Raw genomic sequence first — 55,925 nt, forward strand, 5'->3', positions numbered from 1 at the left:
CCCGCCTCCAGCCAGGCGCGGGGATAGGGGATGTGCGGCGGCGCCACCAGCACCACGCGCTCGCCGGCCGCGCTCAGGCGCGCCAGGGTCGGCCAGAGCAACTGCAGCTCGCCGATACCCTCGGCGGCGTGGAGGATCTCGCTCAGCGCCGCCTCTGGCCAACCACCGCCCGGCAGCAGGGCGTCCAGCCGGGCATGGCCGGTGGGCTGGGCTGCGCTGGGCGTGGTGCCGGCCTGGCCCTTCCAGACGCGTCGCTGGTCGAGCAGCGCGCCCAGGTCTACGGCGACGCCCATGGTTGGCACCTGTGATGGGAAGAGGGGAGGTAGAGCAAGATGAAATCCCGAATACTGTATGAAGATACAGTATCTGGTCTCGCCCCCATCCGGTCAATACGACCGGTTCGCTACGCCGCGACGATCCGCCGGAAGACTGAGCCAGGTCAGCACGGGCTCTGTCGGCGCCCTTCAGAGTGCGTAGGATGGAGCCGACAGACGGTCGCCGAAGGTACCAGTGCTGACTTTTTGCCAGTATCGACCGAACTTGCCGGCGCCGCGGCGGTCTGACTAGCCGTTGCCCATCGCCGACGGGCCTGCGCCTCCGCTGGCGGGCGCGCAGCGTGGGCATTGTAAGCCGCACGCGGGCTCATTAGACTGCGCGCCATTCACACCCTCGTTCATGTCGAAGGACTTCCATGATCAAGAAATGTCTGTTCCCGGCTGCCGGCTACGGCACCCGCTTCCTCCCGGCCACCAAGGCCATGCCCAAGGAAATGCTGCCGATCGTCAACAAGCCGCTGATCCAGTACGGCGTCGAAGAGGCGCTGGAAGCCGGGCTGTCGGAGATCGGCATTGTCACCGGCCGCGGCAAGCGTTCGCTGGAAGACCATTTCGACATCAGCTACGAGCTGGAAACCCAGATCCGCAACACCGACAAGGAAAAGTACCTGGTCGGTATCCGCCGCCTGATCGACGAGTGCACCTTCTCCTACACCCGTCAGATCGAGATGAAGGGCCTGGGCCACGCCATCCTCACCGGTCGCCCGCTGATCGGCGACGAGCCCTTCGCCGTGGTCCTGGCCGACGACCTCTGCCTGAACCTGGAAGGCGACAGCGTCCTGAAGCAGATGGTCAAGCTGTACAACCAGTTCCGCTGCTCCATCGTGGCCATCCAGGAAGTGCCGCCGGAAGAGACCAACAAGTACGGTGTGATCGCCGGCGAGATGATCCGCGACGACATCTACCGCGTGAACAACATGGTCGAGAAGCCCAAGCCGGAAGAGGCGCCGTCGAACCTGGCGATCATCGGCCGCTACATCCTGACCCCGGACATCTTCGAGCTGATCGAGCAGACCGAGCCGGGCAAGGGTGGCGAGATCCAGATCACCGACGCCCTGATGAAGCAGGCCCAGGACGGCTGCGTGCTGGCCTACAAGTTCAAGGGCAAGCGCTTCGACTGCGGTAGCGCCGAGGGCTACATCGAGGCGACCAACTTCTGCTACGAGAACCTCTACAAGACCGGCAAGGCCTGGTAATCCCGGCGCGTTCCCGGTACGTCGAAGAAGCCACCTGCGGGTGGCTTCTTCGTTTCCGCCGTTCGCGTGGGCCGCACGCTTTCGGAGCGGGGGGCTGCCGTAGGGCGAATAACCGTTCGCGGTTATCCGCCGTTGCCTTGCGAAAGCGGCGGATAACGCTGGAGGCGTTATGCGCCCTACGGCTCGGCGTCTACAGCGACGATGGAATCGGCATTTCTTCCGAGCCCGGCCCCAGTGGTTGGCCGTAGCTGAACTCCACGTAATTTCCTGCAGGGTCACGAACGCCACAGTAATAACCGACGGGGTAGGGCTCCTGGCGCGGCGGCCAGATCAGGCAGCCGGCGCGTTCGGCCTCGGCGGCGATGGCATCGACCTTCTCGTGGCTGTCCACCGCGAAGCCGAAGTGGCTGTAGTCGTCGCTGGCCAGGTGGCGGGCCTCGCCGCCGGGCATGATGACGAAGATGAACTGGTGCTCCTTGCCCTGCTCGGCCATCCACACGATGCGCGAGCCCTTGCCCTCGCGCTGGTGGATCACGCGCATGCCGCAGAAGCGTTCGTAGAAGGCGATGCAGGCCTCCAGGTCCGGTACGTGCAGGGCCAGGTGGGTCAGGGACGGGCGCATGGCGGCTTCCTCCTGTGGGCTCTGCTGGCAGGATAGGCCAGCGGCGATGAGGTATGCTGCCGGGCATCTGCCAGTGGAGAACGACGATGGCTTTCGATTTCGACCTGTTCGTGATTGGTGCGGGTTCCGGCGGCGTGCGTGCCGCGCGGTTCGCCGCGGGGTTCGGCGCGCGCGTGGCGGTGGCCGAGAGCCGCTACCTGGGCGGCACCTGCGTGAACGTCGGTTGCGTGCCGAAGAAACTGCTGGTGTACGGCGCGCACTTCCACGAGGACTTCGAGCAGGCCGCCGGCTTCGGCTGGAGCCTGGGTGAGGCGCGCTTCGACTGGCCGACCCTGATCGCCAACAAGAACCGCGAGATCCACCGCCTCAACGGCATCTACCGCAACCTGCTGGTGAGCAGCGGGGTGACCCTGCTCGAAGGCCACGCGCGCCTGGTCGACGCCCATACCGTGGAAGTGGACGGCCAGCGCCTGCGCGCCGCCAACATCCTCATCGCCACCGGTGGCTGGCCCCAGGTGCCGGACATCCCCGGCAAGGAACACGTCATCACCTCCCAGGAGGCCTTCTTCCTGCCGCAGCTGCCGCGCCGGGTGCTGGTGGTGGGCGGCGGCTACATCGCCGTGGAGTTCGCCTCCATCTTCCATGGCCTGGGCGCGCAGACCACCCTGCTGTACCGCCGCGAGCTGTTCCTGCGCGGCTTCGACCGCAGCGTGCGCGAGCACCTGCGTGACGAGCTGACGAAGAAGGGCCTGGACCTGCAGTTCAACGCCGACATCGCGCGCATCGACAAGCAGGCCGACGGCAGCCTGCTGGCGACCCTCAGGGACGGCCGCCTGCTGGAGGCCGACTGCGTGTTCTACGCCACCGGCCGCCGGCCGATGCTCGACGGCCTGGGGCTGGAGAACGTCGAGGTGGCGCTGGACGACAAGGGGTTCGTCAAGGTCGATGAGGCCTACCGCACCAGCGAGCCGTCGATCCGCGCCATCGGCGACGTCATCGGCCGCGTGCAGCTGACCCCGGTGGCCCTGGCCGAGGGCATGGCGGTGGCCCGCCAGCTGTTCCGCCCCGAGGAATACCGGCCGGTGGACTACAAGCTGATCCCCACCGCGGTGTTCAGCCTGCCGAACATCGGCACCATCGGCCTCACCGAGGACGAGGCGCGCGCCGCCGGGCACCGGATCAAGCTGTTCGAGAGCCGCTTCCGCGCGCTCAAGCTGACCCTCACCGAATCCCAGGAAAAGACCCTGATGAAGCTGATCGTCGACGCCGACAGCGACCAGGTGCTGGGCTGCCACATGGTCGGCCCGGAGGCCGGCGAGATCCTCCAGGGCATCGCCGTGGCGCTCAAGGCCGGGGCCACCAAGCGGGTGTTCGACGAAACCATCGGCATCCACCCGACGGCGGCCGAGGAGTTCGTCACCCTGCGTACGCCGGTGGCCTGATCTCGTAGGATGGGTTGAGCTTGCGAAACCCATGTGGCCGTGGCGATGGGTATCGCTTCGCTCAACACCATCCTACGGTGGGGCTTCTCCTGCCATTTAGGCGGACTGTCTTGCGGCTTGCGCCGAGATGCTCTTCGTAGGAGCGAGCTTGCTCGCGAACCGCATGGCACCGCGTTTGTTCGCGAGCAAGCTCGCTCCTACAGGTTGCTGTGAAGCCTGGCATTCTCACCGGTAGGAGCGGATTCATCCGCGATTACGCTGGCAAGGCCGGCGTCTGGCTTATTGCGGATACATCGGACCGAACGGCTCAGCGCGACTGCACCACCTGCGCCGTGGCCGCCGCTTCCTGCTGGCGCTTGGCGTAGCGCTGGGCCAGCACTGCGCAGACCATCAGCTGGATCTGGTGGAAGAGCATCAGCGGCAGCAGGATCACGCCGATGCTGCCGGTGGCGAACAGCACCTGGGCCATGGGCACGCCGGTGGCCAGGCTCTTCTTCGAGCCGCAGAAGACGATGGTGATCTCGTCCTCCTTGTCGAAGCCCAGGCGCCGGCTGAGCTGGCTGGTGGCGAACAGGGCGAGCGCCAGCAGGATGCAGCACACCACCACCAGGCCGGCCAGCGCGGCCAGCGGCACCTGGTGCCACAGGCCCTGGATCACCGCGGCGCTGAAGGCGGTGTAGACCACCAGCAGGATCGAACCCTGGTCGACGTAGCGCAGCACCGGCTTGTGCCGGTCCACCCAGCCGCCGATCACGCCGCGCAGGGCCTGGCCGGCGATGAAGGGCACCAGCAGCTGCAGGGTGATCTTGCCGATGGCGTCCAGGGTGGAGACGCCGGTGTCGCCGTGCACGCCCAGCAGCAGCTGGACCAGCAGCGGGGTGAGGAAGATGCCGATCAGGCTGGACGCCGAGGCGCTGCATACCGCCGCCGGGATGTTGCCGCGGGCCAGCGAGGTGAAGGCGATGGACGACTGCACGGTGGCCGGCAGGGCGCACAGGTACAGCAGGCCCAGGTACAGGTCCGGGGTCACCAGCGGCGAGAGTACCGGCTTGAGCACCAGGCCGAGGATCGGGAAGAGGATGAAGGTGCAGGCGAACACCAGCAGGTGCAGGCGCCAGTGGGTGGCGCCGGCGATGATGGCCTGGCGCGACAGCTTGGCGCCGTGCAGGAAGAACAGCAGGCCGATGGCCAGGTTGGTGATCCAGCCGAAGGCGGTGGCCACCGGCCCCTGGCAGGGCAGCAGGCTGGCGATGGCCACGGTAGCGACCAGGGCCAGGGTGAAGTTGTCGGGGAGCAGACGTGGACGAGCCATGGCGATCATCTCGGGCAAGGTACGAAGAATGCGGTCGCCGCCTCTGACGGACGGATGACGGTTCCGACTCTATGCCCGTGCCGGCCTTCCGGCTAACGCGAGAAAGCCAGCCTGTATCGCTGAACGGACAGATTGCGCCGTCAGAAGCTGCTGAACGCCAATTCCACCGTCGCCACGCTGACCAGCGAGCGCATGCGCTCGGCCATCACCTCGCCACGCTGCTCCGGCATACCCGGTACGCGCAGGTCCACCTGCAGCCATTCGCCCGCCTGCACGGCATGCACTTCGGCCGGCAGCCAGCCCTGCAGGGCGAACAGGTTCAGCAGCTTGCACAGCACGTCGGCATCGGCCTCGGCGCGGATGGCGAAGTGCGCCTGGCGCGCCGCGTCGGCCGGGCGGCGGGTCCAGCCGTCGGGGCGCTCGCCGGGGCCGGCGTCGAGCAGGCTGGCGGGCAGGACGGCGGTGCGGGTGGGCAGGGAAACGGCTTGGTTCATGGCGGTGACCGGCAAGGCTGGGAGGTGGCTCATTGTCGGTGGCCCGGCCGGGTTTTGCTTTGCGAAATGAGCGGCGATGGAGATGGTTTGCGAATAGACTATGCGTGAACGCATGGATTGGAGAATAGATAATGTCGATCGAGCTGGATGCCTACGACAAGCGCATCCTCGCCCTGCTGCAGGAGGAGGCGACCCTCTCCACCGCCGAGATCGCCGAGCGCATCGGCCTGTCGCAGTCGCCGTGCTGGCGGCGTATCCAGCGCCTGAAGGAAGAAGGGGTGATCCGCCGCCAGGTGACCCTGCTGGACCGCAAGAAGATCGGCCTGAACACGCAGATCTTCGCCCAGGTGAAGCTGAACACCCACGGGCGCAACAACCTCACCGAGTTCGCCGCGGCCATCCGCGAGTTCCCCGAGGTGCTGGAGTGCCATGTGCTGATGGGCGCGGTGGACTTCATGCTGCGCATCGTCACCGAGGACATCGAGGCCTACGAGCGCTTCTTCTTCGAGCGCCTGTCGCAGGTGCCGGGCATCCAGGAGATCAACTCCATAGTCGCGCTGTCGGAGATCAAGTCGACCACCAGCCTGCCGCTGCCCGGGCGCTAGGGAAGGGTGCCGGCGTGGCCGGCACCGGGCGGGCTCAGGCGCCGCCGAGGAAGTCCATCTTGCCCAGCTCCACGCCGTTGTGGCGGAGGATGGCGTAGGTGGTGGTGACGTGGAAGTAGAAGTTGGCGTTGGCGAAGCCGAGCAGGAAGTCCAGGCCCTTGAAGTGCAGCTCGCGGCTCGGCGTCTTGATGTGGATCTCGCGGTTCTCGGCGCCTTCGAACTGCTCGGGCTTGAAGCCCTTGAGGTAGTCGATGGTCTTGGCGATGCGCGCCTGCAGGTCGGCGAAGCTCTGTTCCTCGTCGGCGTAGCTGGGAATCTCCACGCCGGCCAGGCGGGCGGCGCAGCCCTTGGCGGCGTCGCTGGCGATCTGTACCTGGCGCGTCAGCGGGAACATGTCCGGGGCCAGGCGGGCGTTCAGCAGCACCGTCGGGTCGATGGACCTGGCCTGGGCATAGGCTTCGGCCTTGGCCAGGATGGCCGAGAGGTTGCCGAGCGTGCGGATGAACACCGGAACGGAAATCTGGTAGATCGACAGGGACATGCGAGGTACTCCAGACAGGGGAAAAGAGGCCTGCGCGACAGGGTGCGCCCGCTGAGTCTACTGCCAGGCGCGACGGCCGTCGCCTGGCTTTCAGCGCCCGGCGACGCTGGCCGCGGTGCCGCAGCCCTGCAGGTCGATCTTGCCCACGTACGGGTTGCCCCAGCCCATCACGCAGCCGACCATCTGGTTGCGCTGGCGCTCCCAGGCTTCCACCGGGTACTGCTTGCTCCAGGCCTGGTACAGCTGGCGGTCCTGTCTGGACAGCCTCAGGCCGTAGCGGTCGCTCATGTAGAAGTAGGTGCGGGCGATCATCCCGCGGATCTGCGGGCGCGGCATGGCCTTCTTCGCCTTGAAGTCGATGACCATCGGGCAGGCGCCATACTGCGGCGCCTGCTGCGGCAGCCAGCCGTAGCCGAAGTTGTTGCGGTCGCCGTTGACCTCGCCGATGCTCGGCACCAGGTTGAACAGGTCGGCCTCGGCGCGCTGGTACACCGGGTCGTGCCGCGAGCAGTTGCTGCGCCCGCCGCTCTGCCAGCACTGGCGCTGGTGGCCGATGACCCAGGCCGGGACTATGTGCTCCCACTCGATGCGCCCGGCGCGCTTGGCGTTCTTGCGCGGCACGTAGCCGCAACTGGCCAGGTCGACGCGGTTGCCCTTGTAGCGGCAGCCGCAATAGAACTCCACCGACTGGCGGGCATAGAGCTTCCAGCCGATCTTCTTGGCTTCCTGGAAGGTGCGCGGGGCGGCGGCGGAGGCGGCCAGGGGCAGGACCGCAATCAAGAGGAGGAAGGCTGTGCGACGAATATTCATCAGAAACTTCTTTCAGAAATCGTCGCATCTTACTGATATGAAACGATCTGCCAATCGTGGCAATCGAATAGCAAGGGAAAGAGTGCGTAGGAAACTGGAGTTGTTAGACTGGGGGCATTTCCAGCCTAACCGGAGGTTCAGCCAGCATGACCAGCATGAAGAGCCGAGCGCTTTGCGGCCTGCTCGCCAGCCTGCTGGCCGGGGCGGCGCTGGCCGGCCAGCCGCCGGTGCGCAGCATCGAGCGCATCTACGTCAGCCCCGGCGCCAGTGGCAGCATCGGCAGCTCGTCGAGTGTGCAGCGCTATGACGGCTACGGTGGCGTGCAGGTTCCGCGCAGCTACGAACAGGGCTCCAGCCGGGTGATCATCGACAACAGCGGCGGTGGTACCAACGGTGGCATCCGCCAGAGCATCGAATACCCCAACGGCGTGCAATTCGACGTCACCCCGGGGACGACGCGCTCGAACGGGCAGCGGCAGTCGTATCCCTGAACGGGCGCCGTTCGCCGACGCTCGGGCTCAATCGTAGGGCGAATAACCGTTCGCGGTTATCCGCCGTTGGCCGAGGCACCGGTGCCCGATGGCGGCGGCGGATAACGCCGTAGGCGTTATGCGCCCTACGGATTGGCTCCGTGAGCGCGGGAAGCTCGACGTCAACCTGTAGGAGCGGGCCCTGCCCGCGATCGCGCGCAGGGCGCGCTCCTACAAGGGGCGCGGCGCTAACCGTAGGAGCGGACTCCGTCCGCGATGAGCCGCCTCAGGACTCCTTGCGCACCAGGCGCGACTTGCGCAGCCCGCCCTTGCAGTAGAAGGGGCCGGTATCGCCGCGCAGGTGGTAGAGGGTGGCGAGGAAGGCGGAGCTGGTGCGGCCGACCGCGAGGCTGCGGAGTTTCTGGTAGGCCCACAGCCAGTCCTGGGGGAGCGTCTTGCTCATGGACTCGTCCTTGATTCAGCGTGGTGGTGCGTAACTGCCCCAAGGACATTAGTGGCCGAACTCCTTCAGCGCAAGTCCGGCCGCTCTGCGGCAAGCCTTTGCGGCCTTTTGCCATCCCCGCGGCGGGGTAATGTTCAGGCCCCCGCCGCCTCGCTGCGGGCCTCCTCCACGTATTCCTTCAGCCAGCGCAGCACCTCCACCGCATCCCAGCGCGTGGGGTCGAACATGGCGTAGGCCTGGCCCTGGTAGCCCACCACGTCCAGCGGGCGGTGGTAGCCGGCGCGCTGCAGCAGTGCCTCGATCTCGGCGAAGCAGGTGTTGAAGTGGGTGCGGGAGAAGGGCGTCTTGCCCTCGGTGACCAGGCCCTCGAGGTGCAGTTCGGCGACCGCTTCGCTGACTTCCTCCACGCCCATGTGGTTCACGGTGTATTTCATCTGGCGGATGTCCACCATCGCTTTCGCTCCTGTTCGGGTCCTTGCCTGCCACCTGTTGCCAGGGTGCCTTTCGTCGATGACAGAAGGATAATCGAAAAATACTGTATGCATGAACAGTATTTTGTGGCTACCATGGTTTCCGCTGGCTCACTGAATCCATGGCCGCCGCGAAACCGGGCCCCGCCCCGCGGCGACGACGAAGAAGAGGAACGCGTGATGAAGCAAGTCAAAGCCCTGCTGGTGCTCACCCTCCTGGCCCTGCTCGCCGGTTGCGCCCAGCCGCAGGCCGAGGGGCCCAAGGCCAATGGCGCCTACCTGGTGATCGACGGCCGCGAGGCCTGGGCGGTGCTGGTGGCCGACGGCAAGCGGGTGGAGGAACACGGCATCGTGCGCGACGCCATCCGCGTGCCGCGCTCGCGCTCGGCGGTGGTGGCCAGCTATGTGATAGACACGCCCAACTGCGGCCGCCTGCAGACGCTGACCGAGGTGCACGACGACGGCACCGGCGCCACCCGCCTGCTGAGCGTGGGCGAGGAGGGCGGCGACCTGTCCGCCTGTCGCATCCGCGACGACCTCAGCCGTGCCTGGACGGCATTGGATTATTCAGGTTGACTCAAGGTTCTTCACGAAATTTTCACGCTTCGGGGGCGATGGTAGGCACATCGCTAAAGGACTAGCGCCCCAGTAAAGAACCCGCCACCGGCGGGTTTTTTATTGCCCGCGATTCCCCTGCGGCGCAAGGTCGGCTCGCGGCGGCGCGGCGGGCGGGCTAAGGTTGCCTGGCGGGTCCGTTTCATGGACTCCTTCGATCGAGGTGCAGCATGCTCGCCAGCCAGATGACCAGGGCCCTGTGGCAGGCCCTGGAAGAGAACGCGGCCCTGCCCGCGCCCCTGTCCTTCCAGGCCGAGGGCGGGCTGCCCTCGACCTTCGCCGTCACCGACCTCGCCAGTGCCTCCATCGCCGCTGCCGGCCTGGCCACCGCGGCCTTGCTGAAGCGCGCCGGCCAGACGCCGGGGGCGCTGCAGGTGGACCGCCGCCTGGCGTCCTTCTGGTTCGCCTGGACGCTGCGGCCCCAGGGCTGGGCGCTGCCGCCCATGTGGGGCGACATCGCCGGCGACTACGCCACCCGCGACGGCTGGATCCGCCTGCACACCAACGCCCCGCACCACCGCGCCGCGGTCGTGCGCGTGCTGGGGCCGGTGGCCAGCCGCGAAGAGGCGGCGGCCCGCGTCGCCACCTGGAACAAGGCCGAACTGGAGCACGCGGTGGTGGCCACCGGCGGTTGCGCCGCGGAGATGCGCTCCATCGACGAATGGAAGGCGCACCCCCAGGGCCAGGCCCTGGCGGAGCAGGACCTGATCTGGAGCCAGGAGCAGGCCATCGCCCCCGCGCCGGCCTGGGCGCTGGCGGCGGACCGGCCGCTGGCCGGGGTGCGGGTGCTGGACCTCACCCGGGTGCTCGCCGGGCCGGTGGCCAGCCGTTTCCTTGCCGGCCTGGGCGCCGAGGTGCTGCGCATCGACCCGCCGGGCTGGGACGAGCCGGGGGTGATCCCCGAGGTCTGCCTGGGCAAGCGCTGCGCGCGCCTGGACCTGAAGGACCTGCCCGGGCGCGAGCGCTTCGAGGAACTGCTGCGCCACACCGACGTGCTGATCCACGGCTACCGCGGCGACGCCCTGGAGAACCTCGGCTTCGACGCCGAAGTGCGCCAGGACCTGGCGCCGGGGCTGGTCGACGTGAGCCTGAACGCCTACGGCTGGAGCGGCCCCTGGCGCAACCGCCGGGGCTTCGACAGCCTGGTGCAGATGAGCACTGGCATCGCCGAGGCCGGCATGCGCTGGCGCCAGGCCGACAAGCCGGTGCCGCTGCCGGTGCAGGCCCTGGACCATGCCACCGGCTACCTGATGGCCGCCGCCGCGCTCTGTGGCCTGGGCCGGCGCCTGGGCAGCGGGCGCGGCAGCACCTGGCGCCTGTCGCTGGCGCGCACCGCGCAGTTCCTGGTGGAGCAGGGGATGCGGGCCGACGCCTTGCCGGCCCTGGCCGAAGAGGCACCGGCCGATCTCGACCCGGCCATCGAGACCACCGCCTGGGGCCCGGCGCAGCGCCTGCGCCCGCCACTGCTGCTGGAAGGCACGCCGTTGCAGTGGGCCCTGCCGGCGGCGGCGCTGGGCTCGTCGAAACCGTACTGGAGCTTCGAGACGACCGCCTGAGTATGCTCAGCGCTGCTGCGGCGCCAGCAGGCCGCCGCGGGCCTGGCGCCAGGCGCGGAAGCCGGCGGCCAGGCGCGAGAACCACAGGTAGATCACCGGCGTGGTGTACAGCGTCAGCACCTGCGACACCAGCAGGCCGCCGACGATGGCGATGCCCAGCGGCTGGCGCAGCTCGGCGCCGGAGCCGGTGCCCAGGGCCAGCGGCAGGGCGCCGAACAGCGCTGCCAGGGTGGTCATGAGGATCGGCCGGAAGCGCAGGGTGCTGCCCTCTATGGTCGCCTGTTCCGGCGTCATGCCGCCGCGTTCGGCCACCAGGGCGAAGTCGATCATCATGATGGCGTTCTTCTTGACGATGCCGATCAGCAGGATGATGCCGATCATCCCCATCAGCGACAGGTCCTGGCCGCACAGCAGCAGGGCCAGCAGCGCGCCGAGGCCGGCCGAGGGCAGGGTGGAGAGGATCGACAGCGGCAGCAGCGGGCTCTCGTAGAGCACGCCGAGGACGATGTACACCGTCACCACCGCCGCCAGGATCAGCCACGGCTGGCTGCGCAGCGAATCCTGGAAGGCCTGGGCGGTGCCCTGGAAGGTGCCGCTGACGCTGTCCGGCAGGCCGGCCTGGCGGGTGGCCTGGTTGATGGCGCTCACCGCATCGCCCAGCGCGTAGCCCGGCGCCAGGTTGAACGACAGGGTGACCGCCGGGAACAGCCCCTGGTGGTTGATGGTGATGGGCGCCAGGTCCGGCTCCAGGCGGCCGAGCACGCTCAGCGGCACCAGGTCGCCGGTCAGGCTGGAGCGCGCATAGAGGTGCCTGAGGCTTTCCTCTGAAACCTGCCAGCGCGGGTCCAGCTCGAGGATCACGTGGTACTGGTCCAGCGCGGTGAACAGGGTCGCCACCTGGCGCTGGCCGAAGGCGTCGTAGAGCACGTCGTCGATGGCCTGCACGTTCACGCCCAGGCGCGCGGCGCTGTCGCGGTCGATGTGCAGGGTGGCGCGCGGCGCCGCCTGCTGCTGGTCGGTGGCCACGTCGCGCAGCTGCGGCAGCTGCTTCAGGCGCGCCAGCAGCACGCCGGCCCAGTGGTCCAGCTCGTGGCTGTCCGGGTCCTGCAGGGTGTACTGGAACTGCGTCTTGCTCGGCCGCCCGCCGATCTGCACGTCCTGGCGCACCTGCATGTACAGGGCGATGCCCGGCACCGCGGCCAGCTCGCGCTTGAGCCGCGCCACCACCTGGTCGGCCTTGGCCGCGCGCTGCTCGTAGGGCTTGAGGTTGATCATCACCCGGCCCTGGCTGAGGGTGGGGTTGGGGCCGATCCAGTAGTAGACGTTGGCCACGTCCGGGTCGCGCCGGACCACCTCGCTGAGCGCGGCCATGCGTTCGCGCATGGCGGCGAAGGAAACGTCCGCGTTGGCCTCGGCCACGCCCATGATCACCCCGGTGTCCTGCTGCGGGAAGAAGCCCTTGGGCACCTCGACGTAGAGCACGGCGGTGACCAGCAGGGTGAGCAGGGCCACGGCCAGGGTCAGGCGCTCGTGCCGCAGCACCCGCCGCAGGCTGCGCCGGTAGCCGTCGAGCAGGGCCTCGAAGGTGCGCTCGCTCCACTGCAGGAAGCGGTTCTGCACGCCGTGCAGGTCGTGGCGGATGAACCAGGCGCAGAGCATCGGCGTGACCGTCAGCGAGACCACCCCGGACATCACCACCGCCACGCTCACGGTCACCGCGAACTCGCGCAGCAGGCGGCCGATCACCCCGCCCATGAACAGGATGGGGATGAACACCGCCACCAGCGAAACGGTCATGGAAACGATGGTGAAGGCCACCTCGGCGGTGCCCTCGATGGCCGCCTGCAGCGGCGGCTTGTGCATCTCCAGGTGGCGGATGATGTTCTCCATGACCACGATGGCGTCGTCCACCACGAAGCCCACGGCGATGCTCAGGGCCATGATCGACAGGTTGTCCAGGCTGTAGCCCAGCACGTACATCACCGCGAAGGTGGCCACCAGCGACAGCGGGATGGTCAGCGCCGGGATCACCGTGGCGCTGACGTTGCGCAGGAACACGAAGACCACAGCCACCACCAGGGCGATGGACAGCAGCAGGTTGAACTGCACCTCGTCGATGGAGGCGTTGATGGTCTGGGTGCGGTCGCCCACCAGGTGCACCTGCACGTCGCGCGGCAGCTGCAGCAGCAGCGAGGGCAGGCGGTCCTTGATCGCCTGGGTCACCGCCAGCACGTTGTAGCCGGGCTGCTTGTGGATGTCGACGATCACCGTCGGCTGGCCCTGCAGGCCGGCGGCCTGGCGCACGTCCTCGGCGCCGTCGATCACCGTGCCCAGGTCGCTGATGCGGATCGGCACGCCGTTGCGGTAGGCGATCACCAGCGAACCGTACTGCGCGGCGCGGGTGAGCTGGTCGGTGGTGTCCAGGGTGATGGCCCGCTCGGCACCGTCTAGGTTGCCCTTGGGCGCGTCCACCGTGGCGCTGCCCAGCACGCCGCGCACGTCGTCCAGGGTCAGGCCGCGGGCGGCCAGGGCGTCGGGGTCGATGCGCACGCGCACCGCCGGGCGCTGCTCGCCGTGGAAGTCCACCAGGCCGACGCCGGGGATCTGTGACAACTGCTGGCCGAGGTAGTCGTCGGCGTAGTGGTCCAGCTCCGGCAGGGTGCGGGTCGGCGAGGTCAGGGCCAGGGACAGGAAGGTGAACTCCGCCGGGTTGACCTTGTGGAAGGTCGGCGGCGCCGGCAGGTTCTTCGGCAGGTTGCCGCCGGCGGCGTTGATCGCCGTCTGCACATCCTGGGCGGCGCCGTCGATGTTGCGCTCCAGGTCGAACTGCAGGGTGATCTGCGTCAGCCCCAGCGAGCTGGAGGAGGTCATCTGGGTGACCCCGGGGACGCTGGCGAAGGCCCGCTCCAGCGGTGTGGCCACCGACGAGGCCATGGTCTCGGCGCTGGCCCCGGGCAGGGTGGCCTGCACCTGGATGGTCGGCATGTCCACCTGCGGCAGCGGCGCCACCGGCAGCAGGAAGTAGGCGGCGCCGCCGAGCAGCAGCACGCCCAGGGCCAGCAGGGTGGTGGCCACCCGGCGGCGGATGAAGGGCTCGGAGAGCGTCATGGCCGCTGCTCCGCGCTGGCGGTCTGGCGGGCGTCGGCCAGGGCCGCGACCTTCAGCCCCGGAGCCAGGCGGTACTGGCCGCCGGTGACCACGGTCTCGCCGGGCGCCAGGCCCTGGTGGATCCACTGCAGGCCGTCGACCACGGCGCCGGCCTTCACCTCGCGCACCTGGGCCTGCTGGTCGCGCCCGACCACGTACACGAAGCTGCCCTGCGGCCCCTGCTGCACGGCGCTGGCTGGCACCACGGTGGCGGCCTTCTCGGTGCGCAGCAGCAGGCGCACGCTGAGCAGCTCGCCGGGCCAGAGCTTGCCGTCGGCGTTGTCGAAGTCGGCCTTGAACAGGATCTGCCCGTTGCCGGTGGAGACCTGGCTGTCGATGAAGCTCAGCCGGCCCGTGGCGATGTGCTGGCGGCCGTCGCGGCTCAGCGCCTCGACCTGCAGCGCCTGCCCGGCGCTGGCCTGCAGCACTTCGGCCAGGTCCTCCTGGGGCAGGCTGAAGGCCAGGGAGATGGGCGCCATCTGGGTGAGGGTCAGCAGGCCAGTGTTGTCGCCGGCGTGGACGATGCTGCCGGCGTCCACCAGGCGCTGCCCGGTGCGCCCGGCGAAGGGCGCGGCGATGCGGGTGTAGCCGAGTTGCAGCTGGGCGGTGTCCAGCGCCGCCTGGTCGGCCTGGATCGTGGCCTGCAGGGTGGCCACCTGGCCGCGCAGGGTGTCCACGTCCTGGCTCGGCCCGGCATGGGCGGCGGCCAGCTTGCCGGCGCGCTCGAGGTTGACCCTGGCCACCGCCAGCTGCGCCTCGTCGCGCGCCTTGTTGGCCTTGGCCTGCAGCACCTGGGCGGCATAGGGGCGCGGGTCGATCTCGGCGAGCAGCTGCCCGGCCTTGACCATCTGGCCCTCCTGGAAGTGCAACTGCTGCAGCTCGCCATCCACCCGCACCTTGATGTCCACCGCGTTCAGCGCCTGCACCGTGCCGATGGTCTGCAGCCAGATCGGCAGGTCGCGCTGGTCGGCCACGCCCAGGCTGACCGGCACCGGCGCCTCGGCTGGCTTGGCCGTCTTGGCGGCGTCGAAATGGCGCCAGGCGAAGGCGGCCAGCGCCACGGCCAGGAAGAGGAATGCCAGGCGCCAGTAGCGGCGCTGGGGGGAAGCGGGGGACGGGCTCACGGTCGGGTCGCCTGTGCGGGAGGTGGGTTGCTGGCCAACTGGGCCTGCGGTGCCTGGAAGCCGCCGCCGAGGGCGCGGTTCAGCCCTACGGAGGCCTGCAGGCGTTGCAGGCGCACCTGCAACAGGCTGTCTTCGGCCTGGTACAGGGTGCGTTGCACGGTCAGCAGGGTGAGGAAGTCGGTGCTGCCCAGGCGGTAGCGCACCTGGGCCAGGTCGGCGGCCTTGCGCGCCGAGTCCACGGCGGCCAGGTCGAGGCGTTGGGTCTGCGCCAGGCGGGCGTTGGCGCTGAGCTGCGTCTCCACGTCCTGCAGGGCCTGGAGCACGTTCTGCCGGTAGTCGGCGACCAGCTCGCGGGCGTGGGCGCGGTCGGCCTGCAACTGGCCTTCCAGCAGGCCGCCGTCGAACAGCGGCTGGCCGAGGCTGGCGGCCAGTTGCCAGAGCCCGCCGCCGGTGTGCACGTCGCTGCCGGCGAGGGCGCCCAGGGAAATGTTCGGCAGGAAGGCCGCCCGCGCCGCGCCGACGTCGAAGTTGGCCGCCAGCAGCCGCGCCTCGGCGGCCTGGATGTCCGGGCGCTGGCCCAGCAGGCTGGCCGGCAGCCCGGCGCGCGCCTCGGGCAGCTGGATGCCGTCCAGGCCGCGGTGCTGCAGGGCGAAGCCTTCGGGTGCGGCGCCCACCAGTACCGCCAACTGGTAGAGCGCGGCATCGCGCTGCTGGGCCAGGACGCTGACGTTGGCCTGGAAGTTCTGCAGGGCGTTGCGCTGCTGTTCCACCTCGAGGTCCGAGGAAGAGCCCAGGCGCGACTGCGTCTGCACCAGTTGCAGGATGTTCTCGGCGTCGCTGGCGATGCGCTGGGCCACGGCCAGGCGCTCGTCCAGCGAGAGCACCTGGAAGTAGGCGTCGGCGATGTCCGCCTGCAGGCCGATGCGCACCGTCTCAAGGTCGTAGGCCGTGGCCTGGGCCTGCGCGGTCGCGGAATCGGCCAGGGCGCGGTTGCGGCCCCAGAAGTCCAGCTCGTAGCTGGCCTGGGCGTAGAGGTCGTGGGCGTTCTTGCTGCTGTCATGGTCGTGGACATAGCTGCCGCCCAGGCTCAGGTCCGGGTAGAGCGCGGCCCCGGCAACGCGGGCATTGCCCCGGGCCTGGTCGACCCGCGCGATGGCCGCCTGCAGGCTCAGGCTGTCGCTGCCGGCGCGCTGGATCAGCTGGTCCAGCTCGGCGCTGGCGTAGTCCTTCCACCACTGTTGCGGCACCTGGGCACCAGGGGCGGTGGCGTTGTCCCAGTGGCTGGCGACGGCGACGCCGGGCCGCTGGTACGGCGGCACCAGCGAACAGGCCCCGAGCAGGGCCAGGGAGAGGGCGGCGGCCAGCCGGGGCAGGGCGCCGGCGGTGGATGGGGGCATGGGCTACGTCCTTCTGCGTCCCGCGCGCTGCGGGCTGCTGTGGAGGACGAGCCTAGCGCCAGGCAGCTACCGGGCGGTTCTTCCCAAGCTGAATAAAAATTTAGGTGGGGGTTGGGGGCGATGCTGCTTGGCGCGGTGGGTGTGATCCGAGCCGGTGTGTGGAATCCATTGTAGGAGCGGGAATGGCATGGCTGAAGACGCGTAGGAGCGGACTCTGTCCGCGATCCCGTCGGCAGAGCCGGCGTTCGGTTGGGGTGATGGGTATCGCTTCGCTCAACCCATCCTACGAAAAGCGCCTCGGCGTAGGGCGTATAACTGCCGCTGCCGGGTCGCGCGAGCGCCTGGAAGCCGGCCTGAAGCGGTGCCTGGCCGCTTGACGCGGGGCTCTTCGTAGGAGCGAGCTTGCTCGCGAATGGGGCTCACCCGTGGCTACGGTGTGTTGGGGGGCGCCTTTCCCTCTCCCCAGCCCTCGGCTGCACGCCCCGCCCTGAAGGGAGAGGGGGCTTGTCCGTGCCGAGAGAAGGAATGGTTTCAGCCGGAAACCTTCGGTGCTGCCGGCTAACTCCAGAACACCCAGTTCTGCCCAATGGTCCCCTCTCCCTTCAGGGAGAGGGTTAGGGAGAGGGTGCTCTTCAGGCCACACACCACGCCCAGCCTGGAAACTGGTTCGCGAGCAAGCTCGCTCCTACGAAGAGCACCTCGGCGCGGCCTATTCCGGCGGCGTCTCGCTGAGCATGTAGCCGGCGCCCGGCACGGTGTGGATCAGCGGGTGCTCGAAGCCCTGGTCGACCTTTTGCCGCAGGCGGTGGATGTGCTTGTCGATGACGTTGTCGCGCGGGTCGAAGTCGTAGTCCCAGGCGCTTTCCAGCAGCATGCCGCGGGTCACCACCTGGTCGGCGTGGCGCATGAGTTTTTCCAGGATCAGGAATTCGCGCTGCTGCAGCACCATGCTGCGGCCCTGGCGCTGGGCCACGCGGCCCTCGCAGTCCAGCAGCAGATCGCCGACCTGCAGGCGCGCGCCGAGCAGCTGGCGGCCGGGGCGGCGCAGCAGGGCGGCCAGGCGCGCGTGCACCTCGACGAAGGCGTAGGGCTTGGCCAGGTAGTCGTCGCAGCCGGCCTGCAGGCCCTCGACGCGGTGGTGGGTGGAGGCCAGGGCGCTGAGCATCAGCACCGGCGTGTCGGAGCCCGCGGCGCGCAGCCGGCGCACCAGTTCCAGGCCGTCCAGGCCGGGCAGGCGGCGGTCCAGCACCAGGGCGTCGTAGAGGTTTTCCAGGGCCAGGTCCAGGCCGTGGACGCCATCGCTCGCGGCGTCGACTATGTGCCCGCTCTCGCGCAGGCCGCGCACCAGGTAGCCGGCGGCCTGCGGTTCGTCTTCGATGACCAGGATTCTCAAGGGCGCACCTAAACTTTTGTTCATCTTGGCGCGAGGCTGGCGTTCGCCCGCACCTGTCGAAATATACTGCCGGACACTTCCCGCCGCCGCCACGGACCGCTGCCCATGACCCAGGTTCTCGTCGTCGAAGACGACCCCGCCACCGCCGCCGAGATCGGCGCCGCGCTGCACGACCACGGCTACCAGGTCAGCCTGGTCGGCAACGGCCGCGACGGCCTGGTGCGGGCCCTGAGCGAGAGCTTCGCGGTGATCGTCCTGGACCGCATGCTGCCCGGCGGCATGGACGGCCTGGCCATGCTCACCGCGCTGCGCTCGGCCGGGGTGGAGACGCCGGTGCTGATCCTCAGCGCCTTGTCCGACCTCGACGAGCGCGTGCGCGGCCTGCGCGCCGGCGGCGACGACTACCTGACCAAGCCCTTCGAGTTCATCGAGCTGACCGCCCGCCTGGACGCCCTGACCCGCCGGGCCGCGCGTGGCAGCGAGGCGCGCGACAGCCGGCTGCGCATCGGCAACCTGGACATCGACCTGCTGCGCCGCTCGGTACGCCGCGGCGAGCGGCAGATCGACCTGGTGCCGCGCGAGTACCAGCTGCTGGAATACCTGGCGCGCCACGCCGGGCAGATCGTCACCCGCACCATGCTCTTCGAGGCGGTGTGGAACTACCGCTACGACGAGCGTACCAACGTCATCGAGGTGCACATCGGCCGCCTGCGGCGCAAGGTCGACGTGGACGGCGAGCCGCCGATGATCCACACCGTGCGGGGGCGGGCTATGTTCTCCGGGCGCCTGAGTGAGATTCCGCGCACCACCAGCTTCCGCGTGGCGCTGCTGTTCCTGCTGCTGTTCGGCGTGGCCTCGCTGGCGCTGTTCGGCTACGTGTACTGGCGCACCGCCGGCTACCTGCGCGCCGAGGTGCAGGCCAACCTGACGCGGCAGGTCCACAACCGCGCCGGCCTGGAGCTGCCCGAGCTGCTGCGCGAGGTGCAGGAGCACGCCGCCAAGGACCCCGAGCAGCACTTCCCCCAGGCGCTGTTCGACGCCAGCGGCCGGCGCCTGGCCGGCACCCTCGCCGAGCAGCCGCCGACCCAGGTGCTGGACACGCCCATCGAGTTCAGCCGGCGCAGCCTCTCCGGCGGCGAACGGCGCGTGCGCGGCATCGTCCACCGCATGCCCTCGGGCGAGGTGCTGGTGATCGGCCAGGACATCCAGGACCTGCTGGAATTCGACGAACTGCTGGTTAGCGCCATGGCTTCCGGCGGGGTGCTGATCCTCATCCTCGGCCTGGCCGGCGCGATCATCGCCGGGCGCACCTCGCAGCAGCGCCTGGACGCGGTGACCGGGGCCATCGAGCGCATCGTCAAGGGCGACCTCAGCGAGCGCCTGCCGGTGCGCGGCAGCTCCGACGACGTCGACCGCCTGGCGGTGGTGGTGAACCGCATGCTCGATGAGATCGAGCGGCTGATGCACGAGGTGAAGGGTGTCTGCGACGACGTCGCCCACGACCTGCGCACGCCGCTCACGCGCCTGCTGGCCGGGCTTGAGCGCGCCCAGCGGCGCGACTGCAGCCAGCAGGAGTACGCCGCCGCCATCGACCAGGCCATCGAGGACGCCCACGGCCTGCTGCTGACCTTCCGCGCGCTGCTGCGCATCTCCGAGATCGAGGACAGCGCGCGGCGCACCGGCTTCGTCGCGGTGGACCTGACCCAGGTGGCGGCCGACGTGGTCGAGCTGTTCGAGCCCCTGGCCGAGGAGCGCGGCCTGCACCTGAGCTACAGCGGCCCGGTGCAGCCGGCCTGGCTGCAGGGCGACGCGCACCTGCTGTTCGATGCCCTGAGCAACCTGGTGGACAACGCCCTGAAGTTCACCCCGGCCGAGGGGCGCGTCGAGGTGCGGGTGGAAGCGGGCGAGGAGTGGGTGGAGGTGCAGGTGCGCGACGACGGGCCGGGGATTCCGGAGCACGAGCGCGAGGCGGTGCTGCGGCGCTTCTACCGCTCCGAGCGCAGCCGCCACACGCCGGGCAACGGCCTGGGGCTGAGCCTGGTGGCGGCGGTGGCGCGGCTGCACGACCTGGCGATGAGCGTGGGGGATGGGGCGCCGGGGTGTTGGGTGAGTTTGCGGGGGCGGGTGGTTTCGGGGGCGGTGCGGGGATAGCCGGGGTGTGGGGTTTGAGCGCGCTTGCCCTCACCCCAGCCCTCTCCCAGAGGGAGAGGAGGCCGTTCGGCATGTACGGGTAGTCAGGTGTCAGCCTGAAGAGGCAGGCGTGCGCTGATGCTTCGATTGGCAGAGGACAGTCCCCTCTCCCTTCAGGGAGAGGGCTGGGGAGAGGGGCTCTTGCTTCAAGCCTCAGCCTTGACCACCTGAAAAGCCTCCCCTGTCGCAAAGAAAGCCCCGCCGGCCTGGTAATGAATGGTCCGCGATTCCTCGTCGGGGAAATGCCAGCGCCCCTTCGAGAACACCCGCTCGTCCGCATAGGCCGCCACCACCTCGGCGATGAACAGGTCGTACTTCTCCTGGTTGTGCGGCTCGGCGATCACCTTGCATTCCAGGTAGGCCAGGCAGCCTTCGACGATCGGCGCCTGCACCTGGCGGGCGCGGGCGGTGGCGATGTCGAAGCGGGCGAACTTGTCCAGCTCGCCGCCGTTGCTGGAGCCCACCGCCAGGGTCAGTTCGGCCTGGCGCCGCGACGGCAGCTGGATGACGAAGGCGCCGGCGCCTTCCACCAGGTGCCGCGACCAGGTGTTGCGGTCCAGCACCAGCAGCAGCTTGGGCGGGTCGAAGTCCAGCGGCATCACCCAGGCCGCGGCCATCACGTTGGCCACGCCTTCGTGTTCGCTGGTGACGATTGTGGACGGGCCGTGGTTGAGCAGCAGGTAGGCCTTGGCCAGGGGGACGTCTTGCAGGTGGTTCATGGGCGGTTCCTCGAAGGTCAGAGCAGCAGGCCGTCGACCGGCTCCAGCGGCGCCGGCAGCTCGGCCTCGCCGAGGATCTCCATGACGGCGATCTCCAGGTGGCGGCTCATGGCGTCCAGCGGCAGGTCGTTGGGCTGGGTGTCGAACGGGTCGGCGATCTGGTCGCCCAGGGCGTCCAGGCCGAAGAAGGTGTAGGCCAGCACGCACACCGCCAGCGGGGTGAACCAGCCGATGCTGTCGACCAGGCAGAATGGCAGCAGGAAGCAGTACACGTGGACGATGCGGTGCAGCATGAGGATGTAGGGGTAGGGGATGGGCGTGCCCTTGATCCGCTCGCAGCCGCCGAGCACGTAGGACAGGCGGCTGACCTGCTGGTCGACGTTGGCCTGCAGCATGTCGCTGGCGCCGGCGCGCCGGCCGGCCTCGGCGAAGTCGCGGCCCAGGCGGGCGAGCAGGGCGTTGGCCGGGCCGGGCGTGCGGGCCAGGGCGTCGGCCAGTTCGCTGCCGAGCAGGCGGCGGGCGTCCTCGCTCTGCGGGCGCTCGCGCAACTGGTCGCGCAGCACGTAGGCGAAGGCGGCCAGGCGCTGGGCCAGCAGGCGGCGCCCGGCGTCGTCCAGGCCGGGCAGCAGCGACAGGCTCTGCCGCGCCAGGTTGCGCGAGACGATCAGCAGCTCGCCCCAGAGCGTGCGCGCCTCCCAGAAGCGCTGGTAGGCCACGTTGTTGCGGAAGCCCAGGAAGATCGCCAGGGTCAGGCCCCAGAGGGTGAAGGGCGTGGAGGTGATCACCACCTTGTAGTGGTAGAGGGTGCCGTGGGTGGCCACCACCAGCGAGCTGAGCAGCACCGTGTAGAGCACCTTGCGCCAGATGGCCGGGATGATCGAACCCTTGAGGGAGAACAGCAGCACCCAGAGCGTCGGGGTTTGCGGGCGGAGGATCATGCGGGGGCTTCCAGGCGGGTACACGGGGGAGCGCGCATCATAGCCGAGATGCCCGCCTGGTGGCGCGGGGTAGGCGGAGGGCGCTGTGCCCTCCGCCGGGGGCTCAGGCGCCGGCCTGCTCCTGCCGGGCCTTGCGCTCCGCCAGGTCGTACAGCTGCCGCGCTTCCTCCAGCAGCGGCGCGAGGCTGGCGGACAGGCGCGCCACCCCGGCAGGCATGGGCATTTCGTCGGCGCTGTCCTCCAGCAGGCGCAGCAGCACGCTGAGGGATTCCAGGCGGCGCTCGGCGGTGCCCATCAGGTGCTCGACCGGGGCCTGGAGGTTGACGTAGAGAACGTCCTCGTGGGGTTGGGAGAGGGTGGTGAGGGGGATCATGTCAGGCATCGTCTGCCTCCGGGTGAGAGGCAGCAGGGCGATGCACGCGGTTGGCCGGAAGTGGCATGTCCATTGCTCCTCGAGTGGGTGAGGAACCGCCCCCGGAAAGGGAGGCGGGCCGCGCGGGGGTAGCAAACCGGAGCCAGAGAGCCGGCCAGGCCGAAGCCTGCCCCGAGCGGCCCGCCATGAGTGCCCTTGAGGGGCTGGCGGGAAAAGCACCGTGCATGGGAAGGCAAGGGGCTACCGCGCTCTGACTCTACAGGTTGCTACACCCGTGTCACGGCAGTGACCGTGACGGGCAGAGCCTACCGGCGGGGTTTGTAGGGGCTCAATGGAAAGCTGGGGTATGAAATTTCGCAGAGTGCGGGAGGGGAGTGGAGCTTTTGTAGGAGCGAGCTTGCTCGCGAACGGTGCTTGCCGGCTGGGGCGGTGCCTGTGCTGAAGAGCGCCCTCTCCCTAACCCTCTCCCTGAAGGGAGAGGGGACCGTTCGGAGCGCTTGGGTATTCCTGAGTCAGCCGGCAGTTTCCGGCTGAAACCATTCCTCCTCTCGGCACGGACTAACCCCCTCTCCCTTCAGGGCGGGGCGCGCAGCCGAGGGCTGGGGAGAGGGTACGGAGTCAACCCAAAGCACCACCACCGCCGGTTGACTCCATTCGCGAGCAAGCTCGCTCCTACGAGAGCGGTTGGCGGTTGGCCTCACCCCTCCTGATACAGCTTCACGATCGCCGAAAAGTCCAACTGGCCATTACCCTGGTTGCTGAACGCCTGGAACAGCTGCTGCGCCAGCGCGCCGAGCAGCACCGGCTGGCGCACCTGGCGCGCGGCCTCGCTGGCCAGGCCCAGGTCCTTGAGCATCAGGTCGGTGCCGAAGCCGCCGCTGTAGCCGCGGGCCGCCGGCGCGCCGGTGAGCGGGTTGTTCACCTCCGAGCTCCAGCAGCGGCCGCTGGAGGTGTTGATGATGCCGGCCAGCACCTCCGCGTCCATGCCCAGCTTTACGCCCAGGGACATGGCTTCGGCCACGCCGATCATGCTGATGCCCAGCAGCAGGTTGTTCGCCACCTTGGCCACCTGGCCGTTGCCGGCGCCGCCGCAGTGCACGATGTTCTTGCCCATGGCCGCCAGCACCGGCCTGGCATGCTCGAAGTCGGCTGCCTCGCCGCCGACCATGAAGGTCAGGGTACCGGCCGCGGCGCCGGCGGTGCCGCCGGAGACCGGCGCGTCGAGCATCGGGTTGCCGTGGGCCTGGGCCGCCGCCGAGACCTCGCGGGCGCTGTGCGGGTCGATGGTGGAGGAGTCGATCAGCAGCACGCCCGGCTGCACTTTCGCCAGCAGGCCGTCGGCGCCGAGGTAGACCTGCTTCACGTGGGCCGCCGCCGGCAGCATGGTGATGATCGCCTCCACGTCGGCGCCGGCCAGTTCCGCCGGCGAGGCCACGGCCTTGGCGCCCTGGGCCACGGCGGCCTGCACGGCGGCGGCGGAGAGGTCGAAGACGCTCAGGTCGAAGCCGGCCTTGAGCAGGTTGGCGGCCATGGGGCCACCCATGTTGCCGAGTCCGATGAAACCGATGCGCATGGGGTTTCCCCTTGTTGTCGTTGTCGGGAACAGGGCCCGCGCCGCGCGTGGCCTGCGGCCCCGGAGCTTCCTGCTGCGGGGCCTGGCCGGCGGGGCGCGCGGGCGGGTTTGCGGGGGTTACTTGAGGTGGATGGTGGTGTTCACCGCGCCGCCCACTTCGTTCTCGTCGAACCAGCGTTCGGTGACCGTCTTGGTCTGGGTGTAGAACTGCACCACCTGCTTGCCGTAGGGGCCCAGGTCGCCCAGCTTGGAGCCGCGCGAGCCGGTGAAGGAGAACAGCGGCACCGGCACCGGGATGGGCACGTTGACGCCCACCTGGCCGACGTCGATCTCTTCCTTGAAGTGCCGCGCGGCGGCGCCGGAGCGGGTGAAGATGGCGGTGCCGTTGCCGTTGGGGTTGGCGTTGATCAGCTCGATGGCCTCGTCGAGGGTCTTCACCGAGACCACGCAGAGCACCGGGCCGAAGATTTCCTCGCGGTAGATGCTCATCTGCGCGGTGACGCCGGAGAAGAGGGTCGGGGCGACGAAGTTGCCTTTCTCGTAGCCGGCCACCTGCGGGTTGCGGCCGTCCAGCTCCAGCTTGGCGCCTTCCTGGATGCCGCGCTCGATCAGGCCGCTGACGCGGTCCAGGGCGGCGCAGGAGACCAGCGGGCCGACGTCGGTGTTGGCCTCGGTGCCGCCGCTGACCTTGAGAGTCTTGGCCTTGGCCACCAGGTCCGGGATCCACTCGTTGGCCTCGCCCACCAGGATCGCCACGGACACCGCCATGCAGCGCTGCCCGGCGGCGCCGAAGGCCGAGCCGGCGATGGCGTTGAGAGTCTGGTCCTTGTTGGCGTCGGGCAGGATCACGGCGTGGTTCTTGGCGCCCATCATGCACTGCACGCGCTTGCCGGCCAGCGAAGAGCGGTTGTAGACGTGGGTGCCGACGCGGGTGGAACCGACGAAGGACACGGCCTTGATGTCCGGGTGGTCGCAGATGGCGTTGACCACGTCGGGGCCGCCGTGGATCACGTTCAGCACGCCCGGCGGGATGCCGGCCTCATGGGCCAGCTCGACCAGGCGCATGGTCACCATCGGGTCCTGCTCGGAGGGCTTGAGGACGAAGGTGTTGCCGGTGGCGATGGCCATCGGGAACATCCACAGCGGGATCATCGCCGGGAAGTTGAACGGGGTGATGCCGGCGCACACGCCCAGCGGTTGCAGCAGGGTGAAGGTGTCGACGCCGCCGGCCACGTTGTTGGCCAGTTCGCCCAGCTGCAGGTTGCCGATGGCCGCGGCGTGCTCGACCACCTCCAGGCCGCGGAACACGTCGCCTTCGGCGTCGGGCAGAGTCTTGCCCTGTTCGGCGGTGAGGATGGCCGCCAGTTCCTTCATGTTCTCGCGGATCAGTTGCTGGTACTTGAGGAAGATGCGTGCGCGGGCGCCGATCGGGGTTTTCTTCCAGGTCTTGAACGCGGCCTTGGCGCTGGCCACGGCGCGCTCGACTTCATCGCGGGTGGCGAAGGGCACGCGCGCCAGGACCTCCTGGGTGGCGGGGTTGATCACCTCGCGCCATTCGCTGCTGGTGGATTCGACGGGCTTGCCGTCGATGAAGAGTTTGACCGTGGGAACGGCAGCATTGGTGGTACTCATCGGAACTCCCAGCCTGCGGCGGTTTGTTGTTATGGGCCTTGGGGCGTACCTCAAGGAGGTTGGTTGATCCTAGCAGTGCATTTTTGATGAATTCAATGCGGTGATGTGCAAGCATGCTCTGCGTTTTTGCACACTTGGAGCCGACGATGGACTGGGACAACCTGCGTTTCTTCCTCGAACTCTCCCGCGCCGGCAAGCTTACCGTGGCCGCGCGGCGCCTGGGCGTCGACCACACCACGGTGGCGCGGCGCCTGCAGGCGCTGGAAAAGAGCATCGGCGCGCAGCTGCTGGTGCGCGAGCCCTCCGGCTACCGCCTGACCGAGGCCGGGCACGGGCTGTTGCCGCAGGCCGAGGCCATGGAAAGCGCCTGCAAGGTGATCGAGAAGCGCCTGGCCGGGGCGGAGGACAACCTCTCGGGCAAGGTGCGCATCGGCGCCACCGAGGGCTATGGCTCGACCCTGCTGACCTCGCAACTGGTGGAGCTGAACCGCCGCCACCCGCACCTGGGCGTGGACCTGCTGGCGGTGCCGCGGGCGCTGCAGCTGTCGCGCCACGAGGCGGACATCGTCATCACCCTGGAGCGCCCCGGCCGCGGGCCCTACCTGATCACCCGGCTGACCGACTACGTGCTGCGCCTGTATGCGGCCAGGGACTACCTGGCCGAGCGCGGCCCCATCCGCAGCCGCGACGACCTGCGCAAGCACGCACTGGTGGGCTACGTCGACGACCTGCTGTACAGCAAGGAATTGCAGTACCTGGACGAGATCGGCCGGCCGCTGCACATGGCCCTGCGTTGCACCAGCATCCTGGCCCAGCAGCGCGCGGTGGCCGAGGGCGCCGGCCTGGCCATCCTGCCGGCGTTCGCCGCGGCGGAGGACCCGACGCTGCAGCCGGTGCTGCCGGGCGAGATCGAGTTCGTGCGGACCTTCTGGATGCTGATGCCCACGGAGCTCAAGGACATCGCGCGGATGCGCACCACCTGGGACTTCCTCCGCGAGAAGGCCGAGGCGAGCCAGGCGGTGCTGATGGGGCGGGGAGCGTAGGGCGAATAACGCTCCGCGTTATCCGCCGTTTGGCCTTGGTCGAACCCCGCTTGGGGGCGAGCCTGGGCATTCTGGGTGGGAGCGCCTGGCTCAGCCATGGCGTTGGCGATGAAAAAGGTGAAACGGCGTATAACCGCGAACGGTTATACGCCCTACGCCCCTGGGGACCCGGCGCGTGGAGTCAGGCCAGGCCGACGTACAGGTTCTGCACGTCGTCGTTGCCGTCCAGGGCGTCGAGGAAGGCTTCGACTTCCTCCAGTTCCGCGCCGGACAGGCTCACCGGGTTCTTCGCCTTGTAGCCGAGCCTGGCCGAGACGACGCTGAAACCGTGTTCGGGCAGGGCGCGGCAGACGGCGTCCAGGTCGGTGGCGTCGGTGAGGAACAGGGTGTCGCCGTCTTCCTCGCCGGGTTCGAAGTCCTGGGCGCCGGCCTCGATGGCGGCCAGTTCCGGGTCGGCGTCACTGCTGGCCGGGGTCGCTTCGACCAGGCCCAGGTAGTCGAAGTCCCAGGCCACCGAGCCGGAGGCGCCCAGCTGGCCCTTGCGGAACAGCACGCGGATTTCCGCCACGGTGCGGTTCACGTTGTCGGTCAGGCATTCGACGATGACCGGCACGCGGTGCGGGGCGAAGCCTTCGTAGACCACGCGCTCGAAGCTGGCGCCGCCGTCGAGCAGGCCGGCGCCTTTCTTGATGGCGCGCTCCAGGGTGTCGCGCGGCATCGAGGCCTTCTTGGCCTGCTCGACCACCAGGCGCAGTTTCGGGTTCATGTCCGGATCGGCGCCATTGCGCGCGGCGATCATGATTTCCTTCGACAGTTTGCCGAAGACGCGGCCCTTGGCGTTGGCGGCGGCTTCCTTATGTTTGGCTTTCCACTGGGCGCCCATGGTGTTCTCTTGGCTGGTTCGTGATGGGCGGCAAGTCTAAGCGCTGGCGCGGCGCCTGGCGATATCCGCCGGATCGACGCGAATGAGTCACCTTGTAGGTGCGCGCCCTGCGCGCGATTCGCGGGCAGGCCCTACGAAGAGCCGTCCTGGCGGGCGAGGAAGTCGTACAGCCGCGCGTCCAGCGAATGGGCGACGTTGAAGCGCAACCAGGGCACGGTACGGCCATCGGGCATGAACAGCTGGCCGGGGAACAGCAGGATCTTCGCCTCCTTGGCCCGTTCGGCCAGCAGGGTGGCGTCGGCCACCGCGCGGTGGCGGGCCCAGAGGAACAGCCCGGCGCGCGGTTCGTGGAACAGCTCCAGGCCGGCCGCCTCCAGGCGCCGGGCCACGCTGTCGTGGGCCTCGCCGAGCTGTTCGCGGAGCTGGCGCACGTGCTTGCGCTGGCGGCCCTGGAGGAGGATGTCCAGGGCCAGGGTCTCGGTGAGTTCCGAGCTGGTCAGGCCGGCGACCATCTTCAGCGGCACCAGTTCCTCGATCAGCTCCGGGTGGGCGGCGATGAAGCCCACCCGCAGCGCCGGGGCTATGACCTTGGACAGGCTGCCGATGTAGATCACCCGCGCCAGCTGGTCGAGGTTGGCCAGCAGCAGCTGGCCGGCGGGGTCGAGGTCGGCGTAGATGTCGTTCTCGACGATCAGGAAGTCGTACTTCTCCGCCAGCTGCAGCAGGCGGTGGCTGGCGGCCAGCGACAGGCTGGCGCCGGTGGGGCTCTGCAGCCGCGCCTGGGTGAAGTAGACCTTGGGCCGGTACTCGCGCACCAGCTGTTCCAGGCGCTCCAGGTCCAGGCCGTCGGCGCTGCGCGGCACGCCCAGCAGTTGCGCGCCCTGCAGGCGCAGGTTGAGGAACAGGTTGTGGTAGCCGGGCTCGTCCACCAGCACCGGGTCGCCGCGCTGCACCAGGTAGCGCACCGCCAGGTCCAGCGCCTGGCTGGCGCCGCTGGTCAGCAGGACCTGCTCGGGGCTGGCGGCCACCCCGGCGTCGGCCAGGCGGTCGGCGAGCTTGCCGCGCAGGCGCGGGTTGCCCTTGCTGTGGCCGTAGTTGCCGAATTGCCGCGGCTCTTCCCGGGCCAGGGTGCGCAGGCCGCGCAGCAGGCCCTCGGCGTCCAGCCAGTGCTCGGGCAGCAGGCCGACGCCGGGGCGCAGCTCCATGCCCAGGGGCTGGAACACCTTGTGCAGCAGCAGGTGGGCGTCGAAGTCGAACTCCGGCGCGGGCGCCTCGGCGGCGTCCTCGCTGGCCGGGCCGCGTACGTAGAAGCCGGCGTTGGGCACGGCGTTCAGGCAGCCGCGCGCCACCAGGCGGTCGTAGGCCTCGACCACGGTGAAATGGCTCACCCCGTGGCTCTGGGCGAACCTGCGGATGGAGGGCAGCTTGGCGCCGGGGCGCAGGCGCTGCTCGTCGATGGCCTGGGCGATGCCTTCGACGATCTGGGTGACCAGGGGCGTTTCGCAAGTGGGGTCGAGCAACAGCATCGAAGCGTCCGGTAGGGGGGAAACGAAAACTGTACAGGCCACGCGACCATAACAGCACTGCAGGCACTCCATCGCCCCTGTGCATGGCGGCGCCACGGCGGGCGCCGCACACTCCTGGGCAGAACGCGGCGCCTACGCCGCGCGAGCCTGATAACAAGGATTTGCCATGCGCGACACAGCTTACAACATCGACCCCGCGAGTATTTCCGCCGAAGAGTGGCAGGCCCGCTGCGACCTCGCCGCGCTGTACCGGCTGGTTGCGCACTTCCGCTGGACCGACCACATCGACACGCACATCTCCGCCCGCGTGCCGGGCGAGCCGGGCCACTACCTGATCAACCGCTACGGCGTGATGTTCCACGAGATGCGCGCCTCGGACCTGGTCAAGGTCGACCACGCCGGCGACGTCATCGACCCGCGCTTCGGCCCGAACAGCGTCAACCGCGCCGGCTTCAACATCCACTCTGCGGTGCACGCCGCGCGCCCGGATGTGGCCTGCGTGATCCACACCCATACCGCCGCCGGCATCGCCGTGTCGGCCCAGGAGGACGGCCTGCTGCCGATCAGCCAGCACGCGCTGAAGTTCCACAACCGCCTGGGCTACCACGAGTACGAAGGCATCGCCCTGGACCCGGACGAGCGCTCGCGGCTGGTCCGCGACCTGGGTTCGAACATGGCGATGATCCTGCGCAACCACGGCCTGCTGGCCGCTGGGCGCTGCATCGCCGAGGCCTTCAACCAGATCTATTTCCTCGAGCGCGCCTGCCAGGCCCAGGTCCAGGCCCTGGCCGGCGGCCGCCAGTTGCGCTACCCGCCGGAGGCCGTGCGCGAGCGCGTGGCCGTGCAGGAGGAAGAAGCCCTGGCCGGCGGCCTGCACCTGCTGGCCTGGGAGTCGGCCCTGCGCCTGATCGCCGACGGCGAGGCCGACTACCGCAGCTGATCCCTTTGCGTGCGTCCCGGCCCGCAGAGGCCGGGCGCCTAGCGTGCTTGAAATCTGCCAACAACAAAGCCAAGAGGTGGAAATGAAGAACCCGATAGCGGCGGCCCTGCTCATGGGCCTGGCGTCCGGCGCCATGGCGGCCGACCTGAGCGTGATCTCCTTCGGCGGCACCAGCAAGGACGTGCAGACCGAAGCCTTCTACAAGCCCTTCGAGAAGGCCACCGGCAACAAGGTGATCGCTGGCGAGTACAACGGCGAGATGGGCAAGATCAAGGCCATGGTCGACACCCACAGCGTCAACTGGGACGTGGTCCAGGTCGAGGGCCCGGAACTGCTGCGCGGCTGCGACGAAGGCCTGTTCGAGCAACTGGACCCGGCGCGCCTGGGCAACGTTGCCGACTACGTGCCGGGCACGGTGTCCGATTGCGGCGCCGGCCTGCTGGTGTGGTCCATGGCCATGGCCTACGACGCCAAACGCCTGAGCACCGCGCCCACCGGCTGGGCGGACTTCTGGGACACGCAGAAATTCCCCGGCAAGCGCGCGCTGCGCAAGGGCGCCAAGTACACCCTGGAGATCGCCCTGCTGGCCGACGGCGTGCCCAAGCAGGACATCTACAAGGTGCTGTCCACCCCGAGGGTGTGAACCGCGCCTTCCGCAAGCTGGACCAGATCAAGCCGTCGATCCAGTGGTGGGAGTCCGGCGCCCAGCCCATGCAGTTCCTCGCCAGCGGCGACGTGGTGATGAGCACCGCCTACAACGGCCGGGTGTTCGCCGCCCAGGAGGAGGGCGCGCCGATGAAGGTGGTGTGGAACGGCAGCCTCTACGCCATCGACTCCTGGGCCATCCCCAAGGGCAGCCCGAAGAAGCAGGAGGCGGAGGACTTCATCGCCTTCTCGCTGCGCCCCGAGCAGCAGAAGATCCACACCGTGAAGCTGGGCTACGGCTCGGTCAACAAGCAGACCACCGCGCTGCTCGACCCGGCCCTGGTGGAGCGCCTGAACACCGCGCCGGCCAACCTGGAGCAGGCGGTGCCGGTGGACTTCGCCTTCTGGGTGGACCACGGCGAGGAGCTGGAGCTGCGCTTCAACGCCTGGGCGGCCAAGGCCAACTAGGGCTCGGCGCGGCGCCAGACGCTGGCCAGCCAGGGCTGCTGCTCGCGCGGCAGCCCGGCGGGCCGGTAGTAGTGTTCCAACTGCTCGAAGCCCGCTGCTTCGAGCAGCTGCTTCCAGTGTTCCCAATCGTGGTAGGCGCCGTAGCGCGGGCCGTTCCAGCCCTCGGCATTGTCCCCGCGCGGGTTCGAGGCGAACAGCACGCCGCCGGGCTTCAGCGCCGCGCGCAGCTCGCCCAGCACCCGCGGCAGCTCCTGGCGCGGCACGTGGAACAGGCTGGCATTGGCATAGATGCCATCGAAGCGCGCCGCCGGCAGGTCCAGCGCCAGGAAGTCCTGCAGCCACACCTCGCAACCGCTGGCCTGGCGGGCCATCTCGACGAAGTTCGGGCAGCCGTCCAGGCCCACCGGCGCATGGCCCAGGGCCTTGAAGGTGTTCAGGTCGCGGCCGGGGCCGCAGCCGAAGTCGAGCAGGGCGAAAGGCGCCTCGCCATGGATATGCCGCAGCAGGGCGGCGATGTTCTGGCTGACGTCGTGGTCGCGGGTGCCTTCGCGGAAGGCCTCGGCGCTGTCCTGGTAGTGCTGCAGAGTGAGGCGGGAGATGTCGCGCAGCGTCTGGTCGTCTAGGGGCATGGCGGGCGTCGGTGGGTCGCTGGGGAGGTCATTCTACGCCGGGTTTTTGGGGTAATGGGGGCAGGGGGACTTGTAGGAGCGAGCTTGCTCGCGAACGGTGCCAGCCGATAGCAGCGGTGTTTGGGATGAACGCCGTCCCCTCTCCCCAGCCCTCTCCCTGAAGGGAGAGGGGCTTGTCCGTGCCGGCTGCAAGGATGGTTTCAACCGGATGCCGCAACGTCCGGCTGACTCCAGAACATCAGCGTCTGCCCAACGGTCCCCTCTCCCTTCAGGGAGAGGGTTAGGGAGAGGGCGCTCTGCAGCACAGGCACCACCCCCAACCGACAGAACACCCTTCGCGAACAAGCTCGCTCCTACGAAATAAAAAAGCGCGGCACACCCCCGAAGGGCTGGCCGCGCAACACGCTCAACAGGGAATCAGAACTGCCCGGCCTCCAGCGCGTAGAGGCTTTCGCTGCCGGCGCGCACCGCGCTGGCCAGGGACTGGGTGCGCGGCAGCAGGCGGGCGAAGTAGAAACGCGCCGTGGCCAGCTTGGCCTGGTGGAAGTCATCGACCTGGCCGCTGGCAGCACGGGCCATGCGCGCCCACATGTAGGCGTAGGCGGTGTAGCCGAACAGGTGCAGGTAGTCGACCGCCGCAGCACCCGGCTCGCGCGGGTCTTGCCTTGCGCGCTCCTGCAGTTGCCGGGTCAGGGCTTCCAACTGGCCCAGGGCGTCCACCAGCGGGGCGCTGAATTCATCGTCCGGGGCAGCTTCGGCGAAGGCGCGGATTTCCCCGGCGAACAGCGCCAGCAGCTCGCCGCCGTTGGCCAGCACCTTGCGCCCGACCAGGTCCAGGGCCTGGATGCCGTTGGTGCCTTCGTAGATCTGCGCGATGCGCACGTCGCGCACCAGCTGTTCCTGGCCCCATTCGCGGATGTAGCCGTGGCCGCCGAACACCTGCTGGCCGTGCACGCAGCTTTCCAGCCCGGTGTCGGTGAAGAACGCCTTGGCCACCGGGGTGAGCAGCGCCACCAGGCCTTCGGCGCGGCTGCGTTCTTCTACGTCGTCGCCGTACTTGGCGATGTCCAGCTGCTGCCCGAGGTAGGTGGCGAAGGCGCGGCCACCCTCGGTCAGGGCCTTCATGGTCAGCAACATGCGCCGCACGTCGGGGTGGACGATGATTGCGTCGGCGGCCTTGTCCTTCTGCTGCGGGCCGGTCGGCGCGCGGCTCTGCAGGCGTTCGCGGGCATAGCCGACGGCGGCCTGGTAGGACATCTCGGCGCAGCCGATGCCCTGGATGCCGATGGACAGGCGCTCGTAGTTCATCATGGTGAACATCGCCGCCAGGCCCTTGTTCGGCTCGCCCACCAGCCAGCCGGTGGCGCCGTCGAAGTTCATCACGCAGGTGGCCGAGGCCTTGATGCCCATCTTGTGCTCGATGGAGCCGCAGCTCACGGCGTTGCGCGCGCCGAGGGCGCCGTCGTCGCCCACCAGCACCTTGGGCACCAGGAACAGCGAGATACCCCGCGAGCCCGCCGGCGCGTCGGGCAGCTTGGCCAGCACCAGGTGGATGATGTTCTCGGTCAGGTCCTGTTCGCCGCCGGTGATGAAGATCTTGGTGCCGCTGATGGCGTAGCTGCCGTCCGCCTGCGGCTCGGCTTTCGTGCGGATCAGCCCGAGGTCGGTGCCGGCGTGGGGCTCGGTCAGGCACATGGAGCCGGCCCAGCGGCCTTCGTACATGGCCGGCAGGTACTTCTGCTTCAGCCCCTCGCTCGCGTGGGCGTCCAGCGCCAGGCAGGCGCCGGCGGAGAGGGTGGAGTAGAGGGCGAAGCTGGCGTTGGCCGCGTAGACCATTTCCTCGAACTGCACCGAGAGCATCTTCGGCATGCCCATGCCACCGTACCCGGGGTTGCCGGCCAGGCCCACCCAGCCGCCCTCGGCATAGGTGGCGTAGGCCTCGCGGAAGCCGGCCGGGGTGCTGACCGCGCCGTCCCGCCATTGCGCGCCCTGTTCGTCGCCGCTGCGGTTGAGCGGGGCGAGCAGGCCGCCGGTGAGCTTCGCCGCCTCTTCGAGGATGGCCTCGGCGGTGTCGGCGTCGACGTGCTCGGCCAGGGCCGGCAGGCGCTGCCACAGGGCCGGGGCGTCGAACACGTCGGTGAGCAGGAAGCGCATGTCGCGCAGCGGAGCCTTGTAGTCGGGCATGAGGGTACCTCGGCGCCCCGGCCAGGCCGGGGCGCTATCGCAAGTGGGAAGGGGACGTCAGAGCTTGTGGGCCCAGTCGCGCAGGACGAATTTCTGCACCTTGCCGGTGGAGGTCTTCGGCAGTTCGGTGAAGACCACCGTCCTGGGCACCTTGAAGCCGGCCAGGTGTTCGCGGCAGAAGGCGATGACCTGCTCGGCGGTGGTGTCGGCATGGCCGGTCTTGAGGGTGACGAAGGCGCAGGGCGTCTCGCCCCAGCGCTCGTCCGGGCGCGCCACCACGGCCGCCTCCAGCACCGCCGGGTGGCGGAACAGCACGCCCTCGACCTCGATGGTGGAGATGTTCTCGCCGCCGGAGATGATGATGTCCTTCAGCCGGTCGCGGATCTCCACGTAGCCGTCGGGGTGCCACACGGCCAGGTCGCCGGTGTGGAACCAGCCGCCGGCGAAGGCTTCCTCGGTGGCGCTGGGGTTCTTCAGGTAGCCCTTCATCACGGTGTTGCCGCGCATGAAGATCTCGCCGACGCTCTGGCCGTCGCGCGGCACCGGCTCCAGGGTCTTGGGATCGGCGACCATCACCCCTTCCAGGGTCGGGTAGCGCACGCCCTGGCGCGACTTGATCTTCGCCCGCTCGTCCAGCGGCAGCGCGTCCCACTCCTCGTGCCAGGCGCACACGGTGACCGGGCCGTAGACCTCGGTGAGGCCGTAGACGTGGGTGACGTGGATGCCCATCTCCTCCACTGCGCCGATCACCTTGGCCGGCGGCGCGGCGCCGGCGACCATGGCGTGCACCGGGTGGTCGATGGCGGCCTTGGCCGAGTCGGGCATGTTGATCAGCGCGTTGAGCACGATGGGCGCGCCGCACAGGTGGCTGACGCGGTGCTCGCGGATGAGGGTGAGGATCTTCTGCGGGTCCACCCGGCGCAGGCACACGTGGGTGCCGGCCAGCGCGGTGACCGTCCAGGGGTAGCACCAGCCGTTGCAGTGGAACATCGGCAGGGTCCACAGGTACACCGGGTGCTGGCCCATGGACCAGGTCATCTGGTTGCCCAGCGAGTTCAGGTAGGCGCCGCGGTGGTGGTAGACCACGCCCTTGGGGTTGCCGGTGGTGCCGGAGGTGTAGTTCAGCGAGATGGCGTCCCACTCGTCCCGCGGCCAGGCCCAGGCGTACTCGGGGTCGCCCTCGGCCAGCAGGGCCTCGTAGTCCAGGCTGCTGACTGGCTCGCCCTCACCGTATTCCGGGTCGTCGACGTCGATCACCAGCGGCGGGTGGTCGAGCATGCCCAGGGCGGCGCGGATCACCTCGTGGAACTCACGGTCTGTGATCAGAACCTTGGCTTCGCCATGCTGCAGCATGAAGGCGATGGCCTCGGCGTCCAGGCGCACGTTGAGGGTGTTGAGCACCGCGCCGATCATCGGGATGGCGAAGTGCGCCTCGAGCATCTGCGGGGTGTTGGGCAGCATCACCGCGACCGTGTCGCCGCGGCCGATGCCGCGCCAGGCCAGGGCCGAGGCCAGGCGCCGGCAGCGCTGGTAGGTTTCGCGCCAGGTGTGGCGCAGGCTGCCGTGGATCACGGCGGTGCGGTCGGGGTAAACGCTGGCGGTGCGTTCGATGAAACTCAGCGGGGTCAGCGCGGTATGGTTGACCGGGGCAGGCGCGAGACCCTGTTCGAAGATCGACATGTAGATACCCTGTGGCTGATTGTTAGCTCATTGTTCTTGGCCGCCTGCAGGCTTGTCGGGCGGCTGATGGGGCGATTTATAGCAATCCCGAGATTGTTATGGAAGTACAACCATATGCTTATGGTATAAATACTAGATAAAGACAAAAGCACCCGGACCGCCTCCATGCCTGAACTCAATACCCTGGTGCGCCTGCTCCGCGAGCCCGCGCCCCTGGCCGCCCAGGCCGACGCGCTGCTCGCCCTGTGCCGTGCCCGCGCGCCCCTGGCGCGTGCGCTTTACCTGGCCTGGCGGCCGCGCTCGCGCAGCTACGAGGCGCTGGGCGACGAGCGCCTGCCACCCGGCGCCGGCGACCCGCTGCAGGCCAACGACGAGGCCCTGCACGCCGCCTTCGCCGGGCGCCGCGACATGCCCCTGGACGAACTGCTGGCGCTGCCCGGCTGGCTGGGCGGGCGCCTGCGCCGCGCCGGCTGGAGCCACGGCCTGGCGCTGAACCTGGCGCTGGGCGGCGAACCCGGCCTGTTGCTGCTGGCGGCGCCGGAGGCGGCCGCGCCCTGGCTGGGCTGGATCGGCGAGCTGCTCGGCGAAGTGCTCGCGCTGGCCGGGGCGCTCGGCGCAGCGCGCCGCTGCTGGCCGCCGAGCCGCTGCCGGCGTTGCTGCTGGATGGCGATGGGCACCTGCTCGATGGCAACCCGGCCCTGCGTCGCCTGGCCGCCGAGCTGGGCCTGGAGGACGTGCGCGAACTGCTGCCGAGCAACCATCGCGAGCTGCTGCGCAGCTGCCTGGCCCAGGCCCGCGCGGTGCAGGACGCGCCCAGCGAGCAGGGCGGCCGGCACTTCCTCTGGAGCTTCATCCCCGACGCCGGCCAGGCCGAGGTGCTGGTGCGCGGCCGCGAGGCCAGCGCGCAGATCGCCGGCGAACGCGAGGCGGCACGGGCGCGGCGGCTGTACCGGCAGATCATCGAGAACACCAGCGACCTGATCTCGCGGCGCACTCTCGACGGCGTCATCCTCGACGCCTCGCCCTCGTCCTGGCCGCTGCTGGGCTACTGGCCGGAGGAGATGCGCGGCCAGTCGGTGCTGCCGCTGCTGCACCCGGATGACCGCAAGCGCGTGGCCCGGCATACCCGCGACGCCCTGGAGCAGGACGGCTACGCCACCCTGACCTACCGCCTGCGCCACCGCGACGGCCACTACCTGTGGTTCGAGACCGCCAGCCGCGCCATCCGCGAGACCTACACCGGGGCGGTGGTGGAGGTGGTCAGCGTATCCCGCGACATCACCGCGCGGGTGCGCGCCGAGGAGAACCGCCGGCGCCTGGCCGAGGTGGTGGAGGCCAACGCCGACCTGGTGCTGTTCGTCGACGCCGGCGGGCGCCCCAACTATGCCAACCCGGCGGCGCGCAAGGCGCTGGCGCTGGGCGAGGAAAGCCTGCCGGCGAGCCTCGACGGGCTGTTCGACGAGGCCCTGCTGCGGCGCCTGGCGGCAGAGGGCTGGAACGCTGCCGACGGCCAGGGCGTATGGCGCGCCGAAGGCCAGCTGCGGCCGCTGGGCGGCGGCGCGCCGGTGCCGGTGTCGCTGGTGCTGCTGGGCCACCGCGCGGCCGGCGGCGAGCGCTACTACTCGCTGGTGGCCCGCGACATGACCGAGCGCGAACTGCGCGAAAACCAGCAGCGTCGCCACCAGGACGAACTGGCCCACAGCGCGCGCCTGGTCACCCTCGGCGAGCTGGCCTCGGGCATCGCCCACGAGATCAACCAGCCGCTGGCCGCGGTGGTCAACTACGCCGGCGCCAGCCAGCGCTACCTGGCGGCCCTGGGCAGCAACCCGGAGGCGGCGCAGCGCGTGGCCCAGGGCCTGGCGCGCATCACCGAGCACGCCAACCACGCCTCGGAAGTCATCCGCCGCCTGCGCGCCTTCCTGCGCAAGGGCCAGCGCCGCCTGCAGGCGCTGGACGTCAACGAACTGGTGCGCGAGTCCCTGGGCCTGTGCGCCTGGGAAGCGGGGCAGGGCGGGGTAGCCATCGCCCAGGCGCTGGCGGAGAATCTGCCGCCGGTCTACGCCGACCGGGTGTTGCTGCAGCAGGTGCTGCTGAACCTGCTGCGCAACGCCATCGAGGCCAACCGCGAGCGCCACGCCGGCGCGCCTTCGGCCATCGCCATCGGTTCGGCGCTGGAGGCGGACGGGCGGCTGTGCGTGTGGGTGGAGGACAACGGCCCGGGGGCCGACGAGCAGACCCTGGAGCGCATGTTCACGCCCTTCTACAGCAGCAAGCCGGACGGCCTGGGCCTGGGGCTGTCGATGAGCCGCGGCATGGTCGAGGGCTTCGGCGGCACCCTGGACGCGCGTCCGGTGGCCGACGGCCTGCGCCTGGAGTGCCGGCTGCCGGCGGCCGGCGAAGGGGGCGGGGATGAACGGGGAACGGAAGGAGCAGGGGATGGAAGTGCCGCAAGAGGCGGTGGTGTACGTGGTGGACGACGACCCGGGCATGCTCGAGTCCACCGTCTGGTTGTTCGAGTCGGTGGGCCTGAAGGCGCTGCCCTTCACCAGCGGCCGCGATTTCCTCGACGCCTGCCCGGCGGACGCCCACGGCTGCGTGCTGCTGGACGTGCGCATGCCCGGCCTGGGCGGGCTGAGCGTGCAGGAGGAAATGCGCCGGCGCGGCCTGGAGCTGCCGGTGATCTTCGTCAGCGGCCACGCCGACGTGCCCATCGTCATCCGCGCCTTCAAGGCCGGCGCGCTGGACTTCATCGAGAAGCCCTACAACGAGCAGCTGCTGCTCGACAGCGTGCAGCAGGCCCTGCAGTCCCGCGCCCGCCAGCACGCCTCGCGGGCCGGCCTGGGCGAGCTGGACGAACGCCTCGCCGCGCTCACCCCGCGCGAGCGCGACGTGCTGCTGCCGCTGGTGCGCGGCTACACCAACCGCGAGGTCGCCGAGCAGCTGGACATCAGCGTGAAGACCGTGGACCTGTACCGCGCCCGGGTGATGAAGCGCATGCAGGCGCAGACCCTCGCCGACCTGGTGGGCATGGCCATCGCCGCCGGGCTGGTGGACCCGCTGCGGTTGCGGCCGGAGGAGGCCTAGAGCACCCTCACCCCAGCCCTCTCCCAGAGGCAGAGGGGGCCGTTCGGCGTCAACCTGTAGGAGCGGGCCCTGCCCGCGATTCGCGCGCAGGGCGCGCTCCTACAGGGGAATGGCGCGAGCGGGGCAGCGTAGGAGCGGATTTATCCGCGATTGTGCTGCCCGGGATCGACATATCGCGGACGGAGTCCGCTCCTACGACCGTGCCTCCCTGAAGCCGTAGGGCGGATAACCGTTCGCGGTTATCCGCCGATACACCGGGGCCATAGCCAGCGCCAAGGTCAACCCTGGCGCCGCCGGAAGCCAAGGCCAAACGGCGGATAACGCCATAGGCGTTATGCGCCCTACGTGAAACGCCGCTGACCACCGAGGCATCCCCGGGGAGCTAACCCCCGCCGCCGTTGTCTGAAGCAAGGCGGGTATACTCGCCCGCCTGCCCGAACCCCAGGAGCCCCGCTTGTCGAAGTCCCGCCCGTCGCGCCCGCTGCTTTCACTGGTCCTTGCCGCCGGCCTCAGTGCCAGCGCGGCCCTGTATGCCTGCCCGGCCGGGCAATCGGAGGTCTGCCTGGGCGGCTGCATCTGCGTCGCCGACCCCGACGGGGTGTTCGGCGTGCTCCAGGAGGACGCGCGCAACGTCGCCGCGCCGGCCCTGGCGCAGTGGCTCACCCAGTCCCGCGACCGCATGGTGGCCGCCGGCGTGCAGCCGCTGCCCCTGGACCTGCGCGTGCAACTGCAGGCCTGGTACCCGGACGACCTGCTGCAGGCGGTGCGCTACCGCGTCGGCCAGGGCCAGGACATCGACGCCGCCAGCGCCATGCTGCAGAACCAGGACGTGGTCGCCGTGACCCTGATCGACGTGGTGGTGTTCCGCAACGAGGACGACGCCCTGCACGACCTGGCTCTCTGGGCCCACGAGCTCAAGCACGTGCAGCAGTACCGCGAACTGGGCGTGGACGGCTTCGCCCGCCAGTACGTGCGCAACTTCAACACCCTGGAAGACCCGGCCTACGCCATCCAGAACCAGGTTTCCCGCACGCTGCACAGCACCGCGGCGCGTAGCGAATAGGTCCCACGGGTCGCCGGGAGGCATGGCGGCGGTGGTGATGGGTATCGCTTCGTGTCAACCCATCCTACGACGGCGTTATCCGCCATGATCGCGGACAGAGTCCTACCCCGCCACCGCTGTCCCTCCTGTAGGAGCGCGCCCTGCGCGCGATTCGCGGGCAGGGCCCGCTCCTACAGGGGAATGGAATGGCTCGGCCCGCGTAGGACTCCGTCCGCGATTGGATTCACCGGCCACCCCGGACATCCCGGTGACACGGCCAGCGGCGGATAACCGCGAACGGTTATTCGCCCTACGGTATGGGAGGGCTTGGCGTAGGGCGGATAGAGTCCTACGCCCTTCACACCCCGGCGTTCCCATGCACCTACAGCCCCAGCAGGCTGTCGCAGGCCCGCTGCTGGTCGCGCCCGCGGGCCATCAGCCAGCGCTGGAAGGCCCGGCAATGGGGGCGCTGGAAGCTGTCCTGGTTCCAGCTCAGGTAGTACGCCGAGGGTAGCGGCAGGGCGCTGCGGCAGGGGATGACCAGGCGGCCGCCGGCGAGGTCGTTGGCGATCATCGAGTACTGCGCCAGGACCACGCCCTGGCCTTCGATGGCCGCGTCGATGGCCATGGCCGACAGCGAGAAGATGCGGCTGTTGGCGATGTGCGCGCCCGGCACGGCGTTGCTGGCGAACCACTCCTGCCAGGATGGCGGCGAGTCGAACTTGGGGCGCCAGTCGATGGTCAGCAGCGGGTATTCCAGCAGCTCGGCGGCGGCTTTCCCGGCCAGTGGCGCCGCGATCAGCGCGGGGCTGCAGGCCGGGACCACGCAGTCGCGGAACAGCTCGACGGTGTGCGGGTTGTTCTGGATGCCTTCGCCGTAGCTGATGCGGAAGTCGATGCCGTTGGCGTCGGCCTGGGACGGTTCGGTGTGGGTGCCGTCCAGGTACAGGCTCAGTTCCGGGTACTGGCCCTGCCAGCCGGCCACCAGCGGCGCCAGCCACTTGGACAGCAGCGAGGGCAGGGCGCTGACGTAGAGGCTGTTGGCGTTCTTCGCCCGCTCCAGTTCCGCGGTGGCCGCGCGCAGGCGTTCGAAGGCCTGGCTGCAGCCTTCGTGGAAGCGCTGCCCGGCGGCGTTCAGGCGCAGGCGCTGGCCTTCCTTGAGGGTCAGGCTCTGGCCCACGGCTTCTTCGAGGATCTTCATCTGCTGGCTGACCGCGCCGGCCGAGATGCCCAGGCGCTTGGCCGCCTGGGAAATGCCGCCGCACAGGCCGACGGCCTCGAAGACCTGCAGGGCGCGCAAGGGGGGAAGGTGGTTCATGGCGGGGTGAATCCGTGGCCGGGAACGAAGGCTTTTATAGTTTAGAAAAACTATAGAACACAACAGAAAACCCTATCTATTCTTTTGTTTCCTGCGCTCCTACGCTCTGTCTCAAGAAGCCCGGCCAGCTCAGCGCGGCTTCGCCATGACAACAAGAGGAGCTACGCGCCATGTTCTTGAGAAACGCCTGGTATGTCGCCGCCTGGGACAGCGAAGTGCAGCAGGCCCTGCACGCCACCACGCTGCTGGGTGAAGCCCTGGTTCTCTACCGCAAGGCCGATGGCGCGGTGGTCGCCCTGGAAGATGCCTGCCCGCACCGCAAGCTGCCGCTGTCCATGGGCCGGCTGCAGGGCGACACGGTGGAGTGCGGCTACCACGGCCTTACCTTCGACTGCTCCGGCGCCTGCGTGAAGGCCGCCTGCGTCTCGCACATCCCCTCGGCTGCCCGGGTGCGCAGCTACCCGGTGCATGAGCGCTACGGCCTGGTCTGGGTATGGATGGGCGACGCCGACCAGGCCGACCCGGCGAAGCTGCTGGAGATCCCCGAGTGGGACGACCCGGCCTGGGGCCTGAACCGTGGCGACTCGATGACCATCCAGTGCAACTACCTGTACATGACCGACAACCTGCTCGACCCGTCCCACGTGGCCTGGGTGCACCAGAGCAGCTTCGGCAACGCTGCCTGCGAGTCGCGGCCGCTGCAGACCCGCGTCAACCCGGACGGGGTGGTGGTCTCGCGCTGGCTGCACGATGTCGAAGTGGCGCCGTTCTACACCAAGTACCTGAAGTTCTCCGGCCGCTGCGACCGCCTGCAGTACTACGAGGTGCGCTACCCGGCGCACGCCATCATCAAGGGCGTGCTGACCCCGGCCGGCACCGGTGGCGAGGGCGCGCCGGTGCACCCGCAGGCGTTCCTGATGGACTCGTACAACTTCATGACCCCGGTGGACGAGTCGCATACCCGCTACTACTGGTTCCAGCTGCGCAACTTCGATGCCGACAGCGAGAGCGTCTCGCGGCAGTTCGCCGCCGACGTGCGTGGCGCCTTCGAGGAGGACCGCGTGGTGCTCACCGCGGTGCATGCGGGCATGCAGGCACGCCAGACGCCGAACATCGACCTGGCCATCGATGCCGGGCCGCTGCGCTTCCGCCGCGGCATGGAGCAGCTGATCCGCGCCGAGCAGGAAGCCGGCAACGGCCTGCGCCTGGCCGCTGGAGCCACCAGCCATGCTTGAATCCCTTCCCGCCGCCAAGGGCTTCGCGCACTTCCGGGTGGCCGGGAAGGTGCGCGAAAGCGCCTCCATCACCTCCTTCCTGTTGCAGCCGCTGGGGGCCGGGGCGCCGCTTCGCTACCGCCCCGGGCAGTTCGTGGTGCTGCGCATTCCCCGCGACGGGGCCGCGCCGCTGCTGCGGGCCTACAGCCTGTCCGGCGACCCGGACGACGGCGCCGGGCTGCGCATCTCGGTGAAGCACGAGACGGCGCCGGCGCACCTGCCCGAGGCGCCGGCGGGGCAGGGCTCGAGTTTCCTCCACGAGCGCGTGGAGGTCGGCGGGCAACTGGAGGTCGCCGGGCCGTCCGGCGACTTCGTCCTAGACGAGGACAGCCCGCGGCCGGTGCTGCTGTTCAGCGGCGGCGTCGGCCTGACGCCGATGGTCAGCATGCTGCACCGCCTGGCCAGCCGTTCCTCGCGCCCGGTGTACTTCGTTCATGCCTGCGAGAATGGCGCCGTGCATGCCTTGCGCGACGAGGTGCTGGCGCTGGCGGCGCGGCGGGCGGGCATCCGCCTGCACTTCTGCTACCGCACGCCGAGCGCCGAGGACCTGGCGCAGGGCCGCTGCCACAGCAGCGGGCTGGTCAGCCGCGAGACGCTCCAGGCCTTGCTGCCGCTGGACGACTACGACGTCTACCTGTGCGGCCCGCGCGCTTTCATGCAGGCCAACTGGCGGCTGTTGTGCGGCCTGGGGATCGAGCGCTCGCGCATCCGCTACGAGTTCTTCGGCCCGGCGACCATCCTGGACGAGGACGAAAGCCCACCCGCCGCGGAGGTGTCGCCGCCGCCGGCGCAAGCGGCCGGGCAGGACGGCGCCGCGCCGAGCGTGCGCTTCCACCCGCAAGCCCCGGCGCTGGCCTGGGACGAGGGCTGCCGCTCGTTGCTGGAGCTGGCGGAAAAGGCCGGGCTGGCGCCGCCCTTCAGCTGCCGCGCCGGGCTCTGCAACGCCTGCCAGACGCCGCTGCTCAGCGGCACGGTCGAGTACCCCGAGGCGCCCTTGAGCGAGCCCCCGCCGGGCCAGGTGCTGCTGTGCTGCGCTCGGCCGACCTCGGCGCTGGTGTTGGCGCTGGACGACGCCCAACCCACGGCGGCGCGCGGCGCCTGATGCCGGCCACCGTCGATCGATCCTGAAGGAGGAAGTGCCTATCGCCGCCACGCCATTGTCCTGATCAGCCTTGCCTCGCGTGTTTCGCATCGGAGAAGAAAAATGCATAACAAGAAGACCTTTTCGTTCGCCCTTTGCTCGTTGTTGACCCTGTGCTGCAGCTATGCCCCCTTCGCCCCGGCGAAGGACCGGGACAGCCTGCAGATCGCCACCGAAGGGGTCTACGAACCCTGGAACAAGACCTTGCCGGACGGCAGCTTCGACGGCTTCGAGCCGGAGATGGCCAAGGTGCTCTGCGAGCGCATGCAGGTGCGCTGCACCCTGGTCGCGCAGGACTGGGACGGCCTGATCCCCGGCCTGCAGGCCGGCAAGTTCGACGTGGTGATGGATGCCCTGGCGATCAGCCCGGCGCGGCGCCAGGTCATCGATTTCTCGCGCCCCTACACCAAGGCGCCGGCGACCTTCGTCGCCCTGGACTCCAGCGGCCTCGACCTCGGCCACGGCAGCCTGATTCTCAGCGGCGATCGGGAGAAGGACGCCCCGGCGGTGGCGCAACTGCGCGAGAAGCTCAAGGGCAAGCAGATCGGCATGGTCGCCGGCACCGTGTACACCCGGTTCATCCATGACCAGTTCGATGACGTGGCCAGCGTCCGCGAGTACAAGACGCCGCCGGAAACCCTGATGGACCTGAAGGGCGGCCGGGTCGACGTGATCTTCGACGACCTCGGCTTCCTCGCCGGCGAGATGGCCAGCGCCGAGGGCTTCGGCGTGGTGCTGGTGGGGCCGGCGATCAACGGGCCGATCTGGGGCGAGGGCGAGGCGCTGGGCATCCGCAAGGGCGAGCCCGAGCTCAAGGCGCGGCTGGACAAGGCCATCGCCTCGATGATCGCCGACGGCACCATCGGCCGGCTGAGCCGCAAGTGGTTCCGCCACGACCTCACGCCACCTTCCCAGTGAGCGCCCGCCCCGCACGGGTGCGGGGCGGCGCAGGCGGCCGGAGCTGTTCCGGCCGGTTTTCCAACCGGCTCATCGAGGGGTGAACGCGTGATCGATCTACTGGGTTTCGGCGCGGCCGGGTGGGGCAGGGTACTGCTCACCGCCGCGCTCATGACGGTCCTGGTGACACTGGCGGCATTGCTCATCGGCGCCGTGCTCGGCGCCCTGGTGGTGGCGGCCAAGCTGCACGAAAGCCGCTGCCTGCGCCTGCTCGGCGACAGCTACACCACGGTGTTCCGCGGGGTGCCCGAGCTGCTGGTGATCTACCTGTTCTTCTATGGCGGCTCGGCCCTGGCGGGCAGCGTCGGCAAGCTGTTCGGCGCCGACGGCTTCATCGCCCCGCCGGCTTTCCTGGTCGGCGCGCTGGCGGTCGGCGTGGTCTCCGGCGCCTACCAGGCCGAGGTCTACCGCGGGGCCTTCCAGGCCGTTTCGCGTTGCGAGCTGGAGGCGGCCAAGGCCATCGGCATGCCGACCCTGCTGCGCCTGCGGCGGATCATCATGCCGCAGATCCTGCGCTTCGCCCTGCCGGGCATTGGCGGGGTATGGCAGATCAGCCTGAAGGACTCGGCGCTGATCTCGGTCACCGGGCTGGTCGAGCTGATGCGCGCCAGCCGCGTGGCGGCGGCTTCCAGCGGCCAGTTCGTGCTGTTCTTCGTCAGCGGCTGCGTGCTCTACCTGGTGCTCACCGGCTGTTCCAACCTGGTCTTCGCGCGCGCCGAGTCGCACGTCGGCCGCAGTTTCCGGCGCGGCTGAGCGCCAGGAGAAAACCCCATGCCGATCGATATCGACTTTCTCTGCAGCACCCTGCTGCAACTGCTGCGGGCGCTGCCCACCACGCTGCTGCTGTTCGCCGCCGCGGTGAGCCTGGGCACGCTGCTGGCGCTGCTGGTGGTCTGGGCGCGCGTCTGCCCGTTCGCGCCGTTGCGGCACCTGGCGCGCGGCTACATCTTCCTGTTCCGCGGCTCGCCGCTGCTGATCCAGATGTTCCTGCTCTACTACGGCCTCAGCCAGTTCCCGGCGCTGCGCCACAGCGTGCTCTGGCCGCTGCTGCGCGAGCCGATGAGCTGCGCCGTGCTGGCCCTGGCGCTGTGCACCGCCGGCTACATGGCGGAGATCTTCCGCGGCGGCCTGCTGGCGGTGCCGCCGGCGCAGATCGAGGCCGGGCGCGCGGCGGGCATGTCCGGCTGGCTGCTGGCGCGCCGGATCATCGTCCCGCAGGCGCTGCGCAGCTGCCTGCCGGCCTATTCCACGGAAATCATCCTGATGATGAAGGCCACCTCGCTGGCCAGCCTGGTCACCGTCTACGAGGTGTCCGGGGTGGCCCAGCGGATCATCGCCGAGACCTACCGCACCCTGGAGGTGTTCCTCTGCGCGGCGCTCATCTACCTGCTGTTGAACTTCATCATCGTGCGCGCGCTGGGGCTGCTCGAACGCAGGCTGGCACCGCGTCCGCCGGCCGCCACGCGGCGCCTCACGAAACCATTCGCGCTCAGCGCGCCCAGGGGGTAATTGGCATGCATACAGGCAACCATCCGGTGCTGCGGGTACGGCACATCCGCAAGTCGTTCGGCGACCTCGAGGTGCTCAAGGGCATTTCCCTGGACGCCTACCAGGGCGACGTGATTTCCATCCTCGGCTCCAGCGGCTCGGGCAAGAGCACCTTCCTGCGCTGCATCAACCTGCTGGAAACCCCGGATGCCGGCGAGATCGGCGTGGCCGGCGAGCAACTGGCGTTCAAGCCCGGCCGCGGCGGGCTGCGGGTGCCGGCCGACCGCCGCCAGGTCGACCGTATCCGCCCGGAGCTGGGCATGGTGTTCCAGAGCTTCGGCCTGTGGTCGCACCTGACAGTGCTGCAGAACGTCATCGAAGGCCCGCTGCACGTGCAGAAGCGCCCGCGCAACGAGTGCGTGGCCGAGGCCGAGCAGTTGCTGGAAAAGGTCGGCATGGCCGACAAGCGCAACCACTACCCGGCCTTCCTCTCCGGCGGCCAGCAGCAGCGGGTGGCCATCGCCCGGACCCTGGCCATGCACCCGCGGGTGATCCTCTTCGACGAGCCGACCTCGGCGCTCGACCCGGAGCTGGTCGGCGAGGTGCTCAAGGTCATGCGGGCCCTGGCCGAGGAGGGCCGCACCATGTTGGTGGTGACCCATGAGATGGGCTTCGCGCGCAATGTCTCCAACCGCGTGGTGTTCATGAACCAGGGCCTGATCGAGGCCCAGGGCACGCCCCAGGAGATGTTCGGCGAACAGCGTTCGGAGCGCTTCAGCCGGTTCATCCTCAGCCAGGCCTGAGCCACCGCCACCCCTCGTTTTCTTCGCCTGTCCCGTGACGGGACGGGTTTGCCACGCCCCGAAAAAGCCATCGAACAGAAGGAACCCAGCCATGCGTGTACATCCCCGAACGATTTCCCAGGTGGTCCTCGACGACGCCGCGCCCTCCCTCGACGAGTTCATCGCGGTGGCCCGCTACTCGGCCAAGGTCAGCTTCTCCGACGCCTACCGCGAGCGCGTGTCGCGCTCGCGGCGGCTGATCGAGCGCTTCCTCGCCGAGAACCGCCTGGTCTACGGCGTGACCACCGGCTTCGGCGACAACGTGCGCCACGTCATCTCGCCGGAAGACGCCGCCACGCTGCAGGTGAACATCGTCCGCTCCCACGCGGTGTCGGTGGGCGAGCCGCTGAACCGCGAGCAGGTCCGGGCCATCCAGCTGATGATCCTGGTCAGCCTCGGCAAGGGCTATTCCGGCGTGCGCATGGTGCTGCTGGAGCAGATCGCCGGCCTGCTCAACCACGACGTGCTGCCGTTCGCGCCCGGCGAGGGCTCGGTGGGCTACCTCGGCCCGGAGGGCCACCTGGCCCTGGTGCTGCTCGGCGAAGGCCGCGCCAGCGTCGCCGGCGGCGACTGGGTGGACGGTGCCAGCGCGCTGCGCCAGGTCGGCATGCAGCCGCTGGCGCTGCAATGCAAGGAGGGCCTGGCGATGCTCAACGGCACCACCTCGGTCACCGCCATCGCCGCCCTGGCGCAGTACAACGCCAACCAGGCGGCCGAGGTGGCGGACGTCGCCGCGGCGCTGTCGCTGGAGGCGCTCAGGGGCACCGTGCGGGCCTTCGATGCGCGCTACCACGCGGTCAAGGCGCATGCCGAGCAGGCCGCGACCGCGCGCAGGCTGCTGCGCCTGCTGGGCGACAGCCGACTGGCGCAGGAGAACATCGACTACCGTCTCCAGGATGTCTACAGCCTGCGCGCGATACCCCAGGTGCACGGCGCCTCGCGGCATTTCATCGCCAGCGCCCAGGCCTGCCTCGACGCGGAAATCCGCTCCTCCGGCGACAACCCGGTGATCTGCCCGAGCGGCGACGACGACGGCCTGGCCATTTCCGGGGCCAACTTCGACGGCAGCTACATCGGCATCGCCGCCGACACCCTGTGCAACGCCATGACCAACCTGGCGAAGATTTCCGAGCGGCGCACCGACCGCATGGTCAACTCGCACTTCAGCGAGATGCCGGCCTTCCTGGTGCGCAACCCGGGGCTGAACAGCGGCTACATGATCGTGCAGTACACCGCCGCGGGGCTGCTCGGCGAGATGAAGGTGCTCTCGCAGCCAGCCACGGTGGACAGCGTCTCCACCTGCGGCAACCAGGAGGACCCGGTGAGCTTCGCCTACAACGCCGCGGTCAAGGCCTACCAGGTGTCGCGCAAGCTGGAGTCGGTGCTGGCGATCGAGGTCATGGTCGGCTGCCAGGCCCTGGAGTTCCACGACGTGGGCAAGGCCTCCAGCGCCACCCGCGCGCTCTACGACCTGGTGCGCAGCCGGGTGCCGAGCGTCGAGCAGGACCGCGCCTTCTACCCCGACATGGTCGCGGTCACCGAGCAGCTGCGCTCGGGCGAGCTGCTGGCCTGCGTCGAACGCGTCCTTTCCCGCCATTGAACCCGTAGCGCCGGCCCCCGCCACGGGCGGGGCCGGCCGAGGAAACCGAAGATGATCAAGTCCCGCGCGGCCGTGGCATTCGGCCCCAACCAGCCGCTCGAAATCGTCGAGGTGGACGTGGCGCCGCCGAAGAAGGGCGAGGTGCTGGTACGCATTGTCGCCACCGGGGTCTGCCACACCGACGCCTACACCCTGTCCGGCCAGGATTCCGAAGGCGTGTTCCCGTGCATCCTCGGCCACGAGGGTGGCGGCATCGTCGAAGCGGTGGGCGAGGGCGTGACCTCGCTGCAGGTCGGCGACCACGTGATCCCGCTGTATACCGCCGAATGCCGCGAGTGCAAGTTCTGCAAGTCCGGCAAGACCAACCTCTGCCAGGCCGTGCGCGCCACCCAGGGCAAGGGCCTGATGCCCGACGGCACCTCGCGCTTCTCCTACAACGGCCAGCCGGTCTACCACTACATGGGCTGCTCGACCTTCTCCGAGTACACCGTGCTGCCGGAAATCTCCCTGGCCAGGATTCCCAAGGACGCCCCGCTGGAGAAGGTCTGCCTGCTCGGCTGCGGCGTGACCACCGGCATCGGCGCCGTGCTCAACACCGCCAAGGTGGAAGAGGGCGCCAGCGTGGCCATCTTCGGCCTGGGCGGCATTGGCCTGGCGGCGATCATCGGCGCCAGGATGGCCAAGGCCTCGCGGATCATCGCCGTCGACATCAACCCGGCCAAGTTCGATATCGCCAGGGAACTGGGCGCCACCGACTTCGTCAACCCGAAGGACCACCAGAAGCCGATCCAGGACGTCATCGTCGAGATGACCGACGGCGGCGTGGACTACTCCTTCGAGTGCGTCGACAACGTGCAGCTGATGCGCGCGGCGCTGGAGTGCTGCCACAAGGGCTGGGGCGAGTCGACCATCATCGGCGTCGCCGGCGCCGGCCAGGAAATCAGCACCCGGCCGTTCCAGCTGGTCACCGGCCGCGTCTGGCGCGGTTCGGCGTTCGGCGGCGTGCGCGGGCGCACCGAGCTGCCCAGCTACGTGGAGAAGGCGCAGAAGGGCGAAATCCCGCTGGACACCTTCATCACCCACACCATGGGCCTGGACAAGATCAACGAGGCCTTCGAGCTGATGCACGAAGGCAAGAGCATCCGCAGCGTTATCCGCTTCTGAGCGACACCCACCCACCCTCCAAAGGAGTCAGCAACATGACCGTCTATACCCACGTCACCGTTGGCAGCAACGACCTGCCGCGCGCCCGCGCCTTCTACGACCGGGTGCTCGCCCCCCTTGGCCTGAAGCGCCTCGCCGACCTCGGCGACAACGGCTCCATCTGGGGCGTCGACTCGCCGGCGTTCTTCGTGCTCAGGCCCGCCAACGGCCAGCCGGCTACGGTCGGCAACGGCGTCACCCTCAGTTTCGCCGCGCCGAGCCGGGCGGCCATCGATACCTGCCATGCCGCGGCCCTCGCCGACGGCGGCCGGGACGAGGGCGCGCCCGGCCCCCGCAACTGGGCGCCGAACGCCTACGCCGCCTACTTCCGCGACCTCGATGGCAACAAGATCGCCGCCTATGGCTTCCAGGGCGCCTGAGCCGCCGGCGGGCTCGCTCAGGGTTCCAGCCCCCGGCGCATCGCCGGCCGCCGCTGCACCACCCCCGCCAGGCATTTCAGGGCGAAGCCGGTGACCACCGCGGCGCCGGCGCTGAGGAAGATCGACTGCCGCCCGGCGCCCTGCAGCAGCACGGCGATGAAGGCCGGGGCCAGGGCCGCGGCGCCGGACTGGACGACGCTGACCCAGGGCGTCAGGTTGCCCCGCGGGTCGTTGGTGGCGATGGACGACATGTAGTAGGTCAGCGCCAGCACCCAGCCGAAGTTCATCAGCAAGAGCGCGCCGGACAGGCACCCGGCGTCGTTGGCGTAGCCGCCCAGCAGGACGATGGACAGCAGCACCAGCGCCGAGCCCAGGCCGATCATCGGCCCGCGGCTGACGCGAGCGCCCAGCAGGCTGGGCAGGGCCGCGCCGGGCAGGCCGCCGAGCACGCCCAGGCCGAAGGCCCAGCCGACGTCGACGGCGGCGATGCCGCGCTCGCGGGCCAGTTGGTCGACGAAGCCCCAGATGCAGTAGATGGCCAGTTGCAGGAACAGCATGCCCAGCAGCGCGAAGCGCCCGATCAGCGCGGAGCCCGTGCCGTCGCCACTGGCCGGCGCCGGTAGATCCAGGCGCAGGCGCCGGGGGATGGCCAGGCTGGCCAGGGCGATGAGGGCGAACCACAGGCCGATGCTGGCGCTGGCCGGGCGGTTGCCGACGGCCTCGGCCAGCAGCGGCAGGCTGGCGGCGAACAGCGCGAACACGGCGGTCTGCAGCAGCAGCGAAAGGCCGTAGGAGCGGTCCTGCCCGGGCAGCCGGCCGAGGGCGTTGATGGCCCCGGCGTAGAGCAGCCCGGCGGCGACGCCACAGGCGCAGCGGCAGGCCAGCAGCAGGGCGTAGTCGTCCAGCAAGGCGCTGGCGGCGTTGAGCAGGCCGGCGGCCAGCGCGGCGTACAGGTACAGGCCGCGGCCGCCGAAGCGCCGGCCCAGGGCGGGCAGCAGCAGGCTGCCGAGCAGGGTGCCGGCCATTTCGCTGGAGAGCACCCAGCCCTGCTGGCTGAGGCTCAGCGCCAGGCGCTCGGCGAGCAGGCCGATGAAGATCGGCTGCACGCCGATGATGATGAGCGCCGTGGCGGCGATGTAGATCAGGGCGGCACGCAGGGCCCGGGTGTTGTTGTTGTGCATTGCGGGGTTCCAGCGGAGGAGGGGGCGGCGGCCACGGCGGCCGCCACCGTGCGGGTCAGGCCTGGCCGGTGCTGCCGGCGTCGTGGGTGACGCGGCCGTTCATCAGGGTCAGGGCCACCTCGGTCTTGCCGATCTGGTAGCGCTCCAGTTCGAACAGGTCCTGCTCGAGGATGATGATGTCCGCGCGCTTGCCCTCGGTGATGGAGCCGATCTCCTTCTCCAGCCCCAGCTGGTAGGCGCCGTTGAGGGTGTAGGCGGCGATCAGCTGGGGGATGCTCAGGCGCTCGTTGCCGTCGGGCATCACCGGCGCGTCCGGCTCGCCGGCCAGCTGGCGGGTGTGGCCGGACTCGATGTGCTCCACCGGGCGGTGCTGGCAGCGGCACTGGCAGGCCAGGCCGTCCATGCCGATGGAGACGGTCACGCCCTGGTCGATGAAGGTGCGGAACTTGTACATCGAGGCCCAGCGTTGGTGGCCGTAGGACTTCTGGATGGCCTCGGCGTAGGCGTCGACCACGCCCCATTGCAGCTGGGTGTTGGCCATGACGCCGATGCGGCGGAAGCGCGGGATGTCGTCCGGGTGGGTGAGGAAGGCGTGGGTGATGACGTGGCGGCGGTCGCGCGGCGGGTTGGCCGCGTAGGTGCGCTCGAACACGTCCAGGGCCATGCGCACGGCGCCGTCGCCCACGGCGTGGACCATCACGTCGATGCCGTGGGCGTCGGCCTTGCGCACGTGGCCTTCGAAGACTTCCTCCGGCATCACCGTGGAGCCGCAGCTGTGCGGCTTGTCGCAATAGGGTTCGAGGAGGAAGGCGGTGTGGTTCATCTCGGTGCCGTCGAGCATCAGCTTCAGCGCCTGGGCCTTGACCAGCGGCGAGTCGTACTTCGCCCGCAGGCCCTGCAGCACGGCCACCGGGTCCTTCTCGGTGCCCATGTCGATGAAGCTGCCGACCACCCGCAGCTTCAGGCGCTCCTCGCGCTCCAACTGCTGCAGGGTTTCGTAGAGCAGCGTCTGGTCGCCGCTGGGGTCGAGGAAGCCGGCGTCGAACACGGTGGTGATGCCGGCGGCCACCAGCTTCTCCTGCCACAGGGCGATGGAGCGCAGGTACAGGTCGATGCCCACCGGCAGGTAGCCGGCCTCGCTCAGGCGCTGCATCAGCAGCGAGTAGGCGGCGCCGTCGACGATCACCCCGGTGGGCTCGCCGGTCTGCGGGTCCTTCTCGAACCAGCTGGCGCCTTCCTCCACCGCCGGGGTGTGGCGGTCGATGCGGGCGATTTCCAGGGCGCGGCTATTCACCCACATGGTGTGGTAGTCGGTGGACAGCAGGCACACCGGCCTGTCGGGGCAGATGGCGTCCAGCGTCTCGCGGCGCAGCAGCTCGGCGGGCATCAGCGCCTGGATCCAGCCCATGCCGGTGATGGCCTTCTCTTCCGGGTGGGCGTCGACGTAGCGCTTGAGCAGCGCCAGCACCTCGTGCGGGTCCTCGTGGTTGACGAAGGCCTGGTGGGCGAAGGCGGTGGTGGAGAAGTGCCAGTGGGACTCCACGAAGCCCGGCAGCACCAGCTTGCCGCCGGCGTCGATCAGCCGGGTGGCGGCGCCGGCGTGGGCCATCACGCCCTGGCCGTCGCCGACGTAGAGGATGCGCTCGCCGGCCACCGCCACCGCGCTGGCCCAGGGCCGGTGCGGGTCGACGGTGTAGACGCGGGCGTTGTGGATGATCAGGTCGGCGGAGCGGGTCTGGGTGGTCATGGGTTACTCACTGGCTTGCGGGTGTCGAAAGGGGGCGGCTCAGATGCCGGTGCGGATCGCGCTCCAGGCACGGGTGCGGGCGCGTTCGGTGCTCAGCGGCTGCGGCGTCAGCGGGTAGAGCAGGTGCTGGCGCTCGGCCGGGACGTACATGTTCGGGTTCTGGCGGATGTGCGCATCCACCAGCGCCGTGGCGTCCTTGTTCGGGTTGGGGTAGCCCACCGCGTTGCTGGCCCTGGCGATCACCTCCGGGCGCAGGATGAAGTCGATGAAGGCGTGGGCCTCGGCGCTGTGCGCGCCCCTGGGGATGACCATCACGTCGGACCACATGGGCACGCCCTCGCGGGGGATCATCATCTCCAGGTGCACGCCCTTGTTCGCCTGCGCGGCCAGCTTCTCGGCCAGGGCGAAGCCGCCGGACCAGCCCACCGACACGCAGGTGTCGCCGTTGGCCAGGTCCATGGCGAAGCGCGAGGAGTTGAAGTAGGCGATGTGCGGGCGGATCGCCTGCATCAGCGCCTGGGCCTTGCGGAAGTCCTCGGGGTTGCTGGAGTTCGGGTCCAGGCCCAGGTAGCGCATGGCGATGGGCAGGATCTCGTCGGGGGCGTCGATGAAGCCCACCCCGCAGCTGGCCAGGCGGGCGATGTTGTGCTCGTCGAAGAGCAGCGCCCAGCTGTCCGGGATGCTCTCGCCGCCCAGCGCGTGGCGCACCTTGTCGAGGTTGTAGCCGACCAGCGTGGTGCCCCACATGTAGGGCACCGCGTACTGGTTGCCGGGGTCGCCGACGGCGGCGATCTTCGCCATGAAGCCGGCGTCCAGGTGGCCCAGGTTGGGCAGCTTCGACTTGTCCAGCGGCTGGATGGCGCCGGCGCGGATCAGCTTGTGCAGGTTGGCGGTGCTGGGGAAGACCACGTCGTAGCCGGAGTTGCCGGTCAGCAGCTTGGTCTGCAGCATGTCGATGGAGTCGAAGGTGTCGTAGATCGGGCGGATGCCGGTTTCTGCCTGGAACTGCTGCAGCACCTCCGGCGGCAGGTATTCGATCCAGTTGTAGATGCGTACCGTGCGTTCCTCGGCCTGGGCCAGGCAGCAGCACAGCGACAGCAAAGCGGCGAGCAGGGCTTTCATGGGGCTTCTCCGTGGAAGGCTCAGTAGCGGTAGGTGACGTACATCTCGAGGGTGCGGAAATCGTCGTTGCCCAGGACCTGCCGCGCGGCGCCCAGGGGCTGGGCCCAGTTGTACGAGAGCGAGGCGTAGACGGCCGGGGTCGGCGTCCAGTCGAGGAACACCACGTTCTCGTTGGCGAAGCGCCGGTCGCTGACCGGGATGCCGTTGTAGACCTTCTCGTCCAGGCTGAAGCGGTAGTGGATGCCGCCCAGGCTGAGGGTGGGCGTCAGGTGCGTGCGCAAGGTCCACTGGTCGACGCGCTCGTTGCTGTTGTAGAGCAGGTAGTTGCCGACGATGTCGCCCAGCAGCCAGGTGCTCCAGTCGATGAAGCCCTTGCTCAGCGGGTCCCAGCTCTTCTGGGTGTCGTCGGTGGGCTCGTCGTCGCCGGAGAAGCGCGCGTGGCGGTAGCTCAGCAGCGGCTGCAGGGGCAGGGCGGGGAAGGCGTAGTCGGCCTGGGCGTACCAGGCGCTGGCGTGGTAGTCGACGCCCGAGCCGCTGCCGCGCTGGAGGGCGTATTCGCCGTGCAGGGTCAGGTCGTCCAGCCCCGGCACCTTGCCCTGCAGCGCCCGCAGGTTGTAGACCTGCATGCCGTCGCGCGGCTGCAGCTGGTTGGCCTGGCGATCCAGCGAGTTCACCCGCATGGCCATGGCGCCCAGGTTCACCACGCCGCCCGGCGTGTAGTCGAGGTTCAGGCCGTCCATGCGGAAGTCGCCCAGGTGGTCGTCGGTGCGCAGGCTGAAGGCCTGGGCGCCCAGCTCGCCATGGCCGAAGGCGAGCACCGCGGAATCGCGGAAGGCGGTGCGCGGGCCCAGCCAGTAGGCGCCGTCGTCGTGCATGTCCAGGTGCCCGTCCATGACGATGAAGCCCGTGCCGACCATGAAATTCTGCCGCCCGGCGGTGAGCTTCCAGGCGCCGTGCTGCAACCCGGCGTAGGCCTCCTCGACGCCCACGCGGCCATCGGCGCCGCGGGTGTAGCCGCCGGCGTCGCCGTCGCCCCAGGTGCCGGCGCCCAGCAGCGAGCCGCCGGCCAGCAGGCGGGTGTCGGCGTCCAGGGCGTAGGCCAGGTCGAGGCCGGGCTTGAGGTAGGCCTCCTGCCAGTCGGCCCGCTCCCCGCTGTCGTGGCCGTCGCGCAGGTCGATGCGGCCGAGGCCGAAGTTGGCGTTGCGCGCCGCGATGCTGGCGGCGCCGGCGCCCAGTGTGAGTTCCCCGCTGAGGTTGCCGGCGTCGAACGCGTAGCCGGCCCAGCCGTAGTCGCTGGCCATGGCGCCGAGCGCCAGTAGCGTCCAGGTGTACCTGGATCGGGTCATGCTTGCTGCTCCCTTGTCGTTGTACTTGTCGGTGGGCAGATCAGTGGCCCGCGGCGGCCGGGCGGGGCGGTGCCCCGGCCCATGCGCCGGGGCCTACGAAGCGCTTTCTTGTCGTTGTGCGCCGCGGCCCGGGCCCCGTGACGGGCGGGGGGTGGCGGCGGAAATATTCTTTAATCGTTAAAAAACTTTAGTCAATAAAATTTTTATCCGATGCAGATTCGGCTATGCTGGCGCCCCATCGACGAGCGCCCCGGGGAGCACCAGTGAGCGGATTGCGTGAACAGCAGAAGGCGTTGCGCCGCGAGGCCATCAGCCGCACGGCCCTCGACCTGTTCGAGAGCCAGGGCTACCAGGCCACCACCATGGAGCAGATCGCCCGCCTGGCGGCGGTGTCGGTGCCCACGGTGTTCGCCTACTTCGGCAGCAAGCAGGAAATCCTCCTGGAGAAGCTGCGCGCGGCCGACCACCGCGCCATCGCCGAGGCGCGCCGGCGCGCGCCGGAATTCGCCGACCCGCTGGACACCATCTGCCACTTCGAGCGCTGCCTCACCGAGTACGCCTTCGAGGTGCTGCCGCCGCCGCTGTGGCGGGAGATCCTGCCGCCGCTGCTGCCCCTGCTGGGCGGCGACCAGCGCGACGTGCCGGAACCCTACCGGCGCAACAACGACGCCCTGGTCGGCGAGCTGGCGCTGCTGCTGGGCGACCTGCGCGACGCCGGCAAGCTGCGCGCCGACCTGGACGTGGACTACGCCGCCTTCCTGCTCAACGACTACGGCCACCTGCAG

At 69.4% G+C, this 55,925-nt stretch carries 48 protein-coding genes and 3 pseudogenes (2 of these 51 running past the window's edge); 24 read left to right on the plus strand and 27 right to left on the minus strand.

Annotated features, from left to right (window positions below):
- Positions 1-293: the 5' portion of a translesion DNA synthesis-associated protein ImuA gene (gene imuA / locus PKO50_RS13280; protein WP_109933876.1), read on the minus strand. 325 nt of this gene lie to the left of the window's left edge; only the first 293 of its 618 coding nucleotides appear in the window; it begins with the start codon at positions 291-293; its stop codon lies beyond the left edge, outside the window.
- 398 nt (positions 294-691) lie between these two features.
- Between imuA and galU the strand changes: the two genes are divergently transcribed.
- Positions 692-1,531, plus strand: coding sequence for a UTP--glucose-1-phosphate uridylyltransferase GalU (gene galU, locus PKO50_RS13285; protein WP_009619948.1), 840 nt, complete (start codon positions 692-694; stop codon positions 1,529-1,531).
- A gap of 190 nt (positions 1,532-1,721) precedes the next feature.
- On the opposite strand, the gene PKO50_RS13290 is transcribed toward galU, so the two are convergent.
- The gene (locus tag PKO50_RS13290; RefSeq protein WP_275629969.1) at positions 1,722-2,153 is read right to left on the minus strand and encodes a VOC family protein; all 432 of its coding nucleotides are present in this window, start codon (positions 2,151-2,153) and stop codon (positions 1,722-1,724) included.
- An 86-nt stretch (positions 2,154-2,239) separates the two neighbouring features.
- On the opposite strand from PKO50_RS13290, the gene gorA reads away from it, so the two are divergent.
- Entirely contained in the window at positions 2,240-3,595 is a 1,356-nt protein-coding gene (gene gorA / locus PKO50_RS13295; RefSeq protein WP_275629970.1) for a glutathione-disulfide reductase, read from the plus strand.
- Positions 3,596-3,902: 307 nt separating this feature from the next.
- Here the strand turns inward: gorA and PKO50_RS13300 are convergent, their stop codons facing one another.
- Together PKO50_RS13300 and PKO50_RS13305 are read right to left on the minus strand one after the other, a co-directional pair.
- On the minus strand, positions 3,903-4,907 hold the full coding sequence (locus PKO50_RS13300) for a bile acid:sodium symporter family protein (protein WP_275629971.1): 1,005 nt from the start codon (positions 4,905-4,907) through the stop codon (positions 3,903-3,905).
- Between the two features lie 140 nt (positions 4,908-5,047).
- Positions 5,048-5,401, minus strand: coding sequence for a hypothetical protein (locus PKO50_RS13305; RefSeq protein ID WP_109932282.1), 354 nt, complete (start codon positions 5,399-5,401; stop codon positions 5,048-5,050).
- 131 nt (positions 5,402-5,532) lie between these two features.
- Between PKO50_RS13305 and PKO50_RS13310 the strand changes: the two genes are divergently transcribed.
- Positions 5,533-6,006: an Lrp/AsnC family transcriptional regulator gene (locus PKO50_RS13310; protein ID WP_109932287.1), complete on the plus strand. Its 474-nt coding sequence runs from the start codon at positions 5,533-5,535 to the stop codon at positions 6,004-6,006.
- A gap of 34 nt (positions 6,007-6,040) precedes the next feature.
- Here the strand turns inward: PKO50_RS13310 and PKO50_RS13315 are convergent, their stop codons facing one another.
- A complete protein-coding gene (locus tag PKO50_RS13315) occupies positions 6,041-6,547 on the minus strand; it encodes a DUF1993 domain-containing protein (protein WP_109932289.1) in 507 nt (168 codons plus the stop codon).
- 90 nt (positions 6,548-6,637) lie between these two features.
- Entirely contained in the window at positions 6,638-7,357 is a 720-nt protein-coding gene (locus tag PKO50_RS13320) for an endonuclease I family protein (RefSeq protein ID WP_109932291.1), read from the minus strand.
- Between the two features lie 146 nt (positions 7,358-7,503).
- Here PKO50_RS13320 and PKO50_RS13325 point away from each other — a divergent pair, with 146 nt between their 5' ends.
- Entirely contained in the window at positions 7,504-7,848 is a 345-nt protein-coding gene (locus PKO50_RS13325) for a hypothetical protein (protein WP_109932293.1), read from the plus strand.
- A 265-nt stretch (positions 7,849-8,113) separates the two neighbouring features.
- On the opposite strand, the gene PKO50_RS13330 is transcribed toward PKO50_RS13325, so the two are convergent.
- Positions 8,114-8,290 (minus strand): hypothetical protein, encoded by a 177-nt coding sequence (locus tag PKO50_RS13330; protein WP_167364811.1) that lies wholly within the window; start codon positions 8,288-8,290, stop codon positions 8,114-8,116.
- Positions 8,291-8,424: 134 nt separating this feature from the next.
- Positions 8,425-8,742 (minus strand): transcriptional regulator, encoded by a 318-nt coding sequence (locus tag PKO50_RS13335; RefSeq protein ID WP_089391338.1) that lies wholly within the window; start codon positions 8,740-8,742, stop codon positions 8,425-8,427.
- Positions 8,743-8,940: 198 nt separating this feature from the next.
- Here PKO50_RS13335 and PKO50_RS13340 point away from each other — a divergent pair, with 198 nt between their 5' ends.
- Positions 8,941-9,336: a hypothetical protein gene (locus PKO50_RS13340; RefSeq protein ID WP_089391337.1), complete on the plus strand. Its 396-nt coding sequence runs from the start codon at positions 8,941-8,943 to the stop codon at positions 9,334-9,336.
- A gap of 224 nt (positions 9,337-9,560) precedes the next feature.
- Positions 9,561-10,931 (plus strand): CoA transferase, encoded by a 1,371-nt coding sequence (locus tag PKO50_RS13345; RefSeq protein ID WP_109932973.1) that lies wholly within the window; start codon positions 9,561-9,563, stop codon positions 10,929-10,931.
- A 6-nt stretch (positions 10,932-10,937) separates the two neighbouring features.
- On the opposite strand, the gene PKO50_RS13350 is transcribed toward PKO50_RS13345, so the two are convergent.
- From PKO50_RS13350 to PKO50_RS13365, 4 genes are all read right to left on the minus strand, one after another.
- On the minus strand, positions 10,938-14,039 hold the full coding sequence (locus PKO50_RS13350; protein ID WP_275629972.1) for an efflux RND transporter permease subunit: 3,102 nt from the start codon (positions 14,037-14,039) through the stop codon (positions 10,938-10,940).
- A complete protein-coding gene (locus PKO50_RS13355) occupies positions 14,036-15,202 on the minus strand; it encodes an efflux RND transporter periplasmic adaptor subunit (protein WP_275629973.1) in 1,167 nt (388 codons plus the stop codon). The genes PKO50_RS13350 and PKO50_RS13355 overlap by 4 nt, the downstream gene beginning before the upstream one ends.
- Positions 15,199-16,599 carry an efflux transporter outer membrane subunit gene (locus PKO50_RS13360; protein WP_275629974.1) on the minus strand — a complete coding sequence of 467 codons (1,401 nt, stop codon included), beginning with the start codon at positions 16,597-16,599 and terminating at the stop codon, positions 15,199-15,201. The genes PKO50_RS13355 and PKO50_RS13360 overlap by 4 nt, the downstream gene beginning before the upstream one ends.
- Positions 16,600-17,308: 709 nt before the next feature.
- Positions 17,309-17,992, minus strand: coding sequence for a response regulator transcription factor (locus tag PKO50_RS13365; protein ID WP_275629975.1), 684 nt, complete (start codon positions 17,990-17,992; stop codon positions 17,309-17,311).
- A 105-nt stretch (positions 17,993-18,097) separates the two neighbouring features.
- On the opposite strand from PKO50_RS13365, the pseudogene PKO50_RS13370 reads away from it, so the two are divergent.
- Positions 18,098-18,786 (plus strand): annotated as a pseudogene (locus PKO50_RS13370) (response regulator transcription factor).
- Positions 18,764-20,143: an ATP-binding protein gene (locus tag PKO50_RS13375; protein WP_346770506.1), complete on the plus strand. Its 1,380-nt coding sequence runs from the start codon at positions 18,764-18,766 to the stop codon at positions 20,141-20,143. Before PKO50_RS13370 ends, PKO50_RS13375 begins: the two are co-directional and overlap by 23 nt.
- Before the next feature lie 185 nt (positions 20,144-20,328).
- Here the strand turns inward: PKO50_RS13375 and PKO50_RS13380 are convergent, their stop codons facing one another.
- From PKO50_RS13380 to PKO50_RS13400, 5 genes are all read right to left on the minus strand, one after another.
- Positions 20,329-20,901 carry a flavin reductase family protein gene (locus PKO50_RS13380; RefSeq protein WP_275629976.1) on the minus strand — a complete coding sequence of 191 codons (573 nt, stop codon included), beginning with the start codon at positions 20,899-20,901 and terminating at the stop codon, positions 20,329-20,331.
- Between the two features lie 17 nt (positions 20,902-20,918).
- Positions 20,919-21,839, minus strand: a complete 921-nt coding sequence (locus PKO50_RS13385; protein ID WP_275629977.1) for a bestrophin family protein — start codon at positions 21,837-21,839, stop codon at positions 20,919-20,921.
- Between the two features lie 103 nt (positions 21,840-21,942).
- The gene (locus PKO50_RS13390) at positions 21,943-22,221 is read right to left on the minus strand and encodes a hypothetical protein (RefSeq protein WP_109935385.1); all 279 of its coding nucleotides are present in this window, start codon (positions 22,219-22,221) and stop codon (positions 21,943-21,945) included.
- 688 nt (positions 22,222-22,909) lie between these two features.
- Positions 22,910-23,785, minus strand: a complete 876-nt coding sequence (gene mmsB, locus PKO50_RS13395; protein ID WP_275629978.1) for a 3-hydroxyisobutyrate dehydrogenase — start codon at positions 23,783-23,785, stop codon at positions 22,910-22,912.
- 117 nt (positions 23,786-23,902) lie between these two features.
- Complete coding sequence (locus tag PKO50_RS13400) at positions 23,903-25,417, minus strand: CoA-acylating methylmalonate-semialdehyde dehydrogenase (RefSeq protein ID WP_275629979.1); 1,515 nt, start codon at positions 25,415-25,417, stop codon at positions 23,903-23,905.
- A gap of 146 nt (positions 25,418-25,563) precedes the next feature.
- Here PKO50_RS13400 and PKO50_RS13405 point away from each other — a divergent pair, with 146 nt between their 5' ends.
- Positions 25,564-26,460 carry a LysR family transcriptional regulator gene (locus PKO50_RS13405; RefSeq protein WP_275629980.1) on the plus strand — a complete coding sequence of 299 codons (897 nt, stop codon included), beginning with the start codon at positions 25,564-25,566 and terminating at the stop codon, positions 26,458-26,460.
- 181 nt (positions 26,461-26,641) lie between these two features.
- Here PKO50_RS13405 and PKO50_RS13410 read toward each other — a convergent pair whose 3' ends face one another.
- Both PKO50_RS13410 and PKO50_RS13415 read right to left on the minus strand, forming a co-directional pair.
- Positions 26,642-27,343, minus strand: a complete 702-nt coding sequence (locus tag PKO50_RS13410) for a YebC/PmpR family DNA-binding transcriptional regulator (protein WP_275629981.1) — start codon at positions 27,341-27,343, stop codon at positions 26,642-26,644.
- A gap of 131 nt (positions 27,344-27,474) precedes the next feature.
- Complete coding sequence (locus PKO50_RS13415; protein WP_109936983.1) at positions 27,475-28,869, minus strand: PLP-dependent aminotransferase family protein; 1,395 nt, start codon at positions 28,867-28,869, stop codon at positions 27,475-27,477.
- Positions 28,870-29,035: 166 nt separating this feature from the next.
- Between PKO50_RS13415 and PKO50_RS13420 the strand changes: the two genes are divergently transcribed.
- Together PKO50_RS13420 and PKO50_RS13425 are read left to right on the plus strand one after the other, a co-directional pair.
- Positions 29,036-29,809: a class II aldolase/adducin family protein gene (locus PKO50_RS13420; protein ID WP_089391322.1), complete on the plus strand. Its 774-nt coding sequence runs from the start codon at positions 29,036-29,038 to the stop codon at positions 29,807-29,809.
- An 82-nt stretch (positions 29,810-29,891) separates the two neighbouring features.
- Positions 29,892-30,922, plus strand: a pseudogene (locus PKO50_RS13425) (ABC transporter substrate-binding protein).
- Here the strand turns inward: PKO50_RS13425 and PKO50_RS13430 are convergent.
- The 3 genes from PKO50_RS13430 to PKO50_RS13440 form a co-directional block, all read right to left on the minus strand.
- The gene (locus PKO50_RS13430; RefSeq protein WP_275629982.1) at positions 30,919-31,551 is read right to left on the minus strand and encodes a class I SAM-dependent methyltransferase; all 633 of its coding nucleotides are present in this window, start codon (positions 31,549-31,551) and stop codon (positions 30,919-30,921) included. The pseudogene PKO50_RS13425 and the gene PKO50_RS13430 sit on opposite strands and share 4 nt — an antisense overlap.
- 417 nt (positions 31,552-31,968) lie before the next feature.
- The gene (locus PKO50_RS13435) at positions 31,969-33,735 is read right to left on the minus strand and encodes an acyl-CoA dehydrogenase C-terminal domain-containing protein (protein ID WP_275629983.1); all 1,767 of its coding nucleotides are present in this window, start codon (positions 33,733-33,735) and stop codon (positions 31,969-31,971) included.
- A gap of 57 nt (positions 33,736-33,792) precedes the next feature.
- Positions 33,793-35,415, minus strand: coding sequence for an acyl-CoA synthetase (locus PKO50_RS13440; RefSeq protein WP_275629984.1), 1,623 nt, complete (start codon positions 35,413-35,415; stop codon positions 33,793-33,795).
- 165 nt (positions 35,416-35,580) lie between these two features.
- Between PKO50_RS13440 and PKO50_RS13445 the strand changes: the two are divergent.
- The 3 genes and pseudogenes from PKO50_RS13445 to PKO50_RS13455 form a co-directional block, all read left to right on the plus strand.
- A pseudogene (locus tag PKO50_RS13445) lies at positions 35,581-37,811 on the plus strand (PAS domain S-box protein); the annotation flags it as partial.
- Positions 37,812-37,851: 40 nt separating this feature from the next.
- Complete coding sequence (locus tag PKO50_RS13450; RefSeq protein WP_109936989.1) at positions 37,852-38,499, plus strand: response regulator transcription factor; 648 nt, start codon at positions 37,852-37,854, stop codon at positions 38,497-38,499.
- 454 nt (positions 38,500-38,953) lie between these two features.
- Positions 38,954-39,562: a DUF4157 domain-containing protein gene (locus tag PKO50_RS13455; RefSeq protein ID WP_275629985.1), complete on the plus strand. Its 609-nt coding sequence runs from the start codon at positions 38,954-38,956 to the stop codon at positions 39,560-39,562.
- 361 nt (positions 39,563-39,923) lie between these two features.
- Here PKO50_RS13455 and PKO50_RS13460 read toward each other — a convergent pair whose 3' ends face one another.
- Positions 39,924-40,859: a LysR substrate-binding domain-containing protein gene (locus tag PKO50_RS13460; RefSeq protein WP_109936991.1), complete on the minus strand. Its 936-nt coding sequence runs from the start codon at positions 40,857-40,859 to the stop codon at positions 39,924-39,926.
- A 170-nt stretch (positions 40,860-41,029) separates the two neighbouring features.
- Here PKO50_RS13460 and PKO50_RS13465 point away from each other — a divergent pair, with 170 nt between their 5' ends.
- The 9 genes from PKO50_RS13465 to PKO50_RS13505 all read left to right on the plus strand — a co-directional run bounded on the left by PKO50_RS13465 (position 41,030) and on the right by PKO50_RS13505 (position 49,744).
- Positions 41,030-42,094, plus strand: coding sequence for an aromatic ring-hydroxylating dioxygenase subunit alpha (locus PKO50_RS13465; protein WP_109936992.1), 1,065 nt, complete (start codon positions 41,030-41,032; stop codon positions 42,092-42,094).
- Positions 42,087-43,235: a 2Fe-2S iron-sulfur cluster-binding protein gene (locus PKO50_RS13470; RefSeq protein ID WP_275629986.1), complete on the plus strand. Its 1,149-nt coding sequence runs from the start codon at positions 42,087-42,089 to the stop codon at positions 43,233-43,235. Before PKO50_RS13465 ends, PKO50_RS13470 begins: the two co-directional genes overlap by 8 nt.
- Before the next feature lie 102 nt (positions 43,236-43,337).
- Entirely contained in the window at positions 43,338-44,192 is an 855-nt protein-coding gene (locus PKO50_RS13475) for a transporter substrate-binding domain-containing protein (RefSeq protein ID WP_275629987.1), read from the plus strand.
- Positions 44,193-44,279: 87 nt separating this feature from the next.
- Positions 44,280-44,984: an ABC transporter permease subunit gene (locus PKO50_RS13480; RefSeq protein ID WP_275629988.1), complete on the plus strand. Its 705-nt coding sequence runs from the start codon at positions 44,280-44,282 to the stop codon at positions 44,982-44,984.
- Between the two features lie 18 nt (positions 44,985-45,002).
- Entirely contained in the window at positions 45,003-45,740 is a 738-nt protein-coding gene (locus PKO50_RS13485) for an ABC transporter permease subunit (RefSeq protein ID WP_177412124.1), read from the plus strand.
- A gap of 5 nt (positions 45,741-45,745) precedes the next feature.
- Positions 45,746-46,522, plus strand: coding sequence for an ATP-binding cassette domain-containing protein (locus PKO50_RS13490; RefSeq protein WP_109936995.1), 777 nt, complete (start codon positions 45,746-45,748; stop codon positions 46,520-46,522).
- 91 nt (positions 46,523-46,613) lie between these two features.
- Complete coding sequence (locus PKO50_RS13495; RefSeq protein ID WP_109936996.1) at positions 46,614-48,161, plus strand: histidine ammonia-lyase; 1,548 nt, start codon at positions 46,614-46,616, stop codon at positions 48,159-48,161.
- A 51-nt stretch (positions 48,162-48,212) separates the two neighbouring features.
- Entirely contained in the window at positions 48,213-49,325 is a 1,113-nt protein-coding gene (locus PKO50_RS13500) for an S-(hydroxymethyl)glutathione dehydrogenase/class III alcohol dehydrogenase (RefSeq protein WP_275629989.1), read from the plus strand.
- Between the two features lie 35 nt (positions 49,326-49,360).
- Positions 49,361-49,744, plus strand: a complete 384-nt coding sequence (locus PKO50_RS13505) for a VOC family protein (protein ID WP_275629990.1) — start codon at positions 49,361-49,363, stop codon at positions 49,742-49,744.
- A gap of 17 nt (positions 49,745-49,761) precedes the next feature.
- Here PKO50_RS13505 and PKO50_RS13510 read toward each other — a convergent pair whose 3' ends face one another.
- From PKO50_RS13510 to PKO50_RS13525, 4 genes are read right to left on the minus strand one after another with little or no spacing between them, the layout of a single operon-like run.
- Complete coding sequence (locus tag PKO50_RS13510; RefSeq protein WP_275629991.1) at positions 49,762-50,925, minus strand: MFS transporter; 1,164 nt, start codon at positions 50,923-50,925, stop codon at positions 49,762-49,764.
- Between the two features lie 55 nt (positions 50,926-50,980).
- Positions 50,981-52,672, minus strand: coding sequence for an amidohydrolase (locus PKO50_RS13515; protein ID WP_275629992.1), 1,692 nt, complete (start codon positions 52,670-52,672; stop codon positions 50,981-50,983).
- 39 nt (positions 52,673-52,711) lie between these two features.
- Entirely contained in the window at positions 52,712-53,794 is a 1,083-nt protein-coding gene (locus PKO50_RS13520) for a polyamine ABC transporter substrate-binding protein (RefSeq protein ID WP_109936687.1), read from the minus strand.
- A gap of 20 nt (positions 53,795-53,814) precedes the next feature.
- Entirely contained in the window at positions 53,815-55,140 is a 1,326-nt protein-coding gene (locus PKO50_RS13525) for an alginate export family protein (protein ID WP_275629993.1), read from the minus strand.
- A gap of 263 nt (positions 55,141-55,403) precedes the next feature.
- On the opposite strand from PKO50_RS13525, the gene PKO50_RS13530 reads away from it, so the two are divergent.
- Positions 55,404-55,925: the 5' portion of a TetR/AcrR family transcriptional regulator gene (locus PKO50_RS13530; RefSeq protein ID WP_109936685.1), read on the plus strand. It continues 99 nt past the right edge of the window; only the first 522 of its 621 coding nucleotides appear in the window; it begins with the start codon at positions 55,404-55,406; its stop codon lies beyond the right edge, outside the window.

It is taken from the genome of Pseudomonas sp. 273 (genome assembly GCF_029201425.1).
Lineage (GTDB): Bacteria > Pseudomonadota > Gammaproteobacteria > Pseudomonadales > Pseudomonadaceae > Pseudomonas > Pseudomonas delhiensis.

Coding starts and splice junctions, on each gene's coding strand:
- PKO50_RS13435 (WP_275629983.1), bottom strand. CDS start 33,735: ATGCCCGACTACAAGGCTCCGCTGCGCGACATGCGCTTCCTGCTCACC.
- PKO50_RS13505 (WP_275629990.1), top strand. CDS start 49,361: ATGACCGTCTATACCCACGTCACCGTTGGCAGCAACGACCTGCCGCGC.
- mmsB (WP_275629978.1), bottom strand. CDS start 23,785: ATGCGCATCGGTTTCATCGGACTCGGCAACATGGGTGGCCCCATGGCC.
- PKO50_RS13345 (WP_109932973.1), top strand. CDS start 9,561: ATGACCAGGGCCCTGTGGCAGGCCCTGGAAGAGAACGCGGCCCTGCCC.
- PKO50_RS13390 (WP_109935385.1), bottom strand. CDS start 22,221: ATGCCTGACATGATCCCCCTCACCACCCTCTCCCAACCCCACGAGGAC.
- PKO50_RS13350 (WP_275629972.1), bottom strand. CDS start 14,039: ATGACGCTCTCCGAGCCCTTCATCCGCCGCCGGGTGGCCACCACCCTG.
- PKO50_RS13460 (WP_109936991.1), bottom strand. CDS start 40,859: ATGAACCACCTTCCCCCCTTGCGCGCCCTGCAGGTCTTCGAGGCCGTC.
- PKO50_RS13400 (WP_275629979.1), bottom strand. CDS start 25,417: ATGAGTACCACCAATGCTGCCGTTCCCACGGTCAAACTCTTCATCGAC.
- PKO50_RS13430 (WP_275629982.1), bottom strand. CDS start 31,551: ATGCCCCTAGACGACCAGACGCTGCGCGACATCTCCCGCCTCACTCTG.
- PKO50_RS13310 (WP_109932287.1), top strand. CDS start 5,533: ATGTCGATCGAGCTGGATGCCTACGACAAGCGCATCCTCGCCCTGCTG.
- PKO50_RS13360 (WP_275629974.1), bottom strand. CDS start 16,599: ATGCCCCCATCCACCGCCGGCGCCCTGCCCCGGCTGGCCGCCGCCCTC.
- PKO50_RS13320 (WP_109932291.1), bottom strand. CDS start 7,357: ATGAATATTCGTCGCACAGCCTTCCTCCTCTTGATTGCGGTCCTGCCC.
- PKO50_RS13420 (WP_089391322.1), top strand. CDS start 29,036: ATGCGCGACACAGCTTACAACATCGACCCCGCGAGTATTTCCGCCGAA.
- PKO50_RS13495 (WP_109936996.1), top strand. CDS start 46,614: ATGCGTGTACATCCCCGAACGATTTCCCAGGTGGTCCTCGACGACGCC.
- PKO50_RS13385 (WP_275629977.1), bottom strand. CDS start 21,839: ATGATCCTCCGCCCGCAAACCCCGACGCTCTGGGTGCTGCTGTTCTCC.
- PKO50_RS13515 (WP_275629992.1), bottom strand. CDS start 52,672: ATGACCACCCAGACCCGCTCCGCCGACCTGATCATCCACAACGCCCGC.
- PKO50_RS13525 (WP_275629993.1), bottom strand. CDS start 55,140: ATGACCCGATCCAGGTACACCTGGACGCTACTGGCGCTCGGCGCCATG.
- PKO50_RS13475 (WP_275629987.1), top strand. CDS start 43,338: ATGCATAACAAGAAGACCTTTTCGTTCGCCCTTTGCTCGTTGTTGACC.
- PKO50_RS13485 (WP_177412124.1), top strand. CDS start 45,003: ATGCCGATCGATATCGACTTTCTCTGCAGCACCCTGCTGCAACTGCTG.
- gorA (WP_275629970.1), top strand. CDS start 2,240: ATGGCTTTCGATTTCGACCTGTTCGTGATTGGTGCGGGTTCCGGCGGC.
- PKO50_RS13330 (WP_167364811.1), bottom strand. CDS start 8,290: ATGAGCAAGACGCTCCCCCAGGACTGGCTGTGGGCCTACCAGAAACTC.
- PKO50_RS13490 (WP_109936995.1), top strand. CDS start 45,746: ATGCATACAGGCAACCATCCGGTGCTGCGGGTACGGCACATCCGCAAG.
- PKO50_RS13470 (WP_275629986.1), top strand. CDS start 42,087: ATGCTTGAATCCCTTCCCGCCGCCAAGGGCTTCGCGCACTTCCGGGTG.
- PKO50_RS13520 (WP_109936687.1), bottom strand. CDS start 53,794: ATGAAAGCCCTGCTCGCCGCTTTGCTGTCGCTGTGCTGCTGCCTGGCC.
- PKO50_RS13375 (WP_346770506.1), top strand. CDS start 18,764: ATGTTCTCCGGGCGCCTGAGTGAGATTCCGCGCACCACCAGCTTCCGC.
- PKO50_RS13325 (WP_109932293.1), top strand. CDS start 7,504: ATGACCAGCATGAAGAGCCGAGCGCTTTGCGGCCTGCTCGCCAGCCTG.
- PKO50_RS13290 (WP_275629969.1), bottom strand. CDS start 2,153: ATGCGCCCGTCCCTGACCCACCTGGCCCTGCACGTACCGGACCTGGAG.
- PKO50_RS13305 (WP_109932282.1), bottom strand. CDS start 5,401: ATGAACCAAGCCGTTTCCCTGCCCACCCGCACCGCCGTCCTGCCCGCC.
- PKO50_RS13450 (WP_109936989.1), top strand. CDS start 37,852: ATGGAAGTGCCGCAAGAGGCGGTGGTGTACGTGGTGGACGACGACCCG.
- PKO50_RS13415 (WP_109936983.1), bottom strand. CDS start 28,869: ATGCTGTTGCTCGACCCCACTTGCGAAACGCCCCTGGTCACCCAGATC.
- PKO50_RS13380 (WP_275629976.1), bottom strand. CDS start 20,901: ATGAACCACCTGCAAGACGTCCCCCTGGCCAAGGCCTACCTGCTGCTC.
- PKO50_RS13465 (WP_109936992.1), top strand. CDS start 41,030: ATGTTCTTGAGAAACGCCTGGTATGTCGCCGCCTGGGACAGCGAAGTG.
- PKO50_RS13335 (WP_089391338.1), bottom strand. CDS start 8,742: ATGGTGGACATCCGCCAGATGAAATACACCGTGAACCACATGGGCGTG.
- galU (WP_009619948.1), top strand. CDS start 692: ATGATCAAGAAATGTCTGTTCCCGGCTGCCGGCTACGGCACCCGCTTC.
- PKO50_RS13440 (WP_275629984.1), bottom strand. CDS start 35,415: ATGTCGATCTTCGAACAGGGTCTCGCGCCTGCCCCGGTCAACCATACC.
- PKO50_RS13510 (WP_275629991.1), bottom strand. CDS start 50,925: ATGCACAACAACAACACCCGGGCCCTGCGTGCCGCCCTGATCTACATC.
- PKO50_RS13500 (WP_275629989.1), top strand. CDS start 48,213: ATGATCAAGTCCCGCGCGGCCGTGGCATTCGGCCCCAACCAGCCGCTC.
- PKO50_RS13340 (WP_089391337.1), top strand. CDS start 8,941: ATGAAGCAAGTCAAAGCCCTGCTGGTGCTCACCCTCCTGGCCCTGCTC.
- PKO50_RS13315 (WP_109932289.1), bottom strand. CDS start 6,547: ATGTCCCTGTCGATCTACCAGATTTCCGTTCCGGTGTTCATCCGCACG.
- PKO50_RS13410 (WP_275629981.1), bottom strand. CDS start 27,343: ATGGGCGCCCAGTGGAAAGCCAAACATAAGGAAGCCGCCGCCAACGCC.
- PKO50_RS13405 (WP_275629980.1), top strand. CDS start 25,564: ATGGACTGGGACAACCTGCGTTTCTTCCTCGAACTCTCCCGCGCCGGC.
- PKO50_RS13300 (WP_275629971.1), bottom strand. CDS start 4,907: ATGGCTCGTCCACGTCTGCTCCCCGACAACTTCACCCTGGCCCTGGTC.